Source organism: Pelagicoccus enzymogenes (assembly GCF_014803405.1).
Taxonomy (GTDB): Bacteria; Verrucomicrobiota; Verrucomicrobiia; order Opitutales; family Opitutaceae; genus Pelagicoccus; species Pelagicoccus enzymogenes.
Window position 1 is genome coordinate 1 of sequence record NZ_JACYFG010000004.1, and the last position, 57,671, is coordinate 57,671.

Genomic DNA, 57,671 nt, shown 5'->3' on the forward strand with positions numbered 1-57,671 from the left:
CCTTCAGCTCCCGTATCCAGTCCGCGACGACGGACCTCTCGGCGGAGAGCGGGAACTCCGCCCAGATTCCGTTTGGCAAGGCCACGCTCAAGCTCCCTTCGCCCCGTTCGGCTCCGTCGAGCTCGACGAACTGGACCGGCTTGGCCGACTCCGGGCCGAGCCAGCGCCTGAGCGTGGGATAGCTCACGTTCATCTCCTTGCAGAAGCGCGACGCGTTCATCCCGCTTTGGCGGAAGAGCTCCAAGAGCTCTTGCTTCTGTTCTGCAGTGTATCGTTTCCCTCGTTCGGTAGACATGAAGGAAAAATAGCGGATCGACAATCAAGCGTCTAGGGGGCGGAATTTGTACCGCTTACGTAGGAAGCGGCCTCGCGCCGCGATAGCACGGTAATGCTACGGCACTAAGCCGTTAAAAACTCCAGGGGACAGGTCACACCCCGCATGACAAACAATAGCGGCTAGCGTGAGAGTGAAGCCCCGAAGAGCTTGTCGAGGAGCACGTGTCGTACTGCAGAAATAGAACGTAGTTGAATCGCAACCGGGTACATTCCTCGAAGCTTGCTTCGTCTGTATCTTGCGATTCATCGAGCCCCGGAGCCCGAAGGGTTGCTTTGCCATGATGCCTCGCAGCTTGCTGCGGGGTGGCAAAGCAAGGGCCATGATATTCACTTCTGGATCAATCTTCGAAGGTTGTCCACTGCTTCGAACCTTTTCCTTTCCTCAAATGGTACCAAAACCCAAGTGCTAAGCTAAAACTGCCTAGAATTAGATTCTCCTGGTATAGGACTCGCCAAGCCCCATTTACCACCGCAAACACAGAGCAAACAAGCAATCCAGTAGTGGCAGCAACCATAAGCCAGAAAAACCACTTCTTCCGTTCAAAGTAATAGCAGACCCAGCAACAAGGAGCATTAAGGAAAAAGATATTCAGCAAAAGGCTAAAAGGGGTCACCTGGAAGAACTCAAGTGAATCCATGCTTCCATCGGCTTAGGTTTTAAATAGGGTCAGTAGCTTCCAAGGCCAAATGGTAATGGTTGCTCATCACGCTGTACGCGTGCAATACCCAATCAAACTGCTCGCAGGCTTCGAAGAGGCACTTCTCGAACGCCTGCCGCGTCTTGCCGTCATCGAAGATCCAGGACCGGAGTTCCCCCGATTGATCACGTGATAGATCGCTCCGGGGTATTCGAATCGCAAGGGCCTCGCCATACGAAGAAAGGTGAAGCAAGTGGATACAATATCAAGATTTAAGCCCTGACCTTATTAGCCCCCCCTATTTGGGCTCCTTTGACCCAATTTTGGCTCCTTACAATCTAGGAATTAAACGCAAGTTGTGCTGTACTTTTTCTCTGGATACTTATGACATCATCAAAAGCCAGGAATCAACTTCCCAAAAGCAGAACCGATCCGAAGAAAAACGCGCGGAAACAATACTCCCAAAATCAAACCAACTACAACCCCAACTCGTACAACAAGAGTAAATTGCCCGTCATCGTCGCTTATTATCTCCAACTCAACCGCTAGAATAAAAAACAGAATCGCAGACACCACTAATCCAGCCACTGCACCTCCAACCGCACCCATCAATCGTCTTGCGAATGACACACCTCCACCATCTTCATCGTACTTCATCACTTTCGCCTCGGCTAAATCCCTCCCCCAACGATGTATCCATAAGTCAACGTTCCGGATTGGGTTTTGAACCAAGCGAAACCAGCCCCACTGAAAGCTCCAACACTTCCTCGAAGGCCAAAATCCGCATCAAAGTCCCCATACTGAGCCAAACGTTTTCCAAACTTCACAAAGTTCCTTTCAGCATCATGAGCATTTCTAGCCTTCACAGAACGAACAAAATCAGTGAGTTTCGAAACGTCATTAGCGGGATTAAGCTTACCTCGAAAGATACGGTAAAGAGAGCTCCAGCCATTCACCGATCCCGAAGCTCGATAATAGGCAACCCCATTATCAAAGGATGCCCCTTCAGCAACGTTGGTTACTACCGAACTAACAAACTCTTCAAGGAGGTATGCACGAGCTAGGGCAATTCCCAAACCAATTCCAACGCCTGCTGAGCCACCGACAGCTGAGGCAGCAGTTGGGAATAAGACATTGAACGCGATATTACCCGCAGATATTACATCTTGGATTTTGGTAACACTCCCATTTATTCGCATTGCAGCTTCGGGACTTAGACTATGAAGCTCCTTGGAAAGCAGACTCAGTTCATCTGCTAAAGGTCGCAAAACCTGGTAGATCCTCCCTTGTACAGCGATATTGACACCCGCAACGATTGTGGGAACTGCAATCTGGTAAATCATCTGAGCCATCCGAGCTGTGTACAGAGCTTCGATAAGCGAATAACGCCCCGACGGGTCCACGAAAATCACCGGATTGGCATGCACGTAGAGGTATTTATAGCACACAGAGGCGTCGTACTCGACGACGACCAAAACAACCAGATGCGCTTCAACGACTTGCGGCTCGGTTTCCCGACGCGGTTTCGGCGATACCCCGAAAAAATCCCAGACGCGGTTTTTTGGCTGCGTATCCAGTTCGCTTAGACGCGTGGACGCAAAAGAACCGCCTTCATCGGAGGCGGTTTCGTCTTGTTGGATCCATTCGGCAAGAGCGACCATTAGCGGCTAAAAGAGAAGCCTGCTAGTCGCTCTCTGGCAAGCCTTTAGACTACATCCGGGGCTCGCTGCGAGCTCCGTGCCAGACACGGGCGATTTCGACCAGTCCTTGCCCGTCTTTCACCCGATAGAAGAGCCGATAGCCTCGACAAAGCAATTCGCGAACCTCTCCACCCTCGCGGCTAGGCTCGTAAAGCCTTCCTTGGCGAGGAAGCGAAGACAGGCTTTCCACTGAGGAGATCAGGTCGGCGCCCAGCTTTCGGGCAGCATCGACATTACGGTCAGCGACGTACCCGACTATCGATTCGACGTCAGAGAGGGCCGTTTCGGTCCAGACTATCTTGAGGTCCACGATTCGATCCGTCTAACGGCTTCCTCATGGGAAACGACTCGCCCGGCGTCCGCGTCCGCCAAGCCCTTCTCGATGCCCTCGATAACCTCCAGCTCCTCGCGGATGTCCGTGAGGGTGGCATTGTCGGGCAAGGCCTCGATCGCGTTCTTAACCAGTTCTTTGGCGGTCATATCCATACAGTCGGCCATTTCCTCAAAAAGTTCAATCCTCGTCTTATTCCAAGCCTCTCGCTTCCGCAGGATGCGACAGCCTATGGGCCTCGATAAGCTTGCCTATGCTCACGTGAGTATAGATCTCCGTCGTGTTCAGTCGGGCATGCCCTAGCATCTCCTGCACGTGGCGGAGGTCGGCTCCGCCTTCGAGCATCAGGGTCGCCATCGCGTGGCGGAAGAGATGGCAAGATCCAGTCTTGCCGATCTCCGCCTTCGCCACCAGCGATCGAACGAGGTTGCCTAGGATGCCGGGCGTGATCGGGATTCCGGAGTTCGACAGGAACAAGGCCTTGTCGCCGTCCTTGAACGCGATCTGCCCCCTCGCCTCTTCCACGTACTTGCGCACCCATGCGGCCGCTCTGCGGCCCAAGGGAAGCAGGCGATCCTTATCGCCTTTGCCTTTGCGAACAAGGACCGTTCCCCGTTCCAGATCGACGTCGTCGAGGCGAAGGTTCGCCAGCTCCTTGCGACGGATGCCCGAGGAATAGAGCGTTTCCAGGATCGCCCGATTGCGGACGCCGACAGGCGTCGAGAGATCGGGCACGTTGAGGACCTGCTCGACTTCCCGAGCGGTCAGGACCGCCTTCGGCAGTCGCTGCCCGACCTTGGGCATTTCAAGGTCCGCGGCGGGATTTGCCAGCAGGACGTCACGGCGGCAAAGCCATTTGAAGAAGCCTCGGATCGTCGTCAGCCTCACGTGCTGGTTGCCGAAGGACAACGGCTCCCCGTTCTTCTTTCGATAACGAAAGAGATGCCTCTGGTAGCGTTCAAGCATCGGCTTGGTGACTAGGCGGGCGTCCTCGACGCCTCGCTCGCCCAGCCAATCGGCAAAGCCCCCGATGTAGAGCTTTGCGTTGCGGACCGTGCCCGAGGCAAAATTTCGCGTCTCGAGATGCTCGCAGTAGTCGCGAAGAAGGCCGGCCAGTTCGAAGGCTTCCATATCCAATCTGTGGGTACGGTTACGATCCCGCGACTGCGGGAAGGATTTCAAGCGAGGCCTCGCGATTGTGGCCGTTTCGGTAAACTTCGAGGCTTCCCCCTGAGGAAGAGCGACTTGCGTCGCTTTCCGGTTTCGGACACCCCGCGTTTTTGGGGCGTTTTGGCCCCGTGTTCTTTTCGGCTTGCCCCGCAAACTCGCCATCTACCCCCGTAAACTTAGTGTCGTACCTTAACTTTTCGAGGTCGATTAATCCCATCAGCTGAGGTTTTCCGCTCGAAGCGTCCCCGTCGAAGGCGAGCTGGTACTCGTACGACGAGCCCCGCGTTCCGCGAAGAGAGTCGATGTATTCAAAATCTTCGAGTCGATCCAAGTGAAGCTTCAGCTGCGTGTTGCTCCAGCCGGTGAACGCTCGCGCGTCCCGACGAGTGAACGCCACCTGGTCGAGGTCGATCCCCTTCTCTTCGCCAATCGACTTCACGAGTCCTTGAAGAAGCCCGAGCAGTCGCCGCGTCTGCGGCGGCAGCTCGTCCAGGCTACGGCCTAGGACTTCGTGAGCGATTGAGTTCGCGGCTTCGATGTCGGCGAGCGTGGCCTCGATGTATTCGAGGCTTCCCTCGCGTTTGAGTGGGCGTTGATGCTGGTGAAGCAAAGCAATCGTCCGGATCAAAGTCAGGTACTTGACATGGTCGCGTCTGGTTCGCGTGCGATCGCTGCGGAAGGTCAATCGAGGAGCGAAGGGATTGACGACGTGAAGCGGACGAAGCAAGCGCTGCGCGTTGCGGTGCGTATCCAATATCTGCTTGCGCTCGATCTTCAGCCTCAAGCCTTCGAGCGTGTCGGCGTCACGCTGCAAGGCGTGGATCGCCTGAGTCTGCTCGCGGCTTTCGTCGACCGTCAAGACGAGACAGCGATTGAGAAGCTCCTCGTCGATGTCGATGGCCGTCGTCGTCAGGAAGATGGCAGCAGGACCTTCGACGTGATACTCCTCGGTCTTCAATCGTCCGTTGTCGTCCTTGCCCGTGCTGGCAATCGTCAACTCGCCTTCGGACTGCAAGAGCTTCAAGGCGTAGCTCGCCTTTTCGGCTCCCTCCTCCTCGACGATGGCGAGGATCTTATGCTTCAAGTCTGACTCGCCCAAGTAGTACAGACTTTGCCCCGTCATGGCCGAGTACTTGATTCGCTCCTCCTCGGGCATCATCTCGAGCACCGCTTCCATCAAGCTCGTCTTGCCTGCGGCCGAGGTGCTTTGAACGATGATCGCCAAGGGGCGATCCAGCTTTCTGGATACGGCGGCGAGATAGCCGCAAAGCTTGTTCGTGCGCTCGCCCACCACGCCGCAAGCGGCGAAGTCGGTCAGGATGCGTTCGAGCAAACGAGGATCGCGAAGCAGATCCAACGCCGCCTCTCGAGATCCATCGGGGATTTCAACTGCGCTAGATTTAGGCTCTAGTTCCGCTTTCAAGCGCTTTTCCTGCAAGTTCTCCAGAGCGAGAAGGATCTTGCCCAGGTCGCGCTTCAAAAGCTCGATCTTCAGATTCGTCTCCTCGCTCGCGGCGACGATGAAGGCGTTTCGCTGCCGAGCATGATACAAGTCGAGGTTGTCGACATGGAACAAGCCTTCATGCATCACCCGCAAGTTGATCTTCAGGACTTCGAGCGAGGCGTTCTTCGACAGACCGCGAACGCGGTAAACGCGGTCGCCAATTTCAACCTCATGATCTTCGCCAAGCTGAGCCAGCTTGACCGCATGGTTCGCCTGCGGCGAAGGGATTTCCTCTTTAGTCGCCTCTTCGGCGACCAACGAGTTAGCAGCTAACTCTTCAAAAGAGGAAAGAGCGCGCGTATCCCTTTCGTCAGGACACACCTCGGTCTTTGAGCTAAAGAGCGGTTTCGCCGACTGGATCAAAAGAGGCAGGGATTTCGAGGCAGGCTTCACCTTCAAGGCGTACTCGTTGGGATCCATGCCCCTTGGGAACTGGACTCGAAAGCAATCGATTCCTATCGAGCCAAGACGCGAAGCGTCACGCTCTGCGGCTCGATCACCCGCTTCGTCGGAATCGTAGGCAAGGAAGACGCGTCGTATCTTCCTCCTCCTAAATGCCTCCAGATGCTCGTCGGTGAAGCCTTCGGTTCCCCAGATGCAAGTCACGTTTCGAAGGCCAGCGCACCAGAACGTAAGAGCGTCGATCACGCTTTCGGTCAGGATGACTTCGGGGCTTTCGAACGCCTTCGCGTTCAACAGGCCGCGATGCGGCCCAGCCAAGTAAAGGTGATAGATCCCGCTCTTCTGCTTGCCCATCCGGCGACCGTAAATCTCCGCCACGTTCCCCGACTCGTCGAAGATCGGGAAGACAAGGCAGCCGTTAAAGTGCTCGTGCCCAGACTCTCGATACAATCCGAGCTTCGTCAGGCGCTCGCGGATTTCTGCGCCGTCCTTGCGGTTCTTCTGCGGCAATCTCAAGCCAAGCGTTCGGTCGGCGAAGCCGATCCTGAAGGCCTCGATCGCTTCGCGGGAGATTCCGCGGTTGTCCAGGTATTCCAAGGCCGGAGGCGTCGCAAGCAATCGCTCGCGGTAGTAGTCGAGCGTTTGCCTAAACAAGGCGTGATCATTGGCGTCGAAGGCGACGGGGCTTTCCAGCTTCGGAACCGTCGCCCTCTTCGCGGCTTCGCCGCCAAAAAGCCGGGGGTTCTGCTCTCGCAGAAGCTCCACGGCGTGACGGAAGGAAACGCCGTCGCTTCGCATCACGAAGTCGACGACGCTTCCAGCCGCACCGCAGCCCATGCAGTGAAAGAGGTTCTTCGATGGGGTGACCACGAACGAAGGGCTGTCGTCGTCGTGGAAGGGACACTTGCCGATGAGGTCTTTCGACCCGTGGGGCTTAAGCTCGATGTTCTTCGAGCGAACGAGCGTCGCGAGGTCTACCTCGCGCTTGAGCCGCTCAAGCTCTTCTTCTGGGATTCTGGGCATGGGCTGGTTTTCTCAAAATGCGTCAAGTCCGAAGTTGGGAAAATAATTACTCGAAGTAATATTACTATCAGTAATATCGTAAAGCATAAAATTACACGATCTGCCATGAACACCCGTATAATGCGTCCACTAAATCTGATCTTCCCCATGGACTCCGACTTCAACAACGCCATGGCCCAGCGACTAATTCAGCTGCGCAAGAACGAAGGACTGACGCAAGTCGAGGTCGCCGAGCGTCTCGGCATATCCCAAGGGACCTACGCGCACTACGAGCGAGGCTTCAGGCGGATTCCCCTTGAAAGACTACCCTCGCTCGCTCAGGCATTGAGCACGACCGAGGAGGAGCTGCTAGGCCTCGAACGCAAAAACGGCAAGCGTGGCCCTGCGTCGCAGCTCGAACGCCGTTTCGAGGCGATTCGAAAGCTGCCTCAAACGAGGCAGAAGGAGATCCTCAAGGTCGTGGACGCCCTGCTCGCGCAGGCGTCTTAGATTCGTATGGATAATTCTAATACAGTTGATATTGGGAAGATTCTGTTCTCCCGATGCCTAGAAGCTGGCCATTGGCCCGACAAGATCCAGTTCACCAAGTACCTCTACCTCCTCGACTACTGCCACTGGCGATTTCACGGCAGGCAAGCCACCGCCATAAACTGGAAGTTCTTCCACTACGGCCCCTGGTCTCAGGATGCCTCCATTGCAATGAACGGCGTCCAGGACCATTTCAGAGTCGGGTGGAGAGACTTCAGGGAAGACGACGAACGAGAGTTCTACGGCTTCGACCGCATCAACGAGAAGCTATCCATCGGGATGGAAGGCATGATCCAGAGCATCCTGAAGGCATTCAAGGACCGCGACGTCAGCAAAGTCATAGACTTCTGCTACGAACGAACCGAACCGATGCTCGCCGCAGAGCGAGGCGACGAGCTCGACTTCTCCACCGTTCCCGTAAACAAAGAGATGCCGGCCTTCATCGACAAGCCGGCGACTATGGAGATGCCCAAGGCGACCGAAGCGGGAGCAAGCAGAAGAGCCGCATACCAAGCGAAGGCCGAACGCCTCAAGGCGAAGGCCAGGAAGTGGAGAGAGGCGATGGAGTCGCCTGCCTACAAGGAGGCGATGGACGTCATCGCTAAGCAAAAAACTGCGGACCTGCCGAAGATCGAGGGCAAGTCAGCCTTCATGAGCAAGGAAGCGATCGAGGAACTCAGAGGACTTAAGGATGGCTGATCCCTACATAATTCTAAGCAAAGTCGGACAGCGGACCCACAGGCCCGGCCAGATATTTTGGGCGCCGGCCCCAATGATATCCAACCGAGCCATCGGGTTGAGACTCGGCTTCCTCAAGGAGGGGCAGGACATTTCGACGCTTCCCCTAAAGGCGGAAGCCTTGACGCCAAAGGAGATCGGCAAGCCCAGAGAGTCCGAGAAGGTCGAGTTCCACAAGCGGATGCCGCTGCCCGAGATCGGACTCAAGAGCAACGAGGATCTCATTGTATCCAAAGTTAAGTTACGTCCTGCCCTGCTAATACACTGCGACCCGGTCAACCTTCGCAAGCAGGCCAATCATTTCGCCGGAATCCTGCCCAAGGCTCCCAACCCTAGTTACTACGTCTTCGCTCCGATCTACTCGCTTCGCAAAAGCGAAGTCGACCACGGCTTCCCCGAGGCCTTCATCGAAGCCGTCAAGAACGACGAGTTTCCGAACATGCTTTACCTGCCGGCATTTCGAACCGAGCTTCCCAACGACTCCGTCGCCGTGCTGAACGATCCTTTCGCGGCCGGAATCAACGCGATTGAGGAGACGACGCTTCAGCTCGATCCGCTCGAGCTCGCCTCGAAGCTCGAGGAGTTCGGCGAACACGTGCAAGGCGAGATATTGCTTCAGGCGGAAGAAGCGGGTTCCGCAGTCTGATTCCGACTGTTTTTCTTTAGCGGCCCAAAAACATCAGCCGCAGGCGTCAAGGTGGAGATCCGCGGAGCGGATACGACCTTGACGGCGAAGGCTAACCTATCGAAGCCGCTAAAGGATAAAAGCGTCGGGGGCTAGGCCCGACAAGATCGGGGCCTTCCTGAGGTACGAAGGATGGCCTAGGTTTTACCCACGGCTCGCTCTCGCTTGCGAGTGCGTTCGCTAGATCTTCAGTCCGTAAGGGCGGAGAGGCGTGGGCCGGGTGGCGGGGCCATTGGCTGGACGCCGCAGCCGCCGAGCTGGCGATTCGCGGCTACGCCGTGAAGCGACAGCACTTGTCCGACGGCCCGAAGGGACTAGTTTGCTGGCGTAGGTGGAGACGCGAATCGCAAGCCGGGGCTAGCGAGCGTTCCAGGCACCGGCACAGACACACGGCCTGCGCCTCGGAGCCCCCACACTGTGTGTGGGAGGACAGGGATCGGGTGCCCCGCATCGGCACGAAGTGACGAAAGCTCGCGGGGCGGGTCCCGGGGAGGAAGGGAAGCAAGCAGCAAGCATGACAGACGGAACGGCTGGCGGGCTGGGTGCTGCTGCCCTGACGGGTGGGGCACTATATATGCAAGGAGGCGTGGAAGGAAGCTAGGTTAGCTGACTGTGCCGACGAAGCAGAGCACATGAGATGACAGCTTTGCTGGCAGCAGTGCGGAGCACCGACGAGCTTGCCGAGGAGCATGTGCCACACTGCAGGAGTTGAACGCAAGTTGAGTTGTAGTTGGTTTATGGATTAATCTTCGAAGTGAGTCCATTGCTTCGATTCCTTCCCCTTCCTCAAACTATACCAAAAACCAAGAGCTAAACTAAAAACACCTAGGATCAGATTTTCTAGGTAAAGCACCTTCCAACTCCCATTGATCGCGGCAACTACAGAGCAAACAAGCAATCCTGTAGTGCCAACTATCATGATCCAGAAAAACGATTTTTTCCGCTCAAAATAATAGCAGACCCATGAGCAGGGAGCATTTAAGAAAAATATATTTAGCAAGAGGCTAAATGGCGTCATTTGGAAAAACTGAATCGGGTCCATAATTCTATCGGCTGAAGACTCCAGTCCCCACATAGACCACCTTTCCACTTCCACCAATGACAGAAGCAGTGCCACTTCTTCCCTCATACATTGACAGAGCATGTGCTCCAACATGACCGTAGTGCGACAGATTAAGCCCGAGCTGCTCTAAGTTTGCTCCTGCACTTCTAAAACTTCCAGACCTAAGATCACGGACAAGCGAGGTTGCCGGAGCGATGTCCTTAGCAGGACTTCTAAAACCAAAGACAACGCTCAATATCGAACTGATTGAATGAAGATCAATTTCCGAGCGAAGACTCAACTTATCGCTATCAAAGCCTATGGATGCATAGGCAGCTGCGTTAATGTAATAAACCAAAGCCGCCTGTTTACCTGAGTTTATTATCGTCGGAATCCAACCTATGTTGTTCCACGGAGGAGGTAATGATGCGGCAAAACCAGCGTAAGAGGAAAGCGCAAGAGTCTTAAAGAGAGATTCCTGCGGGTTGATCATATCTTGAAGGGTATCAATCATCCCATTTATATTGGCTGCTCCTGCAGGATTGAGAGAAGCCAACTCGGCAGACAGACCCTGTAGCTCCCTAATCAGAGGTGCAGCAACCGAAACAGTGCGAGCTTGGATACCAACGTTAACAAGAAACGCTGTTCTAAATGCCGCCATCGAGTGCAGCATTAACCTGGCAAAATTCCCTTGAGCTAAGGTAACCATCGCCACGTTCCCGCTCGGGTCGACCATCATCACCGGGTTGTTGTGCGCATAGAGGTATTTATGCAGCGTCAACGGCTCGCCGTTCCTTCCCTCGTAGGTATCCATGTTGTGGAAACGTCCGGTGCCAGCATTCAAGTAACGGGCTCGCAGAAAGTACATTCCAAGGTCGGCATCGTACTGCTCGCCCGTGTAGAGGTATACATTTTTGGTCGCAGCACTCGAACTGAGCAGGATACCGAAGGCGTCGTACTCGTACTCGTCCGTGACCGTTTCCGTCTCATCGACCAGAGCTCGGACGCTACCGTGACCGTCGTAGAGGTACCAGCTCGTTCCCTCATCGCGGGTCTGGCTAATCAGATCGTGACCGTAGGTGTAGCGGGCAGCTAGACTGTAGCCTGCTCCTTCGTTGAGACGTTCCTCGACGACCTGAGCGTAGCCGGTGTGGTTGTTGAGGTCCACTAGGTAACTCGTGTTACGAAGCACGGACTGGGATATATCCAGCAACTGCTTGCCGACCCGGTTGCCGTCGGCGTCATAACTGAGATTGATCACCTGCCCGTCTTCACGGATGCGGCGGATCAAGCGGTTCCGGAAATCGTAGACGTCCGTGACCGTATCCGAAATCCCCTCACGGCCATCGACAGAGCTGAGCGTATTGCCGTTCGCATCGTAGACGTTTCCGTCGAGCCGGTCGTTGTCGTCGTAGGTGAAGTTTTGCCCGTTCACTCCGTGCAAGCTAGAAACGCGGCTGGTACGATTGCCTACGGCGTCGTAGCCGTAAGCAACGATCCCGCTAGCTCCGCTCGAGGTGCCGAGAATCGTCTCCTTGCTCAGCCGGTAGAGGCTATCGTACTCGTAATGCGTCACTCGTCCGCGGGCTTCCGCGATCGTTTCTCGGTTACCGGCATTGCCGAGGGTGTAGGCATAACTCTGGGCTAAACTCGTGTCGCTTCGCAAGATTGAGAGATTCGTCAATCGGTTGAGCGTGTCGTAGGCGTAGTCGTGACGGATGCCATTGCCGTAGACGATCGTATCCAAGTTGCCCACATCGTCGTAGGTGTAGCTGGTCAAGGATAGGCTGGCCGCCAAGCGGTCGTCATTGACCGATTCCAGTCGATTGAGCGCATCGTAGGTATAACGGTTCTGGATACCGTCGGCATTCGATGAAGTCGTCGACTCGAGATTTCCGGCTACGTCGTAAGCGTAGGACAAGGTCCCTTCAGGCGTGGAGCGAGTCGCGAGGCGATTGCGCTCGTCGTAAGTTCGCGTCTCGTTGTAGAGAGTCTGCTCTCCATGCGATTGGCCGTTGACGACGGCGGAGGTGAGCAGGTTGCCGGCGACGTCGTAACTGCGCTCGATCCAAGAGGGAGCGTTGTAATGCGTCAGGGACGGATGAGTCGGGTCGGCGGTTTCTTTCACGAGGCGGTTCTGTCGGTCGTACTCAAAAACGGTAGTATAGCCATTGAAATCGGTCTTGGCAATGAGGTTGCCTAGCGCGTCGTATTGGTAGCTTTCCTCTTGGAGTTCCGGGAGGATGCGCTTCACGCGGCGGCCCAGCTCGTCGTACTCGTACTTAGTCTCACGGCCTTCGGCGTCGATCTGGGAGGTCTGGTTGCCCCTGCTGTCGTAGCCGTAATAAGTGACAGGACGAGGATCGCCAGCGGCGGGAGCAGGCTGCCGGACTTCGACCAGACGGCCAAGAGCGTCATAGACGTAGTCAGTTCTTAGGCCATTCTGATCAATGATCGCGATCCGGCGACCGAGGGCGTCGTAGACCGTTTCGTTGTAGGTGCCATCGTGGAAGGTGGTGCGTGTCGGACGGTTGAGCGCGTCGTACTCGAAAAGCGTCAAGTGACCATTGGCATCGAGCACGGAGGTCTGGTTTCCGTTCAAGTCGTAGGACGACACAGTCTCGTTGAGCAGCGGATCGATAACCTTGGCCCGGTGACCGGAGCAACCGCAGTTTTCGTCGTACTCGTAGAGAGTGACTTTGCCTCGCTCGTCTACGGTGGCCTCCACCCTGCCGATCGAATCGTAGATGGTGTGCGTCTCAGTATTGTCGGACGGATCGAGGTCCTCTCCGTTCTCATCGACAAGACCGATGAAGCGGACGGTGGTTTGACGACCGTGGGCGTCATAGTCGTACTTCATCAACCGGCCTAGGACGTCCGAGTACGATGATTGACGACCCTCGGCGTCGTAAGTCCAGGACTCGCTAGCGAGGAGCGCGTCATTCTCATCGTACCGAGCGGATTGCGTACGGTTTCCGTAGTCATCGTAAACGAACTCTGAATAGCGGCCGAGGGCATCGGTCTGCCGCGAAACCTGGCCGCGGGAGTCGTAATCGGTTGAAGACGAAGTCAGAAGGATGTCGTTCGCATCGTAAACAACAGTAGAGGTCTGCCGCCCTTCCCCATCGTAGTCGTAGTCCGTGTAGCGGTAGAGCACGGCTTGCGTCGTCTCGCTAGCGCCTTCGGGCAAATCGTAGTCCTTGCTGCGAATCTGTTGGCCTAGACTGTCGTACTCGAAACTCTGATACTGGACAAGGACGCCATCAGCGTCATAGACAGCGCTAGAGGTTTGATAGCCCTCGAGGCTGATAGTGAAAACGGTCTGGTTCCCTAACGGATCGGTGATGGACTCGAGGTTCCCGCTGGCATCGTAGGTGAACTGCGTGACATTCTCCAAGGCATCCGTTTGTGACAACAGGTTGCCGCTGGCGTCATAGGCGAAGGTAGTGGTGTTGCTCAATGCATCCGTAATGGTAAGCGGATTATTCGCTGAATCGTAAGTGTAGGAGGTCGTGGAGGCAGTCGGTATTCCATCCACGGATACGGTTTGGGTTTCGCTGAGGAGGTTGTCGCTGCCATCGTAGCTGCGCTCCGTAACGTTTCCGAGGGAATCGGTCACCTTCGTCTCGTTTCCTCGAGCGTCGTACTCGTAAGCGGTCGACTGCACGAGGATGCCTTCCGTATCGAAGACCTCGGTTAGAGTCACGTCCCCTTCGATATCGTAGGTGTGAACTGTTGTTACACCGAGGCGGTTCACCACGGTCTCCTTGAAGTTCTCGATATCATGGATGAAGTCGAAGCTCTCCCCGTTCGCGTCCGTCTGGGAGGCAAGCCTGCCGTTGGCGTCAAATTCGCTGGCAAGCACAGACTTGCCGTCTGGACCGACGATGTCGGTCAGGTAATTCGGGAAGTGCGGGTTTTCGTAGAGGTAGGTGAAGGTCTCGTCGCTCCGATTGGTGAAGGTCTCCAGTCTACCTTCCGCATCGTAGGCGTACGAGAGAGTCTGATTTTCCGGATCTGTGATCGCGGTAATGCGGCCCTCTGCATCCCGAGTAAACGCAATGCCAAGACCGCTGCTGTGAGCGACGCCATCGTCGCTGATGGTCAGCGTATTGCCATTACGATCCGTCATGGAGAGAAGACCTAGGTCCTCGTCGATCACGAACTCCTGCCCTTCCTCCGTGGTGTACTTGAAACGCTTGGGATCGAAGACGTCGAAGGCGAAGGCTTCGGACTCGAGGTCAGTCTCTCCGCTGAAGGAACTGATCCATACCTCGTCGTCTCCGACTATTTCGAGCGAGCCGAGCGTGTCGCCCAGCGGTTCGAATGCGATCTTCGGATCCCGAAGCGGGGTGTGGTCCTTGTAAGCCGGGCTGGCGACTGCCTTGAAAACCGCGACCGAGTCATCCGGCAGTCGAATCAATACGAGGTTGTCGCGGGACGATTCGACGCGGTAACGGATGGTATCGCCAAAGAACGGGACAGATACGGCTTCTTGGGTCGCCATCCAGTTCGTTCCGATCGGACGGTTTTTCTGGATAAGCATGTTGCTTAGAGCCATCTGCCATCCGTTTCCGAAGTCGCCTTTTGAAGCATCTCTGCTATCGTAGGATCGTACTACCTGCATCGGAAATCCGGATACAGGGACGCTGAGGTCTTCGAAGGCTAGCGATAGGTTTCCAACCTTCATGCCTCCATCGACTACGATTACCGCTTCGTCGCTGGCAGTGCGTCCCAGCAGATCGGTTGTCTCCAAGCGAAGCTCATACAATCCGTTAAGCAGCACCGTCGTATCTAAAGCAGCGAGCAATCCTTCCACTACCGGCGATTCGGAGGACGCAAGAGTTCTCCAAGTGACCTCACCCGCTTTGCGGATTAAAACCTCGTAACGATCGATGATCTCGGAAGAGGCAGTTCCCATCAAATCCGTTGGGGCAGTAACGATTGACGCTTGATCCTGCGAGAGGATCGCCACCGGCGCAGCTACTTGGGGATCTACGACGGAAATCTCGTGGATTTTCGATGTAGCAGCCTGCCCACGACCATCGTTCGCGACCGCGTACACGGCTATCCTCCCATTGACCACATCGACCAAAGCGGCTGGTAGGCTCAACCTGTGCGTAAGCGACCCGGGAAGCGGGGGAACGCTTCCAACTGATTCGCCGTTTACGAAAAACTCCACAGACCTCGCAGGTGTTTGGCCTGCGAAGGCGTCGGCTTGAAGAATGATGCTTTGCTCCAGAGTAAATACGTCGCCTGTCGCAGGCAGCGTCAAAGAAACGTCAACGTCATCGTAGGCGGTAACGGTTATCAGATCTGAGGCAAGATACTCTCCATCGTACGCATCTAAGCGCAGCTGGTAAACGCCAGCGCTACCGAAAACCACCCCACTTTGCGGGTCGTACTGGTCATCGAAAGTCAACCGTCCCGCACTTGATACGACCGTCCAAGACGTCGAAAGACTGTGACCCAAGGGCAAGTCATCGTCTAGAGCACTTCCTTCAAGCGTCAGGATTTCGCCGACCTGAACCGTGCGATCCATCCCCGCTGACACAATTGGAGGATTGTTTTCGAATACTCCAACGCGCACTCGTATCGAGTCGCTGACCATGTATTCAGAATCGTCGACACTGAGAACGAATTCGTAATCGCCAACCTCCGGTAAGACAACCGGCGTAATCAATGAATGAGGCGAGGAAATAGATGCAGCAGGGCCACTCTTCTGAGTCCAACTTATCTGCAACGGTTGGCCGGTAGGCTTGTCATCGTCAACCGCAATACCCGTCAGTTCAATCGGACCGGAGATGCTCCCTATCGTAAGGTCCGGACCAGCGCTGATCGACGGGGGCAGATTCAATGACGGGTAGGAGGCATATCCACTCGAACCTACTTGGTAGATCGACTCAATTTCCACAGGCGACAGCGGACGCTTGTGAAGCGTGATTTCGTCCAACTTGCCTTTGAAAAAACGTCCTTCGGCAAGCGAAGCGCCTGCCACGAAATCTAGACTCGTTTGCGGCGTAAACAAACCGAGGTTTTCTGAAGCTATTTCCGCACCATCCAAGTACAAGCGCCCCATACCGCTCACTGCATCGTAGGTCAGAGCCACGTGCTGCCATTTATCCAACTGCATGACGTTATAAGCGGATAAGGTATGCTCGTTCCCAGAGGTGTCGCGCAAGAAGCCAAATACCCCCTGCCCGTACCACCACTGCCTGAGACTTACGCCCGAGAGGCTCCCTTCAGCCCACTCGACAAGCGGAGTGTCCCTATACTCGGACGGGTTTACCCAAAGCTCGAGAGTCAACCCATCTTCCGATGCACCTACGTCAATTCCAGTTCCACCCAATGCGGAGGCTCGGCTTGAAACGCCATCGAAGTTCAGACCCTCGCCTACGATGCCCGTAGCAAAGTTTACTCCTTGGTGGATCGTAAGGTTGTGAACACCAGATACAGCTTCGCTAGGATCATCGTCAAGCGGCCACCAAGCGGCAATGCCAGACAAAGTTTCGGCCGCCGCAGGACCCACTCTCACGGTCAGGGTATCCGTCGAACGAGAGATTCCATCGCTGACCGCGATTTCGAGGATGTATACGCCTTCAGCGTCAAACTGAACCAAAGTGGCCGCAGCGTTTTCCTCTGAGAAGGAGACCGAGCTCGGTCCACTAAATGTAGACCACTGGATACTGAGGGAATTATTCGGCAACCCGTCGTCGTCAACAGTGGCCGATAGATAAACAGGCGAATCAAGGTCAAGCAGCGTAAGGTCATCTCCCGCTCTGACAACTGGTGCCTTGTTGTTCAAAGGCGTCTTGCCAGAGGCCCCTGCTCCGTAAATAGCTGAAATCTGTGCCCTCGACAGCGATTCGTTGTAGAGGGAAATCTCATCGAGCTTTCCAATAAAATAACGATCCTCCCTCGGAGAACCACCCGCTACAAAATCGAACGAAGTCTGAGTATCGACTAGTCCAATTTTCTTAACAGCCACCTCTTCACCGTTGCGATACAAACTGGCGACACCGGTAGATGGACTGTAGGACAGCGCCACATGCTGCCAACTGTTCAGCTCAAGCACATCTTGAGCGAATACTTCGTGTACAACACCTGAAGCATCACGGATAAAGCCATAGAGTCCACGACCAAACCACCATTGCCTAAGACTGACTCCATAGCTAGAGTCGTCCGCCCATTCCACAAGAGGTGTATCTCGAAACTCCGATGGATTCATCCATAACTCAACAGTCCACCCTTGCGGGGACGGTCCGATGTCTAGGCCAGTCGCCGCATGTGCCTCTAGAACGCCTGGATTGCCGTCGAAATCTACGCCGAGCGAAGAGAAACCGGTCCCAAATTCTGTGCCAACATCAAGTTCAAAATCGTGCTTGCCATTCAATACCTCTTCAGGAGTTCCATTTAGGGGCCACCAAGCAGCTAGGCTATTTGCGGGATCGACGGACCTCGTACCCACTCTCACTTCAACTCTATCAAATGATCGAACAATTCCATCATATACAGAAACCTCGAGAAGATATATTCCGGCGGTATCGAAATGAGCTTCCGTTGAGAGGGATCCGCTATCCGTGAAAGCCACGCTCCCTGGGCCGTCGTAAAGACTCCAACCAACCACAACCTCACTAGAATCATCCTTGATGACCGCATTTAGCTGGGCGGGTGCCTCAGAATCCTTGAGGACTAGATCTACTCCAGCGTCGACAGTTGGGTAGGAATATTCGACAGGCAACTTTCCGGCTAATCCAGCAGCATAAATAGCCGAAACCTCCCCATCTTCCAGCGGCTCGCGATAAAGCGCCAATTCATCGATTGCTCCTTGGTAAAGCAGTCCTGAGTGCTTCGAACCACCCAAACAAAGATCCAAGTTCGTTTTGGGTGTGAAAACTCCTAGATTCGTTTTTTTCACCAACCGACCATCTATATAGATGCGGGCTGTTCCGGTCTTTCTATCGTAAGACAAAGCAATATGCTGCCATACATCGACCTCGAGAACATCACGAACGAAAACGGTGTGCTCATTCCCATCGGTATCCCTGATAAAACCATATAAACCTCGACCAAAATACCACTGCCTGAAACCAACACCGCTCTCTTCAGAAGAAGACCACTCAACGATTGCAGCATCTCGAAACTCGCTCGGCTTCACCCAAGCTTCGACTGTGAAACCGTATTCAGATTTGCCAACATCGAGACTGGATCCAGCCGATACGCAAATAGGACTCGAACGCCCTTCCAACAGTAATCCTGCGGACACTTTGGCATTTTCGAATACTAGATCTTCCGTAGATCTAAATGAATTGCCCCCCGTAATCATATCTTTGGGGGAGGCATTGAAGGGCCACCAAGCCGCGATGCTCGCTGCAACTGGAGCTGATTCCAAAGGGCCAACTCGCAATTCGGTCGTGTCAGACTTTCGATCCAGCGTGTCGCTACCCTCCAAGGACAGAACGTATACACCTGGGTCAACCACTGAAACGCTAGTTTCAGGATCTGTTGCATCGGAAAACAAAAGGGACGAGGGGCCGTAACTCGCGGTCCACTCTGTTAGAAGCGTATCAGATGGAAGCGCATCATCTGAGACAAAACCGTTTAGATCGATTGCGGCAGTAGGACCTGATGCGTAGACATTCGAACCCGCAGAGACAATCGGTGCCTGATTTTGTACAACGAGAAATTCGACTTCATCGCTTGCCACCAACTCGCCATCTGTAGCCTCCAGTCTGAGACTATAACTTCCCGGAGCGTAAAAGGAAACCCGAGACTGAGGTTCGGAAAAATCCCCAAACGAAATGTCATCCGAGCCCTCAATCAACTTCCAATCAGAGACTACTTCAGAACCCAAAGGCAATCCATCATCTGAAACTGATCCATCCAGCATTGTACTAGCTTCAAAGCCTTTGAATCTAGCGACCATTAGAAGCTCGCCTCCCGATTTCTGCACGACAGTCAACGCCGGATCGTCAGGATCTTGAAGCGTGATACTCGCTCCATTCCAATAATAAAGCCTCTCAACCTCCTCCGATAATGCATTGCCGGTCTCCATGGGAATATTCGCATTTAGACCGTTCCATGACGATGCTATGCTCATCCCATATTCAGCTAGGAACGGATTCCAAAACTCAGCTTCATCTAATGGATCCACAAATGCAGAAGCCATGGTGATGTACACGTTACCGCCGCTCTCGAGATACTGCCCAAGAAGGTCTCGATCCACAGGGTAAGTGGCATCAACGAAGACGGCAGAAAAACTAGAAAGGTATTCAAGCGACAGAGGTCCGTACGGATCAACGACCATGGCATGTCCTTCATCCTCCACGTCACCGATAAACTCGCTTTGGGCAAATCCCCGGTAACCCGCCTCGCTTCGTGCCAAAAACGTAGAGCCTGGCTCATCCGCAAAGAGCCTGATAACGTTGAGAGCGAAAGCGGAAGTGGTTGGAGCCACCGAGTATGCATGGTCGCTGAGTGCCCATTCGTCACTGCAAACGACAAGCGCCCCAGCACCGCCTGTTTGACTCAATGACGCCGAGACAAAGTAGGTTTCATCGGAGCCAGCGTCCACTATGGGCGCTTGATTAACTGCCTCTTCAATTGAGATAGAGATCGTAGCGACTACCGAATCTTCTAATCCATCGTTAGCCGCAATTTGTAACGACTCTGTTGAACCGTATCCCGCTGTTGGAACATATACGAGTTTTTCCCATGGGACACGGGCCGGAAAGTCCGTAAGCTCGACTCCATCCACTAGCAAAATTCCATTTAGCGGGCTGGAGATGATAGAGAAAGTAATTGAATCTCCTTCAACATCGAATCCCTCGAGAATAATCGGTAAACTTTGATTCTCCGGCACAGAAAAGTTCGTAGAAACAACTGCCGGCCCGTCGTTGACGCCAACTACCGAAATGATGACACCAGCGGGATCCGAATTAGAGTTTCCGTCCGACACGAAAAAGGAAAATAGATCTTGCCCGTAGAAGTTTTCGTTTGGCACATACATAAATGAACCATCGCTCTGGATCCGTACAACTCCATACACCGGAGGTGAGGCCATTCCATACTCTAAGAGGTCATTATCAGAGTCTTCTCCCTGCAAAAAACCGTTATATTGCGTGTCTTCAATTATCTCCAAACTGAGGCTCTTCGCAACCGGAGCATCGTCGATCGGACTCACGGTTAGAGAAACGATAGAGGGTGTCGATATCGAAACATTGTCAGAGACTGTGAAGGTGAATGAATCAGAGCCGTAAAAGTCGGGATCGGGCAGGTAAGTAAACGATCCACTCGTGCCTATGGAAACGACTCCATTTTCGGCAGGCTGAGCAAGATTGAAAGTCAACACATCCCCTTCGATATCGCTTCCCGTGAGTAATTCCGAGAGGAGGGTATCCTCAACCGTGATAAACTCAACAGGCTCTGCAGAAGGGATGTCATTAACAGGAGCGAAAGCAATCTCCACATTCGCGATCTGAGAATCCAGCTCCCCGTCATTGACGATGAACGAAAAACCATCCCCTTCAGGGCTCGAATAATTTAGATTCGGGGTATACAGTAGGTCAGGAGCAGTCCCACTCAAACTACCATGAGCTGGTGGGTTCGTAATAGCATAGCTTAGCTGGCCCTCCTCGACATCGGTTCCGACGAGGGTAATCTGCAGCGGAACGTCCTCTGTAACGTTCACCGAGTCGGATATTGCGACAGGGGTATCATTGACTGGCAATACAACAATATTAAACGTTTGAGGGTCAGATTGAAGGACTCCATCGGATACTGAGAAGGTAAAGGAATCGTTTCCAAAGTAATCAGTTTCAGGCAAATATTCGAAATCCCCCTCCCTTGTGACTAAAATTGAGCCACTCGTAGGGGTTGTCTCGAGAGCGAACGATAGGTTGTCTCCATCGACGTCATCCCCATCAAGCTCTCCAATCAAAACATTATCTTCATTGACTGAAGCCAAATCGCCTACTGCAACCGGTCGGTCATTGACCGGTTGCACACCAATCAGGACCGAAACCTCACCGGAATAGTCCACGCCATCGAAAACACGGTAAGTAAAACGATCACTGCCAAACCATTCCGGATTAGGCACATATTTGTAATCTGGATCCACTATGGGATCCTGCGACTGCAACAACTCAATCGAACCATAGGCAGGCTGATTCACAATTTCGAATTCCAATTGGGCGCCCTCTGCGTCCGCCCCTACCAAGGTTAAGTCCAGCACGCTGTCCTCAAGTAATTCAAATCGGAGTGGCAAAGCATCAGGGGCGTCGTTTACTGGAGTGACGCTGATTGCTACAATCGCCGGATCAGATGTAGCCTCACCATCGAAAACCGTGTATGTGAACGTGTCGTCTACATCCGAATCTTGATTTGGAATATACCTAACCCTAGGCAATTCACTGAGATCAAGAGAACCAAATCGAGGCTCTTCTGTAATGTTGAAAACTAGATTGGTGGAATCGGCGTCTTCTCCCTTAAGTTGCATCTCAACTGGAGCATCCTCTAAAGTAGAGTGACTCAATGCGGCTGCTACTGGAACGTCGTTCACTGACTCTATTTCTATCGTAACCATAGCTACATTCGACTCTTCGAATCCATCATTTGCGGAAAAAGTAAAAGAGTCCGTTCCAAAGAAATTTAGATCTGGCGTATAAATGAGATTTGGAAGCTCTCCACTCAGCACCCCATTTTCGGGGGACGCGAGGACGGTGTAGCCAAGTTCATCTCCATCCGCGTCGCTCGCAATCAAGGCAAGAGCGATCGGCACATCCTCTAGAGTATCCACTGTCTTACCGCTTGCCACCGGAGGTGTGTTCTCAGTCGGATTCACCGCTAGACGAGCCACGATCTCCCCCTTGGCATTCAAATTCAGACGGTTTGCCTCCAACGCCCCCTCAAGTCTGGCGTGCGAATTGATATTTACGTGCCCAACCGGAGCTTTGAGCCTACCGTAGATGCGGCCATGGTCGTTGAGGTTTACCCCACCCTTTGAGACGTTGAGCGACAACCACTCTGGATGCTCCTCGCTTCCTATTGTCCCGCTCGTCGAAAATCCGTTGCTTAGATCGATAACGACCTCACTCAAAAGAGTGATTTTTGAGTTTCCATTTAGTTGAATACGCTCAAACGAATAGACAACAGGCTCGTTTGATCCTGAGGAACCTAACACGAGTTCGGACCCGTTACTCAGGCTAAATCTACCATATGCTCCAGGAGAAACATGAAAACTCAGGCCTTCTGAGTTTACACTGAAATCTCTGATCGTAGCGAAATCCCCCGGATCATCAAAGGGTGAGTTAATTGTTACCTTTCGATACCCAGATGGAGCGATAGCGGACTTTGGATGGCTAAGGGGCTCGGGATCGGACTTTGTCAGTACTGTACTCACGATCGCACTACCGTTCACATGTACTCGGTAATTTGATGGATACACGCTGCCCTCGCCTTCAAGTATTTCACCGACAAAGCCATTCGCGTTGATCTTAACCGTTGGAGTGCCAGGTACTTTCAAAATACCAGAGATCTCAGCACCACTGTTCAGATTAAGCACCCCTTCCTTGTTGAATCGAATATCGCCATCGACGAGGCCATTGATAGTCGGAGGGTGTTCTATAATAATCGAAGCAGTTGCCAGTCGATCTCCTGTTTCTGCGGTGAGGTGCACTGACAGCAGGAAGGCGACAAGCAGTTGCAAGACGTACCGAAGAACGGTATTTCGCTTTTTCATGGGGAACATACAAGAGGAAGGGGATCCTTGGTAGGCCTCAACAACGATGAAACCAACAAGGTAGCCATGAACAAAAACTAATCACCGACGAGTCAAGCGATATCTAATTATTTCTACTTACCGTACACTAATAACTACCTATTCAATACCTAGAATATCTCCCCCCTTAACTGTATCCATCTTTAATATGGACACCCCACTCAGCAGAAAGGGGTTCGTTCTAATTTCACAGGCGCCTCAGCTCCCCACCACCTCATCCACGCCTCCCCATTCCTCGCGGAGGATTGCCCAGCGTTCGTGGTCGCGCCATTCGCCGCCGATGCTGAGGTACTTGGGCGAGAAGCCTTCCTTGCGGAAACCCAGACCGCTTACCAAACCGATAGAAGCCTGATTGCCTGGCTGGACGTTCGCCTCCAGCCGATGCAGGGCCATGACCTTGAAGGCGCGGTCGACAACTCGGGCGAGCCCCTCCTTCATCAAGCCTTGCCCAGCGAATTCCGCCACTCCCCAATAGCCGACGTAGGCGCTTTGAAAGGCCCCCCTCACGATCTCGTTTAGATTCACCACCCCCACGATTCGATCGTCGCTCACCCGGCACACGAAGAACCCCTCCTGTCTGGAATCTTGGATACGCTCCAAGTAGTCATAGTAACCTCGCAAGTCTTGAGCCGGGAAGACCCAGGGACGATGCATCGCTTCGCTCGCTTTCGTCGCCGCCACGAACTCCTTGCCATCCCTACGCTCCGGACTCCTGAGATACACTTTCGTCATTTGCGCAAACGCTAAAGGCGCCTATAAGTTACTCAACTAAACATCGCGCGATACACGGGGAAGGCCACTGCAAAGCCACCAAGTTCATTGCAAAGCCCCCTAGCTCCGCTTCACTCCCATTCATGGCTATGCAAAAAACCACCGCCCTTCGTCACGCAAGTTTCGGCAAGCCCGCCGAGGTACTCACCCTCGAAACCATCGAGCTTCCCGAGCTAAAGCCAGAGCAAGCCCTGCTCAAAGTCCTCGCCGCTCCCATCAACCCGGCCGACTTCGGACGCGTGGGCGGCACCTACGGCGAATTGGCGGAGCTCCCCGCCACCGCGGGCTTGGAGGGAGTTGCCGAAATCCTGGAACTTGGCAGCGAAGGCACCCGCTTCCGCGTTGGGCAAAAGATCTTCGTTCCCAGCAGCGTCGGATCCTGGCAAAGCCACGCCGTCGTCGACTGCCAAACCCTCTTCCCCGCGCCTGAAAAGCTCCCCATGGAGCAAGCGGCCATGGGCTGGGTCAATCCCGCCACCGCATGGAAACTCATGCACGACTTCGCCAAGCTGCAGGCTGGCGATATCATCGTACAAAACGCCGCCACCTCTGCCGTGGGCAAGCTGGTCATTCAAATCGCCAGCCATCTCGGCATCAAAACCGTCAACCTCGTGCGCAACCTCGACGCCACCCCCGCCCTCAAGAAACTCGGCGCCGGCGTCGTGCTGGTTGACGACCGTGACGCCGCCAAGGCCGCACTCGAAGCCACAAACGGCAAAAAAGCCAAGATCGCCCTCAACTCCGTCGGCGGCTCCAGCGCCCTCGGCATGTGCAAAATTCTTGCCGACGGCGGCACCCTCATCACCTTTGGAGGCATGGACCGCGAACCCGCGCCCTTCCCTACCCGGTATTTGATTTTCAACGACATTCGCCTCCGCGGATTCTGGGTGAGCAAATGGTACGCCACCGCTGCTCGCGAGGACATCCTCGCCCTGCACAACGAGGTTTTCACATTCATGGAGAACGCCAAGATCCGCGTTGACGTCGCTGCCACCTATCCGCTCGAAGATTGGCAAAAAGCGCTGAAGCACGCCAACCAGTCCGGCAAATCCGGAAAAGTTCTGTTCAAGTTCTAGCGTCCTGCACGCTACCCTATCCCACTAGCGCTGACGAGCCTTAGCTAGGTCTCTCCAGTCACAGCAAACTGGATACCTCAATCGCCCAGCGGACGAAGGTTCGTGGCAATGGGGCTCGACGGAACCGCAAACTGATCGAGCGAATCCGGATTCGCAGGATCGTAGGAAAACCCGTCCACCAGATAGGCCTTCAATCCCAAGTCGCTATCGGCAATCCCTTGGGCCACAATCTTGGCGATTTGATAGGCTCCGAAGTTATTATGGTGCGTCCTGTCGCCAGGCGCGAACGCTTGCTCCGCTTTGCCTTCCCCGCGGGACTCCAATGCTTCGTAGAGGAGTCGGCTTGGCTCGTTGAGATCGATAAAGGCAACCCCTAGCTCTTCCGCGACCTGCTTGCAGGCGGCCGCGTATTCGCCAAGGCTGACCAGGGCCCGTCCTTGATCGTCGAAGGCCAAGCGTTCCATTGAGGAGAGGATCACCGGAACCCCGCCCCTTGACTGAGCTCCCAAGACGTGGGCCTTCATCTCCTCCTTGTAGGTGGTGAACGGACCGCCCGTCCCCTGCTTGATCTGCTTCTGGTCGTTGTGACCGAATTGCATGAAAAGGTAGTCGCCTGGCTTCATCACGCTGAGGATCTTGTCGAGACGACGCCGTCCCAACGAATCTCGATAGGTCTCGCCGGACTCGGCATGATTGGCAATAGCCACCTCAGCTTTGAAAAAGGCCGTTATCATTTGCCCCCAACTTGTGTACGGCTCCCTCGACTGGTCGCAAACCGTGGAATCACCGATTAAAAATACCGTCGGAACGTCCACTGGCTCCACCTCGAGCGAACAAACAATCGGCCGCTTACCGGAAAACTCCAAAGTCAAGAGATCGTCCCACGCCCAAGCTTCCTGAGTAACTTCGCGCGGTTCCTTGAGCTTGACTCGTCCGGCTTCGATTTCATCGATCGCCGCGATATTTGGCTGACGCGTGTTCACCACAAACGTTACTTCCTTTGTAGTGCCAGCTTCGATACGAAGCGACTCGACCATCAACCTACGCAACTCCGCCTTCACGGTGACTTCCGAGTCCTTCTCACCAGCCGCCAAGATCAGGCGAACGCGATGGTTCCCTTCCGGAACCGCAACGGAAAAGAAAAAGGATTCTTCACCGCCCACACCATCGGAGAGCAGCGACCCACTCTGTCCGGGCAAAGAAATCGCTTCCGGCTGATATCCAGACTCGAAACCAAATCCTCGCTCCGCATCGAAAGCCATTCCTTCGGTTACCTGAACATAGCCGCGGACATTCGATTCGCTTCCAAAATCAAAACGAATTCCACCCTCGTCTCCTTTCGGCCTTGAGCAGGCAACGAACAGGAATGCCACCGCTCCCAACAACATAAAGTGAATCGTTTTCATATCCTATTGAGTACCTCGGAACTGTCATTAATTGAACTGAAGCCTCAATTCGCTGGCAGGAAGTCCCTCCGTTTTCACGCGCAGAACTGCTTCCCCCGACTGGCTCGGCTTGCTTCGCAAGGCTACCACAGCCTGGCCATAAAACAATGGATGCCGGTCATCGGTAAGCCCATCCATCTGCACCGCATCTCCGTTCGCGACTCCCATGAAGACAGCAGCGCCTTCCACTTCAAACTCAAGCGTATCCATCGCCCAAGGACACAGCGTCCCTTTCTCGTCCACAAGTTGCACGGTAACGTAACAGAGGTCCATTCCATCCGCATTCAGCTGCCTCCGATCAGCTTCTAAAAGAAGCCGTTTCGCTGCTCCCGCCGTCTCGACTCGATCCCTGCCGATTTCTTGCCCGTCCTCGTAAGCAACGACTTCGAGAGTTCCCGCTTCGAAAGGGATGTCGAAAAAGCGGATACGATACGCATCTACGATATCGAAATAGGGATCCGAGGAGACTTCGTCCTGCTCTAAGATCTCAAATTCGCGAACGCTCGCCCAACGTCCACCTGCCACTCCCGCGATCGACAAGCGCCAAAAGCGATAGGTTTCCCCTTCAAGCTTCGCCACGGATAAATTGCCTTGAGCTTCAATCTTGCCTTCAACAGCAGACCACACTTCCCCATCGGCCGAACCTTCCAAAGTAAACTCGTAATCCGCTGCCGTACCCTCCCAGCGGATACGTACCCATTCGGCTTTTCTCCCCTGACCTAGGTCCACCTGCAAGGTTTGCGGCAGAGAACCATCCGAGGCGCACCAGCGCGTATCCGCATTGCCGTCGAAGGCCTTGTCGGAAGTATTGTCCTTGAGCACGTTCCCGCCCGCATCCTGGTATACTTCCGAACTGCTGGCGTAGCTGGGCTTCTGGTAAGCGAGGTTTCCGTTCTGCAACTGGTCTGGATCCACCTTGGATTTCCTCCCCAAGCTGCGACCGTTCAAGAAAAGCTCCGCCTCGTCTCCGCTGGTGTAGACGAATACCGGAACCTTGTCCCCCTCTTCCCAATTCCAGTGCGGCGAAAGGTGCACCGTCGGCTCTGCTTCGTTCCACTGGCTTCGATACAAGTAAAACGTATCTTTCGGCAAACCGGCCAAATCGATGATCCCGAAATAGCTACTGCGAGCTTCCAGCATGAGTTCGGGCGGAGAGTTCGTTCCCCGCAAGGGAGTCGGCTCTCCCAAGTAGTCGAAACCGGTCCATACAAAATCGCCATTCAAGTAACGGTGCTTTCGCATTCGCTCGAACTCATGCTCTGGAATATCTCCCCACGGGGCAGCAGTCATCACATAAGCGCTCAGGTAACCGTCATCTCCAAAGTCGATCTTGGACTGCGGCAATTGCAACTCGTAGTGCCCTCGCGTGCCGAAGGCCGAAGCCGTCTCGCTGTAGATGATCGGTTTATCAGGATAGTTCTTCCTGAAGTTCATGTAGCGCTGGGAGTAATTCCAACCGGACGTATCCAAAGAATCGAACACGCCCCATTCTCGCCTCGCTCCTCCCGCCATGTGACAGCCCATGGTCGTCGGGCGAGTACGATCGTACCTGCGAAAGTAGTCCACCATCTTGGCAACATGCTGGGCCGACTTTCCATCGCGATTCGATAGGATCGCTCCATCTTCGTTCGCCACCGACCAGATCATCACGCTCGGGTGGTTGCGGTCGCGCCGCACGAAGTTACGCACCTCTTTTTCGGCGTGCTCGTTCACGAAGGTCTCCGTATCCACGTCCACCCCACCGGTGCGGTCCCATTTGTCGTAAAGCTCGTTGAAGACGACGATTCCCAGACGATCGCAAAGCTCCAGCACTTCCGGAGCTTCCGGATTATGGGACGTGCGCAAGGCATTCACTCCCATGTCCCGCAGCAGCTCTAGCTTGCGCTCAACCGAACGGGGAAAGAAAGCCGCCCCCAGCATGCCATGGGTGTGGTGCTCGTTCACCCCTTTTAATTCGAGCCTGCGACCGTTGAGATGGAACCCGTCGTCCGCCGTCCATTCAAAAACGCGAAATCCGAACGACGTATCCACCGATTGGATCTCCTCTGCGTCCGACTCCAGCTTAACCCGGGCCGTGTACAAGTGCGGATGCTCGACGTCCCACCGCAGCACGCTTGCGAGCTGGAAGTCAAATTCGACGATTTCCAAGCCCTCCTGCAAACGGACCAATCGTCGATCCGCCGCCACTAGGTCCCCAACCGGATCCAACAAAGCGACATTCGCCCAAACCTCTCTCGTCTCGCCGGATCCGTTGGCGATCTCCACCGCCACCCGAGCGGTCGCGCCCGATTCTTCGATCTTCGGCGTGGTAACCTGAACGCCCCAAATCGGCACGTGCACGTCATCCACAATTCGCATGCTTACCTTACGATAGATTCCAGCTCCGGGGTACCAGCGGGAATGGTGTCCCCTCGTATCGACATGAACTGCCAAAACGTTTTCTCCGCCAAAAATCGCCGCATCCGTAGCATCGATATGAAACGAGTTGTACCCATAAACCCACGACCCCACCTTACGGCCGTTCAGATAGACAGCCGGATTGGCCATCACTCCGTCGAAGAGAAATTGCAGACGCTTGCCCGCGGCCGCCGCCGGCAGCTCGAAACGTTTGCGATACCAAGCTTCGCCCTTCCAAGGCAGCTTTGCGGTATTGGGGTCGCCCTCCGGATCAAAGTCGGAGTGGATCGCCCAATCATGCGGCAAGTCCACCCTCGACCAAGCGCTGTCGTCGAAGCGCGGCGATTCCGCGCCGTCCTTTTCTCCGAGGGAAAAGGTCCAATCGAAGTTGATCGGATCTACGGCAAAATTGCTCTCGGCCCCGCCCGCGCAGCGAACGGCGACCAAGAGAAAAAGAAAGATAGCATAGGGTACTTTCATGAGAAAGGGACCATTATACGGAATCGCCAGCAAAAGGCCCACTTGGGCAAATCTGACAGTTCCAAATAACGGCCTTAAACGCTATCGATCAATCCCCGACGAAGCTATTCACATGCAAGTGCTGCAACCTCGATTCCTCGGCTTTGGCAACGCTGACCTTCTTTAAGTTCACCCGCTCAACCGGAAGCTCTTCTTGTCCTTGAATTTTAGATACATACTTCACGGCCCCCGCTTCGACATTGTCGAGGTAGATGTCGCTGATAGGCGTAAGGCGACGCTCGTAGGTCGGAACCAAGTTCCTCCACTGGTAGAGCACATCCGTCTCGATGCCCAACACCCCATAGCGGAGGTCGCCCGCCACGATATTCCGCATATGTATGTTGCGGACAAAACCGCCCCGACGCTCGTTCGTTTTGATAAACAAGAGGTGCCCCACGTTTTGAATCGATTTGTCCAAGGTACAGTTCTCGATCAAAACGTTCTCCACCCCACCCGACAATTCGCTGCCGATCGCGCAGAGCTGATGGCCGTTCTTGATGAGGCAATTCCTAACCACCACGTTACGGGTCGGCGTATTCAAACGCCAAGCATCCTGGTTGCGCCCCGACTTGATAGCGATGGCGTCATCACCCTGATCGAACACGCAATCCTCGATGAGAATGTTCTGGCTCATCTCCGGATCGACTCCGTCGTTGTTGTGCCCATACGCCTTCACCGTTACTCCGCGTATCAGAATATTTTGACTCAGATAGGGGTGAATGACCCAGAAAGGGCTGTTCTCAATGGAGATGCCTTCAAGACGCACTCCCTTGCATCGATTGAATTGGATGAACTGCGGACGCATATTCGCTTCGCCCAGCGTCATGTCCCGCTCCTCCACCGGCACGCCTTTCGCCGCCATGTGATAGAGTTCCTTGGAGGCCTCCATGTGGGCAGGCGGACGCTTGTACCATTCGCTCCACGTATCCAGATTCGCTAACAGTTTTCCGCTTCCTGCGATCCCTACATTCTCGCACTCGAAAGCGTAGATAAGCGGCGAATAGTTGTAGCACTCCATCCCCTCCCAAGTGGAGCGAACCGCCGGAAGATAGTCGCTCGGGTCCGACGAAAACTCCAGCACCGCTCCTTCCTCGAGGTAGAGGCAGACGTTGCTCTTCAAATGGATCTTGCCCGTCGACCAATGCCCCGCAGGCACTACGACCTTGCCGCCTCCCGCCTCGTGAGCTGCATCGATAGCAGCCGCGATCGCCTTCGAGTCAGCCACTCCATCATCCGGCTTCGCCCCGTGGGCAAGGATGGAAAATTCAGGGCTCTCCGAAAAATCAGGAACCTCGAATTCGGGCATCTCAAAGGGCAAGCTTTCCAAGGAAATAGTCTCCGCCCCCACCGACTCTTCTTGCTTCGCCCTGTCGCTGCAGCCAGCTCCCGTGGCAGCAAAAGCTGAGAGCAGAGCCGCACCCGCAGCAAAAAAGGCGACTCGAGCCCCGAGCGCGTCCGTTTTCTCAATAAAGATCTCTTTTCCAATTCGTTTTCTCATTTCGTAAATTCCTTTCTCAAGGACCGCTCGGTTCGCCGACTATCCGCCTCCGAAGAGAGCGAGCAGATCCTCTCGAGCTGTTTGATCTAAAATGTCGCAAGTTCGCAAATAAATCAGTGCGTTCTTGCGATCCGTCGCCACCCATTGATTGATGATCAAAGCGACCGTGTCACCCCTCAAAGAGGGATCCTGCAAGCCTTCGGCCCAAGTGATGGGCGTTCGCGGGTGGCGCTCAGCGAGATAAGGATGCGTCGCAAGAGCCAGAACCCCTTGTCCAGATCAGGCGTTAGCGGCTGCTGGGCCAACCATTCCGAAGCGGCTCCCGGGGCCGCCTCAACCCAAACCCGAACGCCCTGCTCCAAAGCGATCGTTCGCTCATCGCTTACGGGCAAGTCCATGGCAAATCGGGCGAGCTGTCCGGGATCGCTCTGCGACCAAGCCGCGGAGAAGAAGGCTTCTCTCATGTGGACGGAGCTCTGCTTAAATGCATGAGATAGCGCCAAGGACGGATCGACTGCGGCCAATTCCCGCAAGCGACTTGCGGCCTCCAGAAGCGAGCGTTCGCTGAGAACAAAATCGCCCGCGGACAGCGAAACCGGTCGCTCCGAAGGCATGTTCCTCCCTTGCGGGATAGTCGACGAACCATCAGCGCCCGCTCCCAATTTCCTTTCAGGTTCACGTGCAACTTTTGGCTCCCAAACGTATTCAGCATCAACTGACGCTTCCCTTTCTGCTGCCAAACGGTAGCCAAGCTGAAACGCGAAGAGACTACAAGGCGCACAAACTCCCAAACCTACAAAAAGCTGCTTCTTGGATTGAAACGACATAGTTTACTTCGGCTTGAACTGAAGTTCTGCTGAGGGATCGATAAAAAAGGAGAAGCCCACCTCGCATCTAGCGACGAAAGGTGAACTTCAACGGTATGAGAATACCTACGTATTCTAATTACAGATACAAATGGCCCCAATTTATCGGATCAAAGGCCATCGCCCTGATACTCCAGTTCGACCCAGTCCAAGTAAGGACCTTCGCGATCACCAAAACGGACCGAATGGCCACCTGGATAGAGGAATATCAACAGAGGATCTCCTGCGGTCCGGCTTGCCACATAGTCCTCGATATAGTAGTCGGCTTCTTCCGTATCCCAAGTGTGCTGGCTTGAGGAGGCTCCGTCGATCGACACATAGAGGGAGTCGTCCTGTCCGGCAAATGTCACCGTCTTGACCCCAGCCTTAAGGGCGTAGATGCCCGGGTGCTCCACATTGAAACGAAACTCCGCGTAGTTGGGAGTTGGCGACAACGTACCGCCAGTCTGCACGGCAAATCCGCCGCTCGCGTCCGCTTCCGCCACAACGGTGAAGTTACCAGCCAAGATCGCGTCTTCCGCCTCTTGGCGAAGTTCGCCACCGGTTGGGTAAAACGGTTGGGCCAGGGGAGCTTCGCTCACCAGTTCGACCTCGAAGTAGTCGAGCTCAAGGGGTTCGCGGTGGCCAAAACGGACGTAGTGTCCGCCCTGCTCCCAGAGAATAAGCAAGGGGTCTTGCCTGTCGGAGCGAACATAGTCAGTCGCGAATCCAGAGGAGATCGCCGTCACCCAGCGATGCTGGAACGGATCCGCTCCGTCTATCGACACGTACATCGAGTCGCTGCTGCCATCAGGCGAAGCAACCGAGGATTTGATGCGGTAGTAGCCGCGAACGGGAATATTGAAACGCATTTCCAAGTAGTCCGTTCCGGGCAGGTCATTCGAATCGCTGCCGCTGCTGCTGAGCGACTTCACCGCGTTGGGAACGCCTACCGGACCAGGCAAGCGGCTGTCGTAGTTGGTCACGTAAGCGCCCGCCAAGATTCCGTCTTCCGCCTCCTGGCGCAGTTCGCCACCAGTCGCGTAGTAGACACCCAATTCGAGCACGTCGACGAAGGAAGTGCTGCCGAGATTATCCACCGCGCGCACCTTCACCTGGTAGCCTCCTGCCGGCAATGAAGTCAACGTATGGCTGAACGGCTCCTCCGCATCAACTCCTACCAAGGATCCATCCACGTAAAACTCAACCTGGGCCACCGACCCATCCGGGTCGCTAGCTGTCGCCTCGATGGTAACGTCGGCACCATCGAGCAAGACTGTACCGACCGCCGGAGAGGTGATCTCCACAGTGGGGCGATCATTGTCGAAGGATACATCCATGAGGTAACCGTAAGACTCCGCGACTGATCCGTTACCGCTGTAGGCACGAGCTAAGATCTCGTATTCACCAGGCAATACAAACCAATCGAAGGAGTATGGAGCAATCGTCGCTTCGCCCACCTTCACAAGTGGATCCATGGCGTAATATTCCACGCGTTCGATAGAGCCACTGTCGATCGATGCTGATGCCGTCATCGTCATGGTCTCACCCCAACGCCACTCGATGCTCGGATCAGTTGGAGTCAACAGAGCGACATCCGGTACCGCGCTTGGCGTTCCAACGCCTCGAACGACAATTTCGTCGACGTTCGCTAGGTCGTTTCCAATCGACTCTATAAGGATAGAGTTAGCGTTTCCAGGATTCAGATCTACATCGATATCCATGTACACGTAAGTGGTGAAGCTTCCAGAAGCTACGAAGTTGATAGGCCGCGAAACTCCGTTCACCGTCAAACGCCCCTCCCGAGCGCCTGAACCCAGGGCATATCGAATACTGAGCGTTTTGGTGCCGCCCAAGCCGCCATCAACGGTTGGGAATTCTAGCAGGCCATCGGATCCCGGGAAGTTCATGTAGGCTGTGCCATTGAATCCGGAATTGCTGGATTCGACCACCATCGAAGCTGAGGCCAAAGCGTTTTCAGCGTGATAGGTGTGATCGTTCAAGCTTTGCAAGCCGCGTACCTTGAATTCATCGATCGCAAGGGCGCCTTCGCCAATGGCAGAGAGCAGCAAGGCATTCGACTTGCCCGCATCAACTGGCACCGGCAGATCCAAAACGACGAAGCTTCCTCCGGTGGGAGCAAATTCAACCGGGTAAGAAGCACTATTCACCGAAAGAATAGCGACTCGTGAATCGGAGGATGTATTCGCGTAACGTATACGAACGAGAGCCATAGATCCTGACCCTCCGTCAACTTGCTTCAGCTCAATACGGCCAGCTTCACTCGGGAGCTCCACATAGCCAGTTCCGTTGTATCCACTCAGCGAATTCGCTACGACGGCGTCACCCGACAAACCGACGTCTTCGGCTTGAGAAACCGCCTCATACCCAGCCGGCAACACGTTGACCATAATGGGAGAGGAGGCAGCTGTCGTGCCACGATTGTCAGTTGCAACCGCTTGGAAGGCGCGCGGTCCGGCGGAATCGGGAACCCAATCGAACTCATAGGCTGGACCCGCCGAGGAGTCGAGTAACGCTCCATCCATCAAAAGCTCGACCAGCTCGACCGAGCCAACCCCGTCGTCCGCTTCCACCACAATTGGCGTAGACTCCGCCACGAGAGTGTAGGCCACCTCGTTCGGCTCAACGATCGCCACCAATGGAGGGTTGTTGACAAGAACATGCACCGCGTCGGTGCTTGTCGCGTCCCCGAGGTTATCCGTGGCAGTCGCAACAATCTCATATGCGCCCTCACCCACCTCCTGCCAGATGAAAGCGTAGGGCTCGCTCTCCGCGGAGCCGACCAAGGTACCGTTCACGAAGAACTCAACCTTCTCGACCGAGCCTCCAATATCCTTGGCCAGAGCGGAAAGGTAGAGGTCGATTCCCTCCAAGTTGGAGAAACCATCCTTCGGACTGGTGAGCGTGACAGCTGGGGCTTGATTGCGCACGATGCCAAGGGCCGTTACCTTGTCGAAGTAGATTTCTCCGCCGAGCGACTCAAAAACAAGTTCATTGGTTTCGCCCGGCGCCAACTCAACAGAAAACGCAAACTCCTCCCAGGAGCTCGCCGAGCCAGTCGAAGGCAGCTTCAGGCCATAGCGTACCCCATTTACCCATACCTTGATCGGCTTCACACCGGGCTTCTGCTTGCTGTAGCGAATCAGCAAGGTTTTGGTTCCCCCTTCGAGGCCACCGTCGAAATCAGTGAAACGAACGTCGTGGGACGGGTGGCTCAGTTCAAAATATCCGTCGCCCGTGTATCCACTTTCCGAATTCCCGAACGGAGCGGTGCCCGGCTCCGCTGAGCTCACATCGTAGGCATCATTGAAAGCCACCACGACTGCAACCGGCAAGGACACGCCTTGCTCGCCCGCATCATCGGTCGCTACGGCCCTCAGCTCGAAGGTTCCTCCCTCGGTGGCATCCCATAGAGCGGTGTAAGGCTCGCTGAGGTCCATCCCCCAGAACTTCCCGCTTTCGAAAAACTGCACCGACTCGACGAAGCCATCCGAATCGCTCGCTTCCGCAACCAAAGGCACATCGTCTCCGATCGAAACGACTGTGTTGCTGCTAGGCGCAACTAGAGAAACCTGCGGAAGTTCGTTGCTCTCAGCGTAGTAAAACTCTGGAGACACTGGCGGGATCATGCCGTCACCCAGATAGAATCCTGGATGAGGGGGTTGGTTGTATCCAACATTCTGCCACGCGATCGCCAAGCGGTACTGACGGTCGTGCATCAAGGTTACCATACGGCACTCCGCAGGGATAGTGGTCGTGTAGATACGCAGCTCGGTGCTGTCAGTATTTCGCCAAATCACTTCTTCGCGCCAATCCCCCAAGATGTCGCCGCTCAAGTTCGGCGTGGCCTTTGTGGAATTATTAGAAAGAATTCCCGTGTCGGAAAACAGTGGGTCGGCCTCGCCCGTTTCCCAATTCCACTTGGTAATGGAGACGTTGCTCAAGAGCTCGCGGAGCAGATCGCCATCCCACCAAACGAGGAAGTTCATGGACGGTAAGCTCGAGGTCTCGATCGGCTCTCCCTTGACCGAGTGCATGCCTCCGCGCGAGGCCCAGGTTTCGAAGCCGCGGAAACGCGGATCGATGTCCGCAGCAACGCCGCGGCCAACATCTGAGCCGCTGCCGCTCACACCAAAAATCACTTCACCCGTCGCTGCATCGTGCAACTCCGAACCGTTGGGCCCGTAAGAGCTGGGAGACTCGTGCGGCATCCAAACTTCCAAGCCCGGACGATCCGGGTCCATGTCGGAAAAATGCAAGGCATCTCCATGCCCGATTCCCGTAGTGTAAAGTCCACTACCGTTGTCATCGATCGTCGCAGCTCCGTATACGATCTCATCCTTGCCGTCGCCATCTACGTCGCCAACAGTCAAGCTGTGCGCCCCCTGCCCTCTGTAGGTGTCGGGAGTCCCTTCGTCCAGAGTGTCGAAAACCCAGCGTTTCGTCAGGGCGCCATCCCTCCAGTCATACGCTGCAAGCACTGTGCGAGTGTAGTAGCCACGACACATTACCAAACTGGGACGCTCGCCGTCCAGGTAAGCAACCGCCGCCAAAAACCGGTCCACACGGTTTCCATAACCGTCGCCCCAGAGGGCATCGATTTCGGCGCTCGTAGGAAAAAACGTGCCGGGCACGCGCTGTGGCTCATAGAGAGTAGAAGCCATCTCGAGACCTGAAAGCCCATCGAAAAGCGTGAGAAACTCGGGTCCCTCCAAGATGTATCCACCCGAGTTGCGGCGATCCGCCGCATGGTCGATTGGGGGCATCGCTCCCCCGAACCATTTGTTCGCATCGGCGACGTAGGCTCCGCTCGCATCCATTGACCCTTCCGCAGTTCGGCAAGCCACCTCTGCTTTGCCGTCCCCATCCAAGTCATAAACCATGAACTGCGTGTAATGGGAGCCGGAGCGAATGTTCACCCCCAAGTCGATTCTCCATAGCAACTCCCCTTCCAAGGTGTAGGCATCTAGGAGCGTGTTTCCGGTGTATCCGCTCTGAGCGTTGTCGCGGGCGTTCGAAGGGTACCACTTGACCACCACTTCATAGTCACCATCGCCATCCAAGTCACCGACCGACAGGTCATTGGCCGAATAAGAGTAGTTTACCCCATCCGCCGTAACGCCGTCTGCGGGAACCTGCAGCGGGAGACTTAGATACTGCTGTACCGGAGCATCCGCCTCGATCGTCGCCTTGCGACTAGGAGCCAACTCAACTCCGTCGACGACAGCGCGCACCGAATAGGCATTCGAGGCAGCGAGGTCGGCCGTACTGTCCTTGAAGTCAGTGGTTTGCAGCAGCGGGGTGGAAGTCAGCTTGATGGCGGGCCCGCCGTCGGCCGAACGGTAGACATTGAACGCGGTGCCGGGCGAATCGCTGACCAAAAGCCGCCAACTCAGGTAAACCTGGTTAGCGTTGGCCTTTACCGCGACGAGGCCACGGTCCAGCTTTTCCAGCTGATGGGGCGCCGCATGGGCCTGGTAGGCCAGCGATTGAACGAGAAACAGGCAGCAGAGAGCCGCCTTACACAATAAGGATAGCTTTGGAGGCATAGTTTTTTGGGGTGTCCGTTTGGAGTGGTTTAGAGCTTGGAACGCCAATAGGTCAGCGTTCCTGGCACGCAGCCCATCCCCGATCATGTCACGGAGGGTCGACGAGCTCGGAAAGGCTGGAAACATCAAGCCAGGCTTTTTGTTACTCTTCCATTGTTCTCAAATCTGACAGTCATTTATCGACGATCCCTACTAAGGGAGGGATCGCGTGGAAGGAGACCGCTCGTGCGGGCGCGAAAAAGCCCGACCGCTACCCTACGGCCGGGCTCCATACCCTTAAATCCAGCTAAAAGAGTCACCCCTGACTCACTGGCCGGACTACCTAAAGGGCATCATACTACTCAAAGATAGCTACTTATGACTCCTGTTAGCGGAAACTCGCCCTGCCCTCCCCGAAGCCAACTATCGAGAGTTCGAGACGATTCGAATCGGCAAGGAGACAGAAAACAAGCAGGCACGCTACGGTGAGACACATATTGCTTCTATAGAGCCGAACCTTGGCAATACGTAACTGTTACAGCAAAGTTTTCACCTTCTGACAGTAAAACCAACACCCCCGCCTCCAAGCCTGAAGAGCGCAGTATAACAGTAATCTACAGGTTCTAAGAACCGAGACCTGTTCCGACCAAACTCTCTGAAAATGAGGTTGCCGCCTAGTCTTACTGTCCGAAACGGCAAGGTTTGCTGTAACTCTTTCATCTCAGTGTACATTTACGACACGACCAGTTTTTCCACCCACCGGCGGCTAAGCGCTTCGCCGCCTCAGCTGCCCCCGCTTCGGCCCCGCCCCAAACAACGCTACCGCTTCCGCCATCCCCGGCGAAAACGAGGCCCCAACTCCACCGAGCGCGCGAAAATTTCCAACTACGGATAAACGAAACAAACACGAAAAACCGCACGAAATGAAACAACCCATGAACGTACCCCAAACCGCTCGACGCTGGCTGCTTGCCCTCGCGTTGACCTGCCCCTTCGCAGAGTGGGCAAGCGCGCAAAGCGCCTCGACAAGCGAAGATGACGAGATCTTCGAACTCTCGCCATTCGAGGTTAAGTCCTCCGCGGACGACACCGGATACCGCGCGACAAACACGCTGGCCGGCTCACGCCTGAGCACGAACCTGGCGGACATCGGCGCCTCCATCTCCGTCGTCACTTTGCAGCAGATGGAGGACACCGCCTCCACAGACCTCAACGACATCTTCCGCTACGAGGCCAGTACCGAAGGTTCATCCACCTACACGCCTGGCGTAGGCGTGTTGCGCGGCGACGGTATCGCTGACGTCAATGCAGGCTTCGCCAGCGGAGCCAACGGCATCGCCATGACCAATGCGACGGCAAATACCGTACGCGGTCTCGGATCCCCCTCCGCCTCCATCAACTTCTACCGGGCCATCAATCAGATTCCTCTCGACTCCTACAACGTGCAGTCAGTGGAAATCAGCCGCGGCCCGAACTCCATGCTCTTCGGCACAGGCAGTCCGGCCGGCGTGGTCAACCAAAGCCGCACCACCGCCGCCCTCAACCAGAACCTGCAGGCCCTCAAGCTCAAGTTCGACGATCGCGGTTCCAAGCGGGCGAGCCTTTCATTCAACCGCTCCCTCGTCGATGACAAGCTCGCCGTCGCCGGCGCCATCCTCGTCGACAACAAGGAGTTCGAGCGCAAGCCCTCCTACGACGACACCCGCCGTTTCTACGGATCGGTAACCTTCAAGCCGACGGAAAAAACGAAGTTCAACCTCAACTTCGAAGACTACAGCAACGAGAATCGTCGCCCCAACACCCTCACGCCAGTCGACTACGTAACGCCGTGGATCGAGGAAGGCATGCCCATGTACAACCCCATCACCAAGATGGTCACGTACACCAGCACCGGCGAACAAGTCGGTCCTTTCATTAACCGCACCGGAAGCCCCCTCATCGACGATGTCAGGTCCTACATCATGGGACTGCCTGACTACGACGAAACTAAGTGGAACAGCAGCCAAACCAGCTACAACGGACGTTCCATCGTCGGCTGGACCGCCCTCGCCGAAAACGGCTCCGCCCTGCAGGTACCCAGCATGCGCTGGACCAACAGCCGCCCCACCATGCAAATCGGCGGTGGCGAAACCGTAAACTGGTTCCAAGCTCAGCCCGGCGGTTACCGCACCCAGTTCGGTACGGACGAGAACCCAGCGGCCAACGCTCCTTGGGGCCCCTCCTCCTCCGACATCTACGCCAACGCCGACAACTACCCGGTCTACGAACAGTACTGGAGCTCCTCAGCGGACTACTCCGCTCGCGGCGGCGACATCGCTAGCTGGAAATACTCAGGCGTGACCGATCAGTCCATTTACGATTGGGAGAACCTAAACATCCTGCAGATGAACTACGGCGAAGAGGACGCGAGAACCACCAATCTCGAGTTCGAGCAAAAGCTCAACGACGACCTCTACTTCTCCGCTGGCTGGTTCCGTCAAGACTTCGAGTCCTACTCCAGCTACACCGTGTCGCAGCTGAACGCTACCACCTTCTACGTCGACACCAACTCCCACCTGCCAGACGGTTCGGTCAACCCCTATGCTGGTGGCGTCTACGTCCAGGACCTCGACCCTGACAGCTTCCGCAACGAGCTCGTCAACGACCAGTACCGCGCCATCTTGGCCTACACTCCGGACTTCACCGCGAACGACGGTTGGAGCCGCTGGCTCGGCAAGCACCAGTTCATCGGCTTTCTTTCCGAAGAGAAGGAAACCCAGGACTTCTACCGCCTCCGCTTCAACTACTACGATAGCGGCGAAGCGGATGCTGGCATGATTCGCTACTTGGCAAACCCGAACAACGACGCCGACGGCAACCCGACCGGCTACCGCAATGAAGGAGCTACCACACGTCGCGCCTTCTACCTCAGCCAGCCAAATCTCGACGTATCACAATACGGAGTCGCCAACATGGGCAGCGGCGAGTGGAACTACACTGACTACACCGGCAACATGGACGTCTACAACTGGGAAAACTCCCAGTGGCAGCAGGTTTCTTACTCTGCGTCCTTCAATCCCCACTCCGCCCACACCGGCAGCAAGCAAACCAAGATCTCCACTTGGAACATCGGCGGCACCAGCCACTTCTGGGAAGATCGCATCGTAGCCACCTACGGCATCCGCGAGGACGAAGTTTCCAACCGCGGCACGACATCCGGAACCATCACCGACGAAAACGGAAACGTTCTCTCCGAGTCCCTCACCCGTCCGGAGCTGTACGAAAACGGATTCCTCAACCTCGACGCCATCATGGATCGCTACCGTCCATGGACCACCATCTCGGAGCAGACCAGCACCGCTGGCGTGGTCGTTCGCCCCTTCAAGGGCTGGGACGGCATCGAATCCCGCGCGAATTCCGGAAACCTCTTCTCCGAATTCCTCAACACGGTTGGGTTCACCTTCAACAAGTCGGAGACCTTTAACCCGCCGACTTCGGCTCGCGTCGACCTCTTCGGCAACGCCCTCCCCAAGCCAAGCGGCGAAGGCGAAGACATCGGCATCCAGTTCTCGCTCTTCGAGAACAAGCTCTTCGCCAAGGTCAGCAAGTACGAATCCTCCAACGAAAACGAGCAGATCAGCGGCGGCACGGTATTCTCCCGCTTCACCGGCAACCTCGACCAGAGCACCTTCCGCAACTGGGCCCGCACCATTGCCCTCATCAACTGGGGACAGGACCCAACTAACACCGAAACCTTCGGAGCTAACCTCAGCACCGCGCAAGAGGAACAACTGGAAGCCGACATCGAAGCGATCTGGGGACTCCCCTACGATTACTACAGCGACCTCGGTTCCACTGGAGCGACCCGTTCGGTCTTCGCAGAAGGCACCGAAGTTGAAGTGGTCTACAACCCAACCCGCAACTGGACCCTCAAGTTCACCGGTTCCAAGCAGGAAACGGTTTACTCCAACGTGATGAAGGAATACGGAGCATGGTTCGACCGCCGCTTCCCGGACTGGCAAAATGCATCGGCTGCAGACCACCTGCTTCCAGAGTACCAAGACCTCGCCACCTACACCACCGACGGCGGCACCAACGTAAACCTGACCAACTTCTGGAGCAGCTACGGCTACACCTCGCAAGTGCGCGATACCAATCCCGTAGACCGCACCGTCGAAGCCTACTACAACAGCATCCTCGTTCCCCAGGTTCGTCTCGCTACCGACCTCGAAGGCCAGGTCATCACCAACCAGAGCAAGTACCAGGCAGCCCTCACCACCAACTACAAGTTCACCGACGGCAAGTACAAGGGCTGGTCAGTGGGCGGCAGCATGCGTTGGTTGGACAAAAAGTCCATCGGCTACTACGGCAAGGCCAGCGGAGCCAACGGTCCTGACTATATCGATATTTCGGATACGTCCCGTCCAATCTATACGCCAGCCCAGACCTTCTACGACTTCTGGCTCTCCCATAAGCGTCCTATCTGGGACGGCAAGGCCGACATGAAGGTACAGCTCAACATCGTCAACGCCTTCGAGAGCGGCGGTTTGCAAACCGTCGGAGTCAACTTCGACGGCTCGCCCTACGGCTACCGCATCATCGATCCGCGCAAGTTCGTGCTGAGCTTCGGTTTCGATATGTAGTCGATAAAAAATTACAAAACAACAAAGGTGCCCCACACGCTGGGGCACCTTTTTTTGTTTACGACCAAAAGCAATTTGGACCAGCAGAACTCATAAAAGAACCTGCAGCTTAGCCGAACCTTACCCAGTCAAGGAGATAGCAGCCGCTGTTGCAGCGGCCACACGCATTGCAGCAGCGCCCTACAAGCAAGCGGGCCTTCGGTCGCGTTTGCAAACTCAGCTCAGTCTCCAAAGACCGAGTTTCGCTCTATCAACTCCACCGGCAGGGTTATCGTTCTCTGCTCGGGAGCTTGGCCCTGCATCAAGTCCTCCAAAAGGGAAGCCACCGCGCTCGCCATTTCTTCCAGGGGCTCTGCGATGGTGGTGAGCGGCGGACTCATAAATTTGGATACAACCGCGTTCTCGCCGCCGATAACGGAGATGTCTTCCGGCACCCTCACGCCCATCACGTAGGAAAGCAAGTGCAGCACCTCCATCGCTTGAAAGCTTGACCCCGGCACGTAAAGGGCATCCGCCCCATTACGCACGATACGGGTGACCGCCGCCATCAAGGAGTCCGACTCCTCCATCAACAAACGGTAATCGTCTACCTTCACTCCCGCGCTCTCCATGGCATCCCGATAGCCCCGCAGCCGCTCCGCATGCGGCAAGGAGCGCTTGGAATAGAAAGCGAGTTTGGTTTTGCCGCGAGCGATGAAATGCTCCGCCGCCAGAACTCCCGCCTGGTAATGGTCCGAAACGACCGCATGCTGTTCGGGAGCGCAATCGAACTTGTCCAGATAAACCACCGGCAGCTGTTTTTCGAACTCCTGCAGCAATGGCTGCAATTGAGGGCCGCAGCTCACCGCCACGATCGCGTCGACAAATTGCGTCGACAACTGCTTTTGCGGATCTTCCGGAAAGGACACCGCGAAGCTTTTCTTGCTCAGAGCGTAGGCGAGGTGTGAAATCAACGTCGAGGCGTACCCCTCCATCCGATCGCCGCTCGATGCGTCCGCAACGACCGCGACCTGCTTCAAGCGAGCCGACAACTGTGGCTGCAGGTTCATCTCGCGGGCAGCTTTCAGAATGATGTCGCGCGTTTCAGCCGCGACGTTGGAGCGATTGTTCAAAACCCGACTTACCGTGCCGGAAGAAAACCCCGTCGCATCCGCTAAATCGTATATGGTGGCCTTTTTCCGCCTGCCTCGCCCAACCTGCTCCTCGCCCATCTTCTGTTACCGTTTTTCGCGTTTCTGCCAATGAGTCCCCGCTTCCGAGCCCTCTACCTACCCGCAGCGCAGACCGATTGGCAACTGCCAAGCAACAACAATGGAGCAAAAGGGTTAAAACCCATGGGGAACCCGACCATGGAAGCGCAAAGCGACTGTAACTGTTACAACTTTATTGCTTAACTGTTAAACCAGTTCATCTCCAAGGGAGGGCGAATGGCAGCGCCCGGGCCTAGGCGATGGATGCCCAACGCTCTCTAGGGCTATTCGCCTCACGCTGGCGAAGCGGCGCCCGGTCCACGCGTCCGGGGCGGCTCCTTTCGGCCGATCCTCTTCCCATCACACCGATCGGGGCTATCTCGCAGGTTTCGCGCACTGGTCGTTGGCCTTTCATCAAGGCCGCCAAGGAGCGAGCAGCCTCGTAGCCCATTCGCTCATAGTCGAGAGCCACGCTGCTCAATGCGACATCCGGCAGGCGGCACACCTTGCGATCGTCGCCCACTCCTAAAACGCCTACTTGGCGAGAAAGCTCCAGACCGTTCGACAGGCAGGTGGAAATCACGGTGCTCGCCTTGCGGTCCGTAGGCGCAAGTAGTCCGATAGCTGCGTCGGCGTTCTCCAATTCCTCAACAAGGTCAGAGTAAGCGATCTTGCGGACCGCGGCGCCATGGCGCTGGCAACGCCCTCGCATCCCTTGCCAAAGCTGCTCTTCCACCAAGTCTTCCGAAAACGTCACGAGCCCGAGCTCGCGGAAGCCTTGGGTAACGAGATGTTCAGCCCCTACTTTACCGATTGCCTCGTAGGCCGGCAGCACGCGAGCGGCTCCCAAAAATGTCCCTCGCTTGTGCAGGCTCACAGCCGGAACCCGCGTCTGGCGTATCACCTGCGTCAAAGGAAACCGAGAGGGCGCGTTGCCCGGATCCACGATGAGACCGTGGCCCTTCCAATCCTTCAAGCGCGGCAAGAGCTCCTCGTAGGAGGAGGGAATCTCCAGAATCCAAGCCCGCTCGTCGGCGAAACGCCTGACTCCGGCAACAATTCGCGGTTCCAAGCGATCAAGAGCGAGCAATACACAAGGGGGGGTAGTAGGCGGGCAGTAGAGGTTCATGAGCAAGTGGGGTGAGTGAGTCGTTGCTTGCGAAAGCGGCAGCGGCGCCACCGTAGTGACACTACCCTATCGAAAAAACTGCTCCCCCGCCATACCTGAAATAAGGGAGGGTTCTTAGGCTCGCATTTCTCCCCTAAGCAACGCCTCATGTGAGGCAGAACCACAAGCAGGGCTCCCCCTAATCCGGCGAGCCGCCACCCCACTTAGCCGAACTAGCTGAACATGCGCTGCAAGCGTTTCCCCTTATCACAATTCCGATCCCTCGGCCGCTTTCTCATCGCGGCGAGCTGCCTCTGCCTCGGGCTGATTCTAAACGGAACGTCCGCCCAAGCCTCCACCGTAGCCGACATCAGCTCCCACTACCAGATCGAGATCTGGACCTCCCAAGACGATTTGAGCAACCGCACCATAAACGCAATCAGCCAAGATGGACGCGGCTACCTTTGGCTCGCCACCCGCGGGGGACTGATTCGCTTCGACGGGCGGGACTTCAAGGAACGAGAGCTGCCCGACCGCTTTCGACCTCGCGGCAACAACATCCGCAGCATCGCCCGAACCATCGACGGACAAGTCGTCATCCAACCCACCAGCGCCCAAATTGTAAGCGTTACAGAAAAAGGCTTCGCCATTCACCCCGCTTCGGAAAGCGTTTCCCATCTCGTCCCCCACCGCCTGCAGGGGGCGAGCGACGGATCCCTTTGGATAAGCATCCGAAGCGGCAACGTATTTCGCTGGCAAGCCAAACAGGGACTTTGGCTCGAAGGCCTCTCCTCCGAAGCAGTCGCCAAAACCCAATCCAGCTTCGTCGAAAACGCTAAGGGCGACCTATGGATCTCCACCCCCTCCCTCTCAGGCATCTACCGCGACAAGCATCTCACGCCACTCCCCGAGGGAATAGGCACCCCGCATCTGCTCGCCAAAGGCTTCGACGAAAGCCTGCTTGTCTTCGAAAAAGACCGACTTCTCCAATATCGTAACGGCACTTTGGATACACTGGCAACAGACGTCCCCTGGAGCAACGCCCCCGAGCAACTCAGCAGCGCGAGCGTCGACTCGTATGGCACCCTCTGGATCGCAGCCGGACGTTTCGGGCTCCTCCACTGGAACGAAGGGAAATTCCACCCCGCCCCCAAGGTCTTCCCCGTTGTGAACGACGTATTCAAGGACAGGGAAGGAACCATCTGGGTCGCCTCTGAAGGCAACGGCCTCGGCAGGATACATCGCAAAGCCATGCGACTCCTGAACAGCGAAACCGGCCTAGCGGAAGACGTCAGCGTATCGCTACAGCTCGACCGCCAAAACAACATCTGGATCGCCAACGCCAACGGAGGCCTCTACCGCATGGTCGATGGAGAACCGCAAAGAGTCTCCCTCTCCTACCAAGACCTCCCCTTAGCCGTAAACGTTCTCAGCTTCGACTTGGATAACACCCTCTGGATCGGAAACACCAGTGGACTTTACCGCAGCAGACCACCCTACGCCACAGTCGAAAAACTGCCCGAAATAGAAGGAGAGGTTCACTTGCTCTTCACCGCAAGCAACGGCGACCTCTGGTGCGGCACCACCTTCGGAAAATTCGGAGGATCCCCAACCCCGGCGACCTTCGGTTACTATCGCGACGACACCGCACACCTCCTGACATCAGAAAACGGATACAACGGCCACTCGATCATGAGCATCGAAGAGGGGGAAAAAGGAGAGATCTGGGCCGGCACCTACGACGGAGAGCTGCTGCGCTACCACGAAGGAGAAGTAAATACAGAGTACTCTGGAAGCTCCATCCCCGACCTGCACTTCGACAGTCAAGGCAACCTTTGGATCGCGACCCTGAAAGGCCTCCTTCTCCGCACAGAGAACGCCTACCTAAACGTGAATCGAACCCTAGGATACTCGATCAGCTACGCATCCTCCATCCAAGAAGACTCCAACGGAAACCTGTGGTACGGACTCTATAAATTTCCAAAAGACAAATTGCTGGCAGCCATTGCTGGCGCAGGTCCCTCCGTTTCGCCGAAATTTGCCGGCGGCCCCAGTCGACACCTAGACCTGTCCTTTCTAGTGAACTGGTACCCGACCTCCCTCGCCGATCCCGACGGCAATCTCTGGTTCGCCACCTCTCGCGGCGTGCTTATCTTCGACCCCTCGACCGTGCCGCCCAACACTGTCGAACCCCGGCTATACCTCGATTCCGTCATGATCAACGGCAAAGAGGTAGACTCGGAAAGCGACATCGCTGTTCCTCCCGGCCAACACCGCTTCGAGGCCAGCTTCTCCGTTCCCTTCTTCGACGACTCACGTAACATCAAGGTCCGCTACCGCCTGCTCGGAGCCGGCGAAGATTGGCTCGACGCAAGGGACACCCGTACCCTCAGCTACTCCGCGCTCTCTCCTGGAAACTACGAACTCCAGCTTCAGTCCTCCACCGGGGAAGACTGGCGGCGTCAGCCGCTCGCAGTCGCATTTCGAGTCCTTCCCCACTGGTGGCAAACCGTCTGGTTCATCGTCTTCGCCAGTTTGCTAACCCTAGTCGCTTGCGCCCTCGCCGTACGAAAATGGTCGCAACGCCGCCTGCGCGAGCGCCTCCTCCAGCTCGAAAAGGACCAAGCCCTCGAGCGGGAGCGCACGCGCATCGCCCGCGACTTGCACGACGACCTCGGCGGCGGACTCAGCGCCCTCCAGCTGCTTGCCTCCCGCACCGCAAAAAACGGAAACGCCAACACCCAGTCCAACCTCAACCGCCTCGCCGAACGGGCCCGGCGACTCAACGCGGACGTGCACAGCATCGTCTGGCTTTTCACCCCCGGCGACGGCACCCTGCGCAACCTAGCGGAGCTTATCCAAAAGTACGCCCGCGAAGTCCTCAAAGGCAGCGGGATCGACTGCACCGGAAGCGATCCCAACCTCATACCCGCCGCCGACATACCGCCCGACGCGCAGCACAACATCTTCTTCGCCGCAAAAGAAGCTCTCGCGAACCTGCTGAAACATTCGAGGGCGACCCGAGCCACTATCTCCTTCGCTTTCGAGGGGAACACGTTTACCTGCAAAATCAGCGACGACGGAGTCGGGCTTTCCGACACGAATTCCGACTTCCTCGACGGAAACGGCCTCAACAACATGAAAGCCCGCCTCGCCGAAGTGGGAGGAACCCTACACGTCGAATCCAAGCCCAACCACGGCACGACCATCATCGCCCGCTACCCCCTCCCCCACTAAGCAAAGCTCAGAAAAACACATTCGATCTGACGATCCACAACGTTCAAGCTACCAGACCATGAGCATCTCCATCGCCATCGTCGAAGACAACCCAGAGCTCTGCGAAGAGCTCCAGCAAGTCGTAGCCGAAGAAGATTCACTCAAATGCGTCGCCGCCTGCCGCAACGCCACCAGTGCCTTAAAACGCCTCCCCGACTCCCTGCCCGACGTGGTGCTCATGGACATACGGCTCCCTGACGGATCCGGCATCGAGCTCGTACAAAAGCTCAGCCAACAACTCCCCAAGACCCAATTCGTGATGCTCACCATGTATCAGGATAACAAACACATCTTCGATGCATTAGGAGTCGGAGCCGTAGGTTACCTGCTCAAAGACGCCTCAAGCGAAGAAATCGTCGCCGCCATCCACGACGCCCACGCAGGCAAATCCCCCTTGAGCGGAACCGTCGCCCGCAAAGTGGTCACCAATCTGCAAAGCCAGCATACCCCCACCCAACAAAGCTACACCCTTACAGCCCGCGAATGCGATGTAATGGAACAGGTCGCCAAAGGCCTCGCCGACAAGCAGATCGCCGACCAGCTCGGCATCAGCCTCACCACCGTCAACACCCACCTAAAAAACATCTACGCAAAGCTCGACGTCCACTCCCGATCCGAAGCTATTTCCCGTTACTTCATGCAAAACGGCTAGCAGTTTCGCCTTTCCCCCTTACCCTTCAGCCTTCAGCCTTTCTCCTGTGTCCGATCAACCCTACAAGTTTCGCAAAAGCGTGGAGCGACTCATCGCCAACTTTCGCGGCATCCCCGAGAACTATCCCGGAGAAGCCCCGAAGACCGAGCGACCGATGGCCGACGTGCTGGAGCGCGTACTCAAGAAGTACAAGATCGGCCAAGACTCCCTCGAGGACCGCATCGTCAAGAATTGGGCTCAAATCGTCGGCGCCGCCAACGCCCGCAACTGCGCTCCCAACCGCATCGAGAAGGAACGCACCCTCATCATCGCCGTATCCAATCCCGTCATACGCCAAGAGCTCGAGTTCAACAAACGCCTCATCCTGCAAAACCTGCACAAGGTCGAAGGCGCCAAGAAGATCCGCAACATCTTCTTCAAGTCCGGTTAGTTAAATAGAGACCGCTGTCCCAGCGGTCATGTAGGAGCGACCTTGGTCGCGATCCGAAACGAGTCAATTCCACCGATCGCCTCGTCCAACAACGCACCCGTTTCCTGCCAATCTAATTCCGAGCCACCCGCTTTCTCCGCCAAATCCATCTTTGCCGCCTCCCATTCCCGGTTTTTGCGGCGGCGTTCCGCCCCCACCACGTAGCTCGCCGCAAAGCGAGTCGCCCGAAAGAGCGAATGTATCCTGAAATCGCTCTCTCCAACCGGATCCTGTAGGAGCGTGCTTGTCACGCGATTTCCCAAATGTCTACAGCTAGCGGCTTCTTAGCTTCGACAGCAAACGCAGCAGCTCGATGTAGAGCCAGATGAGCGTCACCAGCAGGCCGAAGGCTCCGTACCACTCTAGATACTTGGGAGCGCCCTTGGCCGCTCCATTTTCGATGAAATCGAAATCCAGCACCAAGTTCAGGGCAGCGATCACCACCACGAACAAGCTGAAACCAATCCCCACGATGCCGCTCTCGTGTATCAACGGAATCGATACGCCAAAAAAGCCCAAGACCATGGAGATGAGATAGACCACAAAAATGCCGCCCGTGGCGGCCGCCACGCCGAGTTTGAAATTCTCCGTGGCCTTGATCACCCCTGTCTTGTAAGCGAACAACAGGGCTAAAAGCGTGCCAAAGGTCAGCAACACCGCCTGGAACACGATCCCCGGAAACTGCAGCTCGAAAAACGCCGAAAGCACGCCAAGGACCAATCCTTCCACTACCGCATAGAGAGGAGCCGTGTAAGGAGCGACCGTCTTCTTGAAAATGGTGATCATAGCTAGCACCAAGCCGCCAATCGCCCCGCCGATCATCCACGGATACAGGACCGCCGGGTTCTCTCCCGCCTGAGCGACCGCCATGGTCTTCTCCCAAGTGAAGATCGCCGCCACCCAGAGCAAGCACAGCAGGATGCCCGTCTTGTTGACCGTTCCATTGATCGTCATCACCTCGCCCCGAGCCGCGGCCCGGTCGACATCAAACGCTTTATCACTCAAGGCAGGATTGGAAGTTCTCATAGGCCATGAAAATTGATCACCCCCCGCTCCGAAAGCAAGCGCAAGCGGAATACGAATCCCAAGGTAGAGCCCCGCCGTCCCAACGGGCATGTAGGAGCGACCTTGGTCGCGATCAATCGCAAGTCGACTACTCGATCTCCGCCAGCACGCTTTCGATGGAACGGATCTGCTCCGACGGGTAGAAGCCGTTGATGCGGCAGATGATCTGCTGGAGGATCCCGTCGGGACAGGAAGCGCCTCCTGTCACCAACACGCGGATACGCTCTTTCTCTGGCAGGAAGGCACGCGTCTCCATGATTCCTTGCTTCGGATCCTGCGGGTCGTAGGGAAAAATGAAATGCTCGATCTCCGCCTTCGAGAGAATGTTCTTTTCGCTCTGAATATAGAAGGCCCGCTTGCCGAAACGCTCTTGGCAGAGGCGGAAGAGCTGGAAGGTGTTGGAGCTGTTCTTGCCGCCTACCACGATGGCCGCGTCGATGTCCTCGTCGAGCGCCTTAGCGAGGGCGTCCTGGTTGACTTGGGTCGCATAGCAAAGGGTGTCGCCCTTGCTGCTCATGGCGAGGTGGTCGGTGATATGAGCCTCTCCGTAGGCTTCCGTCAAAGCGGCTTCGAGGTAGGCGATAATCTTCAGCGTTTCGTTGCGCAGCAGGGTGGTTTGGTTGACCAAGGCCAAGCGGTCGAGGTCCTTGCTCGGGTCGAAACCCACCGAGGAGCGGGAGAGGAAGGGCTCGAATAGGCGACGCTTCTCTTCAGCGGTCTCGGCCCGGATAACTGCCCCCAGCATGGCCGCTTCCTTCATGTCGCGAATCACTACCGAGGGAGCGTACTTGGCGCTGTTGGAAAATGTGGCCTTCGTCTCCTCGTGCTCGGCCTTGCCATGGATGACCACGGTGTATCCCTGCTGGCCGTAGCGGCGAGCCGCCTTCCAGACCTTTTCCACCAACATGCAGGTCGCGTCGTACTGGCGGATGGGCAACCCCCGCTCGATAAGGCGCAGCTTGTCCTCGTCGCGGGCCCCGAAAGCGGGGATGATCACGATATCCTGGTCGCTCAGGCTGTCCCAGTAGGGACGCCCGCTCGCCTCCTCCACTTGCGGGACCCCTTTGTCGCTCTGCAGGTACTTGAGCCCGCGCGATTGCAGGTCTTCGTTCACGAAGGGATTGTGGATCAGCTCGCTGAGCATGAAAACGCGCTTGCCGGGATTTGCCGCCAAGGTCTCGTAAGCCCGCTCGATCGCGTTTTGCACCCCAAGACAAAACCCGAAGTGGCTGGGCAAGAGAAACTCGGTCGCCCCGAAGTCTAGGCGGGCCGGCGTCGTCGCCGACCTCTCCTTGGCCCGCTTCACCGCCTTGATGGCATCGCACAAGGCGCTGTGGTAAAGGGCCACCGAACTGTCGTCTACCTGGTAAACCTTGCGGTTTCGCTCCTTCTCGGCTCGGAAACGGTAGATGTATTCATTTGTATTGAGATAAAGGTAGGGGATGCGAATGGCGTTGCTGCGAATGCGGGACACCACCGATTCGGGGAGCTTGTTTTCGGCGTAAAACGCCTGCAAGGGAACCGCGAACCAACCCTCTTCGCCCAAGCGCTCCGGCAGCTCCATCTCGTCGAGCGCTGCGAAATACAAGCCAGGCTCCACCTCCACCAGGTTTTCCTCCCGACCGAGCTCCTTCAGACGGGCAGACGCCTCGGCTACCGCCCCTTCGCCCATCGCGAACGCCTTAAATTTGCCGCAATTGCGACCGCGGCGCGTCACGATCTTGCTGTTGCCAAGGAAGAGGCAAACCACATCGGCAGCTTCGCTGAGGGTCGTTGGAATGGTGTTACTCGACTCGTTCGAATTCATGAGCGGCCCATTCAAGGCAGAATGCCCTCCACCGCAACGCCAGATTCTTAACGCGTTCGACGGATCAATCCTTCGCTTGCATGGCTCTGCTTTCTAGACACATTGCAGCAAATACAAAATTGGGACCTCCACTTCCTCCCCCCTCCTACCATGTCAGATTCCTCGGCTAGCGCCCAAATTGAAAGCAACCCGGCCAAGAGACGCGGTCTTGGCCTCGATCTTTTCCCGCTTAGGAAAACCGCTGCCGGATACAACAAAAAGGCCCTGTCGGGGGACCTGAAAGCCGCCCTCAACGTCGCCTTGCTGGCCTTTCCCCAAGGCATGGCCTACGCCGCCATCGCGGGACTCCCGCTCCGCTACGGGATCTTCGGCTCCGTGGTCGCCACCGTGATCGGGGCCTTTTTCGCCGGATCCAAGTACATAACACTCGGCCCCACCAACGCGACCTCGGTCATGGTCCTAAGCTCCTTCACCGCCCTCGGCATCGTGTCGGAACAAGAGGCGGTATCCAACCTTCCATTACTGATCCTGCTGGTTGGGATCGTGCTCCTGATCGGCTCGATCGTCCGGGTCGCCAGCCTCATCCAATACGTGTCGCGAACCGTCATCACTGGCTACATCACGGCAGCTGCTTCGCTTATCATCGCGAACCAGCTGCGAAAGACCTTGGGCTTCGACTTCACCCCCGCAGAAAAGGCGGGCGCCTCTACCTTCTTCCAAGTTATAGACCTGACCATCCGCCATCTGGGCGAAGTCCGATGGTCGACCCTCGGGCTCAGCTTGGCAACCGCAGCGATTTTCATCGTTCTGGAAATGTTCTTCAAGCGCCTCCCCAGCGTAGCGGTCACTCTCGTACTCTCCTCCCTGCTCGCGTATTTTGGCAGCCAATACATCGAAGGATTCTCCGTCGACCTGCTTCCCGGACTCAATGCCAGCGAATGGGGGCTCACCCTGCCAAACAACATAAGCCAGGATAACATAAACTTGCTGCTGTCGCCCGCCATCGCGATCGCCCTGCTATGTACCCTCGAGGGCAATTCGATCGGCAAGTCGCTGGCCGCCCGAGACGGGGCTCGCCTCAACGCCAACCAGGAGATGTTCTCCGCCGGCATGGCCAACCTGGGCTGCGCCCTCTTCTCCGGCATGGCTGCCTCCGGCTCCCTCACTCGCTCCCAGCTCAACGTGGGCTCCGGCGCCTTTACCCCCATCTCCGGACTCTACTCCGGCATCATTATGCTGGTGAGCGCCTACATCCTCGCCGGTTTCGTGCAGTACGTGCCCACCGCCGCCCTCGCCGTAGTCGTCATTTCCATCGGCATCTCCCTGCTCAACAAGCATCAACTGAAAATCGTCACCAAGAGCACACGCTCCGACAGTATCACCTTCTACGTCACCTTCCTCACCGGTCTCCTCTTCGCCCTCGACTTCGCCATCTACATCGGCACCTGCGTATCCATCGCCCTCTTCCTCAAGAAGGTCGCCAGCCCTGAAATCGTGGAAGTAGCCATCGACGATGAAACCGGGCAAATCGGGCATTTGCGCGACAAGGTGCAGCGCTCGGACCCAGAGGTCTCCATCGTGCACGTGGAAGGGGAACTCTTCTTCGGCGCCGCCGAACTCTTCCGCGACCAAATGCGTCGCGTGGCCGACGACGTAAACCTCAAGGTAGTGGTCATGAAACTACGCAACGCCCACAACCTCGACGCTACCAGCTGCATGGCCTTGGAGGAGCTCATCAAGTACATGAACGAGCGCGACCGCATCCTGCTCGTCAGCGAAGTCCGCCCCGACACCATGCGCATCTTCGAAAACTCCGGCATCATCAAGGTCATCAATCCGATCAACCTCTTCGCCGACGAGGAAAGCAACCCCACGCTCTCCACCGCCAAAGCCCTCAAACGAGCGCGCCAAATCCTCGGCGGCCTCACGCCGAAGGTCTCCATCTACGCCAAGGACAAACGCAACTAAGGGCAATCGGTTACAACAAGTGGGACGGCCGCTCCGCGGGCGTATCCCTCCCCCTACTTCAAGCGCTCCAGCCTCAGCCGCTGGCGTTCATCAAAGAGCTGCCCCTTGAGCAATCGGATCGCGACCGCCATGCCGAAACCGCAACCGCCCGCGATCATGAACCAGATCACGATCTGATACTCTACCGCTTCCACCGGAGAGGCCCCCGCTAGAATTTGCCCCGTCATCATACCTGGTAAAGACACAATGCCAGCAGTCGCCATGGAGTTGATCACCGGCGTCATGCCCGATCGGATACAGTCCTTGGCATAGCCGCCAATTGCGTCTTGGGCTCCCTGCCCCAAAGCGAGCCGTTGTTCGATAACGTTTCGGTTCGCGTGGATAGCATCCGTCAGTCGATCCATCCCCAAGCTGATCGCGTTCATGGTATTGCTGATGATCATGCCTAGGATGGGAATCGCGTACTGGGGCGCGTACCACGGGTCAGCTTTCACGACCACCAGCAGACCGAAGAGCGAGATGGCAAACGAGGAAACAAACAAAGTCGAGGCTCCGAGCCTCCAGCTACGCCAACCGGAGAGCTTGCGCTTCTGACGCGCTAGAATCTCTCGCGACGCCACCGCCAGCATGAGCGTAGCCATGATCGCAACCATCCAGAGCCGTCCTTCCTCGAAAAGGAAACGCAGCACGTAGCCCACCAAGGTGAGCTGGATCATCATGCGGGCGCCCGCTACGAGCAGGCTGCCCGAAATGCCTAGCCGCATCCCGCGAAACAAGGCAGCCAAAGCGACAAGGATTAAGGCCGCGAATCCAAGATCCCAATACGACAAGTCAATCGCGCTCACCCTAGCACCTCCTGCAAACGACGCCCTTGCATGCGCAAACGGCGGCCCCCCACTCGGGCTGCTTGAGAGTGATCGTGGGTTACCCAAAGGGCGCAGGCATTCGTCGACTTGATGTATTCGAGCAGCAAGTCTTCTACCGCTTGCGAGCTCGCAGCATCGAGGTTGGAAGTCGGCTCGTCCAACAGGAGCACTCGGGGCTGCCGGTCGAGCATGCGCAATAAGCCAAGACGCTGCCGCTCTCCCATCGACAGTCGCGTCACCTCCCAGCCCAAGCAATCCGCGGCCAAGGCTAGCCGCTGCAAGCGCTCCGCAGGTACAGGTTCAAGGAAATGAGCCCCAACCGTATCCTCCCACCACAAGGCCTCTGCAGAGAGAAAGCTGACCGAGCGCCGCCACTGCGTAGGCGAAATATCACTACAGGCTACGCCATCGAGATAAACCTCGCCAGCGTGCGGGATCAGATCCGCTATCGCACGCAGCAACAAAGACTTCCCCGTCCCTGAAGCCCCTTCGACACACAAAACTTCACCCGTTTTCACCTGCAAGGAAACCGGTTCCCAATCCAGAAAAGCGAGTCCCTCTACTTTCAGCATTCCCCGACCCTAGCGCGGAGTTTCAGGTCGCGTAAACATTCCCGTCGCAAAAATTCGCCCTTCACTCTTCAGCCTTCTCCCCCCACTCTACCCTAATGCCAACACGCATCGCACTCGTCGGCGCCAACTACGGGGCCACCCTTGCATCCGGTTTCGCCGACCTAGAGAACGCGGAGATCGCAGCTATCGCGGATCCCGATCAACACATCCGCGAGGAAGCAGCCGGCAAGCTCGGCGTCGCCCAGGACTCGCTCTTCGACTCGCTTGACGATCTGCTTCTAAGCGTCGAAGTCGAAGCGGTACTGGTCGCCAGTCCCACGCACTTGCACGAGCGTCACGCGGGAGCCGCCCTCGACCGCGGCCTGCACGTGCTTTGCGCCTCGCCCGTGGGCGTCAGGGGAAGCGAAGTCTCGCACATCGTGACCTCCGCTGGCCTCGTCGGAAAGATTTTCATGTGGGCTAATCCCCTTCGATTCGACCCGCGTGTATCCATATCTCAAGCACTGGTCGAAGCGGGGGAAGTCGGCGAGCCGACGCAAGGCTTCGCCAGTATCCAGATTGCGGATTGGCCGCATGCCTCCGATTCCTGGAGGCTGGAGCGTGACCTCGGCGGCGGAGCCCTGCTGGAGGTTGGAGCCCAAACGCTGGACGCCGTTTGGTTCGCCATGGGAGCGCCCGATCCCATGGAAGCCATGGCATCTCGCTTCAGCGCCTTCTCCGACAAGCACGGCGGCGATCTCGAGCACCCGGCGGAAGACTGCCTGAGCGGCCTCGTTCGCTTCAAGAACGGAGCCTGCCTGCAAATAACCGCCCAACTCAACGCTTCCCTCCCCGCTGGCGAACGCGCTCAAACGATGAGCATGCTAGCAACCCGCGGAGCCATCGACATCGCCAATGGCCAGCGACGCGACTCGGAGGGCACAGCCTACGACTTCGCCAATTCCTCCTGCTCCAGTTCCCAGCTTCGAGCGCTCGCCGTGTCATTCCTGCAAGCTGTCGAAACGGGCGAAGACCCGGCAGCCAACGGCAAGCAAGCCCTTGCCTTCCACAAGATGGTAGATGCCTTGCTTGAATCCGCACGGGAAAAGCAGGCCGTGTCCATCAAGGTGGAACGCAGCTTGGACGACCTATTTGGCGGACTCTGAACGTCTGCGCAATCAAGCGCGTCAATCTACGTATCCGTTTAGGGAAAGCCGACGCCTCGTCGAACTCGCCTGAAGTGCCCTCCAGCACACTGGTGTTTGGCTCAACCTCAGCATTTTCATGAAACCGTTTCTCGCCAAGCTTCTCATCGCTCTCTCGCTCAGTTTCGCAGCGGGCGCCACCGTGGTCGCCGACCGCGAGATGGCGAAAGTCAAGGACATCGAGATCGTCGAGAAAACGGACGTGCGCTTCCCCGGAACCATGCGAGCCATCGGAGTGAGAGAGGGCACCGTTTCACTTGTCGTATCCGTGGATGCGAACGGGGAAATCCAAGATACCTTCATCCTGGAAAGCACCCGCAACGCCTTCACCAAGTCCGCCCTGAAATCCCTTTCCGAATGGACGTTCTCCCCGGCGACCTACAACGACGCGCCCATCGCCTCCTCCCTGCGCATCGACCTCAACTTCCAAGTCGACCGCCGCCTCGCCTGGCAAACCATCCAGGCGCCGGGACCTGCCGACGTGACCCGCAGCAGCACCGAAGAACGCCCCGTCACCAAGGCCCAGTTCGAGGAGCTCGACTCCATTCCGCTGCCGATCGAAATGACCGAGCCGACAGCGAAGGTGGACGGAATCGCCACCGTGGAATTCTACATCGACGAGCTAGGGCACGTTCGATGCCCGCGCATCGTCGCCGGTAGCAGCTTAGCCTTCGGACGCAGCCTTCTCGACACCGTGTCGAAGTGGAAATTCGAGCCGCCGCTCGCGGCCGGCAACCGCACCAATACCATGGTCCGCCAAACGCTCTCCCTGCGCAACGGAACATTCGCTTCCGCCGATACCCACTGATCCTCGCTTCGGAAGGTCTTCTACTCTTCCTCTCCCCAAATGTCGCCCGAGGGACCGATCTTGCTGCACAAGATTGCCTTGAGGGCCTTGCGAGCCCGGTAGAGGCGCGTCTCCACCCCCTTGACGGAGCAGCCCACAACTTCGCCGATCTCCTTGTAGCTCAAACCTTCGTACTGGTAGAGCAGCAGGGTGACCCGCAGGTCGTGCGGCAGCTTGTTGATCGCGTCCTTCACGATCTCGATGCGCTCCCGCCTCAAAGCCTCCTCGTCAGGAGCCGCCCCTTCGCCCGTATTGGCAAGCGGATGCACATCGCGATCCGCCTTGCTCATGTCATCCGTCAAACTGTCTTTGCCAAAAGCCGGGTGCCGCCGGCGCCAGCGTTCGAAATTCTTGCAGAGGTTCGAGAGCGAGGTGAAGGCCCAAGCGGAAAACTTGGTTCCCTCCTTGAAGCGATCCCGGTTCTTGTACACCCGAACAAATAGCTCCTCCACCAAATCGCGCGCGTCCTCCTCGCTCTGCACGTAACGGTAGGCGAAACTGAGAAACGGGCGCTGCCATCGGACCATGAGCTCATTCAACGCTGTATCGCGCCCCCGGCGCAGCGCTTCAAGCAACGCGAGGTCAGTCTCGTTATCGGATGGCATTAAGGGGGATCAGAAAAAGGGGCTAGATTCCCATTGGGGGAATTGGGGCGGAGGATTGTTGCAAATACCTAGAATTGCTATCCTCTGGGACGAGGGTTGGTCTAGTTTATTCTGTTTTGAACGATGGAAAAGTAGCGTTTGCGCTGATCCACGTTCATCACGTCACTCACCGAGGCAATCAAGTCGCTCGTAGACTTCACGCAGGCCTCGTCCAACTTCCGCTTCGCTTCCATGTAGTTGCGAATTTCCAGGTAGTCGACGTAACCGCTGGTGACTCGTTCCGCCTCTAGCTCCGCCAGCAAAAGCTCCAAGTCCCGCACCTTGCGGGACAGCATGCGGATCTCCCGCTCACGGTCCACGTGCAAGCGGGTGATGCTAGCGAATTGTTCTTCCGACAAGTCCAACTCCGACCGCAGCCACTCCATCTCGCACTCCGCGTCCACCGAAAGGCAAACCGGCGCGAAA

General features: G+C 56.2%; 34 protein-coding genes (1 of these 34 running past the window's edge). 11 read left to right on the top strand and 23 right to left on the bottom strand.

Translation table 11 applies throughout. The annotated features are described in order from the left end of the window. The 7 genes from tnpA to IEN85_RS02120 all read right to left on the bottom strand — a co-directional run. Positions 1–295 (bottom strand): IS66 family insertion sequence element accessory protein TnpA (gene tnpA, locus IEN85_RS02085; protein WP_191615361.1); only part of this gene is annotated, 295 nt, incomplete at its 3' end. 1,072 nt (positions 296–1,367) lie between these two features. After that, the gene (locus tag IEN85_RS02095; protein ID WP_191615418.1) at positions 1,368–1,631 is read right to left on the bottom strand and encodes a hypothetical protein; all 264 of its coding nucleotides are present in this window, start codon (positions 1,629–1,631) and stop codon (positions 1,368–1,370) included. 14 nt (positions 1,632–1,645) lie between these two features. Beyond that, entirely contained in the window at positions 1,646–2,635 is a 990-nt protein-coding gene (locus tag IEN85_RS02100) for a hypothetical protein (RefSeq protein ID WP_191615419.1), read from the bottom strand. 49 nt (positions 2,636–2,684) lie between these two features. Further along, entirely contained in the window at positions 2,685–2,984 is a 300-nt protein-coding gene (locus tag IEN85_RS02105; protein ID WP_191615420.1) for a type II toxin-antitoxin system RelE/ParE family toxin, read from the bottom strand. Continuing rightward, on the bottom strand, positions 2,969–3,154 hold the full coding sequence (locus IEN85_RS02110) for a hypothetical protein (protein ID WP_191615421.1): 186 nt from the start codon (positions 3,152–3,154) through the stop codon (positions 2,969–2,971). Before IEN85_RS02110 ends, IEN85_RS02105 begins: the two co-directional genes overlap by 16 nt. Before the next feature lie 43 nt (positions 3,155–3,197). Beyond that, positions 3,198–4,136 carry a site-specific tyrosine recombinase XerC gene (gene xerC / locus IEN85_RS02115; RefSeq protein ID WP_191615422.1) on the bottom strand — a complete coding sequence of 313 codons (939 nt, stop codon included), beginning with the start codon at positions 4,134–4,136 and terminating at the stop codon, positions 3,198–3,200. A gap of 19 nt (positions 4,137–4,155) precedes the next feature. After that, positions 4,156–7,104: a CHC2 zinc finger domain-containing protein gene (locus IEN85_RS02120; protein WP_191615423.1), complete on the bottom strand. Its 2,949-nt coding sequence runs from the start codon at positions 7,102–7,104 to the stop codon at positions 4,156–4,158. Between the two features lie 105 nt (positions 7,105–7,209). Here IEN85_RS02120 and IEN85_RS02125 point away from each other — a divergent pair, with 105 nt between their 5' ends. The 3 genes from IEN85_RS02125 (at position 7,210) to IEN85_RS02135 (ending at position 9,016) form a co-directional block, all read left to right on the top strand. Next, positions 7,210–7,593, top strand: a complete 384-nt coding sequence (locus IEN85_RS02125) for a helix-turn-helix domain-containing protein (RefSeq protein WP_191615424.1) — start codon at positions 7,210–7,212, stop codon at positions 7,591–7,593. A gap of 6 nt (positions 7,594–7,599) precedes the next feature. Further along, positions 7,600–8,331 (top strand): Panacea domain-containing protein, encoded by a 732-nt coding sequence (locus IEN85_RS02130; RefSeq protein ID WP_191615425.1) that lies wholly within the window; start codon positions 7,600–7,602, stop codon positions 8,329–8,331. Positions 8,332–8,404: 73 nt separating this feature from the next. Next, positions 8,405–9,016, top strand: a complete 612-nt coding sequence (locus IEN85_RS02135) for a hypothetical protein (protein WP_191615426.1) — start codon at positions 8,405–8,407, stop codon at positions 9,014–9,016. A gap of 1,085 nt (positions 9,017–10,101) precedes the next feature. On the opposite strand, the gene IEN85_RS02140 is transcribed toward IEN85_RS02135, so the two are convergent. Together IEN85_RS02140 and IEN85_RS02145 are read right to left on the bottom strand one after the other, a co-directional pair. Then, positions 10,102–22,836: an Ig-like domain-containing protein gene (locus IEN85_RS02140; RefSeq protein ID WP_191615427.1), complete on the bottom strand. Its 12,735-nt coding sequence runs from the start codon at positions 22,834–22,836 to the stop codon at positions 10,102–10,104. A gap of 237 nt (positions 22,837–23,073) precedes the next feature. Continuing rightward, positions 23,074–23,607, bottom strand: a complete 534-nt coding sequence (locus tag IEN85_RS02145; RefSeq protein WP_191615428.1) for a GNAT family N-acetyltransferase — start codon at positions 23,605–23,607, stop codon at positions 23,074–23,076. Positions 23,608–23,729: 122 nt separating this feature from the next. On the opposite strand from IEN85_RS02145, the gene IEN85_RS02150 reads away from it, so the two are divergent. Next, positions 23,730–24,722, top strand: a complete 993-nt coding sequence (locus IEN85_RS02150; RefSeq protein ID WP_191615429.1) for an MDR family NADPH-dependent oxidoreductase — start codon at positions 23,730–23,732, stop codon at positions 24,720–24,722. A 77-nt stretch (positions 24,723–24,799) separates the two neighbouring features. Here IEN85_RS02150 and IEN85_RS02155 read toward each other — a convergent pair whose 3' ends face one another. The 5 genes from IEN85_RS02155 to IEN85_RS02175 all read right to left on the bottom strand — a co-directional run bounded on the left by IEN85_RS02155 (position 24,800) and on the right by IEN85_RS02175 (position 36,996). Then, positions 24,800–26,128, bottom strand: a complete 1,329-nt coding sequence (locus IEN85_RS02155; protein WP_191615430.1) for a rhamnogalacturonan acetylesterase — start codon at positions 26,126–26,128, stop codon at positions 24,800–24,802. 27 nt (positions 26,129–26,155) lie between these two features. Next, complete coding sequence (locus tag IEN85_RS02160) at positions 26,156–29,044, bottom strand: glycoside hydrolase family 2 TIM barrel-domain containing protein (protein ID WP_191615431.1); 2,889 nt, start codon at positions 29,042–29,044, stop codon at positions 26,156–26,158. 88 nt (positions 29,045–29,132) lie between these two features. Beyond that, positions 29,133–30,581, bottom strand: a complete 1,449-nt coding sequence (locus tag IEN85_RS02165) for a glycoside hydrolase family 28 protein (protein WP_224772408.1) — start codon at positions 30,579–30,581, stop codon at positions 29,133–29,135. Between the two features lie 176 nt (positions 30,582–30,757). Continuing rightward, positions 30,758–31,195 (bottom strand): hypothetical protein, encoded by a 438-nt coding sequence (locus tag IEN85_RS02170; RefSeq protein WP_191615432.1) that lies wholly within the window; start codon positions 31,193–31,195, stop codon positions 30,758–30,760. 362 nt (positions 31,196–31,557) lie between these two features. After that, positions 31,558–36,996: a rhamnogalacturonan lyase family protein gene (locus IEN85_RS02175; protein ID WP_191615433.1), complete on the bottom strand. Its 5,439-nt coding sequence runs from the start codon at positions 36,994–36,996 to the stop codon at positions 31,558–31,560. A 914-nt stretch (positions 36,997–37,910) separates the two neighbouring features. Here IEN85_RS02175 and IEN85_RS02180 point away from each other — a divergent pair. Next, a complete protein-coding gene (locus IEN85_RS02180) occupies positions 37,911–41,597 on the top strand; it encodes a TonB-dependent receptor plug domain-containing protein (protein ID WP_191615434.1) in 3,687 nt (1,228 codons plus the stop codon). Between the two features lie 221 nt (positions 41,598–41,818). Here the strand turns inward: IEN85_RS02180 and IEN85_RS02185 are convergent, their stop codons facing one another. Then, positions 41,819–42,808 (bottom strand): LacI family DNA-binding transcriptional regulator, encoded by a 990-nt coding sequence (locus IEN85_RS02185; RefSeq protein ID WP_191615435.1) that lies wholly within the window; start codon positions 42,806–42,808, stop codon positions 41,819–41,821. Positions 42,809–43,040: 232 nt separating this feature from the next. Next, positions 43,041–43,916, bottom strand: a complete 876-nt coding sequence (locus IEN85_RS02190; protein WP_191615436.1) for a substrate-binding domain-containing protein — start codon at positions 43,914–43,916, stop codon at positions 43,041–43,043. 222 nt (positions 43,917–44,138) lie between these two features. On the opposite strand from IEN85_RS02190, the gene IEN85_RS02195 reads away from it, so the two are divergent. The 3 genes from IEN85_RS02195 to IEN85_RS02205 are packed head-to-tail and all read left to right on the top strand — an operon-like array spanning position 44,139 to position 48,253. After that, positions 44,139–47,132, top strand: a complete 2,994-nt coding sequence (locus tag IEN85_RS02195; RefSeq protein WP_191615437.1) for a sensor histidine kinase — start codon at positions 44,139–44,141, stop codon at positions 47,130–47,132. A 58-nt stretch (positions 47,133–47,190) separates the two neighbouring features. After that, positions 47,191–47,823: a response regulator gene (locus IEN85_RS02200; protein ID WP_191615438.1), complete on the top strand. Its 633-nt coding sequence runs from the start codon at positions 47,191–47,193 to the stop codon at positions 47,821–47,823. Between the two features lie 46 nt (positions 47,824–47,869). Continuing rightward, a complete protein-coding gene (locus IEN85_RS02205) occupies positions 47,870–48,253 on the top strand; it encodes a DciA family protein (RefSeq protein WP_191615439.1) in 384 nt (127 codons plus the stop codon). A gap of 26 nt (positions 48,254–48,279) precedes the next feature. Here the strand turns inward: IEN85_RS02205 and IEN85_RS02210 are convergent, their stop codons facing one another. From IEN85_RS02210 to ispH, 3 genes are all read right to left on the bottom strand, one after another. After that, the gene (locus IEN85_RS02210; protein ID WP_191615440.1) at positions 48,280–48,543 is read right to left on the bottom strand and encodes a hypothetical protein; all 264 of its coding nucleotides are present in this window, start codon (positions 48,541–48,543) and stop codon (positions 48,280–48,282) included. A 22-nt stretch (positions 48,544–48,565) separates the two neighbouring features. Continuing rightward, on the bottom strand, positions 48,566–49,318 hold the full coding sequence (locus IEN85_RS02215; protein ID WP_191615441.1) for a Bax inhibitor-1/YccA family membrane protein: 753 nt from the start codon (positions 49,316–49,318) through the stop codon (positions 48,566–48,568). Between the two features lie 127 nt (positions 49,319–49,445). Further along, positions 49,446–51,164, bottom strand: coding sequence for a 4-hydroxy-3-methylbut-2-enyl diphosphate reductase (gene ispH, locus IEN85_RS02220; RefSeq protein WP_224772409.1), 1,719 nt, complete (start codon positions 51,162–51,164; stop codon positions 49,446–49,448). Between the two features lie 150 nt (positions 51,165–51,314). Here ispH and IEN85_RS02225 point away from each other — a divergent pair, with 150 nt between their 5' ends. Then, the gene (locus IEN85_RS02225) at positions 51,315–53,132 is read left to right on the top strand and encodes a SulP family inorganic anion transporter (protein WP_191615442.1); all 1,818 of its coding nucleotides are present in this window, start codon (positions 51,315–51,317) and stop codon (positions 53,130–53,132) included. Positions 53,133–53,185: 53 nt separating this feature from the next. On the opposite strand, the gene IEN85_RS02230 is transcribed toward IEN85_RS02225, so the two are convergent. Both IEN85_RS02230 and IEN85_RS02235 read right to left on the bottom strand, forming a co-directional pair. Further along, positions 53,186–53,977 carry an ABC transporter permease gene (locus IEN85_RS02230; protein WP_191615443.1) on the bottom strand — a complete coding sequence of 264 codons (792 nt, stop codon included), beginning with the start codon at positions 53,975–53,977 and terminating at the stop codon, positions 53,186–53,188. Beyond that, positions 53,974–54,570 carry an ABC transporter ATP-binding protein gene (locus IEN85_RS02235; protein ID WP_191615444.1) on the bottom strand — a complete coding sequence of 199 codons (597 nt, stop codon included), beginning with the start codon at positions 54,568–54,570 and terminating at the stop codon, positions 53,974–53,976. Before IEN85_RS02235 ends, IEN85_RS02230 begins: the two co-directional genes overlap by 4 nt. A 95-nt stretch (positions 54,571–54,665) precedes the next feature. Here IEN85_RS02235 and IEN85_RS02240 point away from each other — a divergent pair, with 95 nt between their 5' ends. After that, positions 54,666–55,715: a Gfo/Idh/MocA family protein gene (locus IEN85_RS02240; protein ID WP_191615445.1), complete on the top strand. Its 1,050-nt coding sequence runs from the start codon at positions 54,666–54,668 to the stop codon at positions 55,713–55,715. A gap of 118 nt (positions 55,716–55,833) precedes the next feature. Next, a complete protein-coding gene (locus IEN85_RS02245; RefSeq protein ID WP_191615446.1) occupies positions 55,834–56,562 on the top strand; it encodes a TonB family protein in 729 nt (242 codons plus the stop codon). A 20-nt stretch (positions 56,563–56,582) separates the two neighbouring features. On the opposite strand, the gene IEN85_RS02250 is transcribed toward IEN85_RS02245, so the two are convergent. Together IEN85_RS02250 and IEN85_RS02255 are read right to left on the bottom strand one after the other, a co-directional pair. Continuing rightward, entirely contained in the window at positions 56,583–57,206 is a 624-nt protein-coding gene (locus IEN85_RS02250; protein WP_191615447.1) for an RNA polymerase sigma factor, read from the bottom strand. Positions 57,207–57,307: 101 nt separating this feature from the next. Continuing rightward, positions 57,308–57,671, bottom strand: the 3' portion of a protein-coding gene (locus tag IEN85_RS02255; RefSeq protein ID WP_191615448.1) for a hypothetical protein. It continues 74 nt past the right edge of the window; 364 of the gene's 438 nt are visible here — the last part of the coding sequence; the start codon falls outside the window, past its right edge — the gene reads right to left on this strand; the stop codon is at positions 57,308–57,310.

What these genes read in the sequence shown, in the direction of transcription:
- xerC (WP_191615422.1), bottom strand. Translation starts at nt 4,136, where the DNA reads ATGGAAGCCTTCGAACTGGCCGGCCTTCTTCGCGACTACTGCGAGCAT.
- IEN85_RS02185 (WP_191615435.1), bottom strand. Translation starts at nt 42,808, where the DNA reads ATGGGCGAGGAGCAGGTTGGGCGAGGCAGGCGGAAAAAGGCCACCATA.
- IEN85_RS02100 (WP_191615419.1), bottom strand. Translation starts at nt 2,635, where the DNA reads ATGGTCGCTCTTGCCGAATGGATCCAACAAGACGAAACCGCCTCCGAT.
- IEN85_RS02120 (WP_191615423.1), bottom strand. Translation starts at nt 7,104, where the DNA reads ATGCCCAGAATCCCAGAAGAAGAGCTTGAGCGGCTCAAGCGCGAGGTA.
- IEN85_RS02150 (WP_191615429.1), top strand. Translation starts at nt 23,730, where the DNA reads ATGGCTATGCAAAAAACCACCGCCCTTCGTCACGCAAGTTTCGGCAAG.
- IEN85_RS02190 (WP_191615436.1), bottom strand. Translation starts at nt 43,916, where the DNA reads ATGAACCTCTACTGCCCGCCTACTACCCCCCCTTGTGTATTGCTCGCT.
- IEN85_RS02155 (WP_191615430.1), bottom strand. Translation starts at nt 26,128, where the DNA reads ATGAAAACGATTCACTTTATGTTGTTGGGAGCGGTGGCATTCCTGTTC.
- ispH (WP_224772409.1), bottom strand. Translation starts at nt 51,164, where the DNA reads ATGAATTCGAACGAGTCGAGTAACACCATTCCAACGACCCTCAGCGAA.
- IEN85_RS02145 (WP_191615428.1), bottom strand. Translation starts at nt 23,607, where the DNA reads ATGACGAAAGTGTATCTCAGGAGTCCGGAGCGTAGGGATGGCAAGGAG.
- IEN85_RS02125 (WP_191615424.1), top strand. Translation starts at nt 7,210, where the DNA reads ATGAACACCCGTATAATGCGTCCACTAAATCTGATCTTCCCCATGGAC.
- IEN85_RS02215 (WP_191615441.1), bottom strand. Translation starts at nt 49,318, where the DNA reads ATGAGAACTTCCAATCCTGCCTTGAGTGATAAAGCGTTTGATGTCGAC.
- IEN85_RS02095 (WP_191615418.1), bottom strand. Translation starts at nt 1,631, where the DNA reads ATGAAGTACGATGAAGATGGTGGAGGTGTGTCATTCGCAAGACGATTG.
- IEN85_RS02180 (WP_191615434.1), top strand. Translation starts at nt 37,911, where the DNA reads ATGAACGTACCCCAAACCGCTCGACGCTGGCTGCTTGCCCTCGCGTTG.
- IEN85_RS02110 (WP_191615421.1), bottom strand. Translation starts at nt 3,154, where the DNA reads ATGACCGCCAAAGAACTGGTTAAGAACGCGATCGAGGCCTTGCCCGAC.
- IEN85_RS02165 (WP_224772408.1), bottom strand. Translation starts at nt 30,581, where the DNA reads ATGAGAAAACGAATTGGAAAAGAGATCTTTATTGAGAAAACGGACGCG.
- IEN85_RS02130 (WP_191615425.1), top strand. Translation starts at nt 7,600, where the DNA reads ATGGATAATTCTAATACAGTTGATATTGGGAAGATTCTGTTCTCCCGA.
- IEN85_RS02240 (WP_191615445.1), top strand. Translation starts at nt 54,666, where the DNA reads ATGCCAACACGCATCGCACTCGTCGGCGCCAACTACGGGGCCACCCTT.
- IEN85_RS02225 (WP_191615442.1), top strand. Translation starts at nt 51,315, where the DNA reads ATGTCAGATTCCTCGGCTAGCGCCCAAATTGAAAGCAACCCGGCCAAG.
- IEN85_RS02140 (WP_191615427.1), bottom strand. Translation starts at nt 22,836, where the DNA reads ATGAAAAAGCGAAATACCGTTCTTCGGTACGTCTTGCAACTGCTTGTC.
- IEN85_RS02135 (WP_191615426.1), top strand. Translation starts at nt 8,405, where the DNA reads ATGATATCCAACCGAGCCATCGGGTTGAGACTCGGCTTCCTCAAGGAG.
- IEN85_RS02235 (WP_191615444.1), bottom strand. Translation starts at nt 54,570, where the DNA reads ATGCTGAAAGTAGAGGGACTCGCTTTTCTGGATTGGGAACCGGTTTCC.
- IEN85_RS02195 (WP_191615437.1), top strand. Translation starts at nt 44,139, where the DNA reads ATGCGCTGCAAGCGTTTCCCCTTATCACAATTCCGATCCCTCGGCCGC.
- IEN85_RS02245 (WP_191615446.1), top strand. Translation starts at nt 55,834, where the DNA reads ATGAAACCGTTTCTCGCCAAGCTTCTCATCGCTCTCTCGCTCAGTTTC.
- IEN85_RS02170 (WP_191615432.1), bottom strand. Translation starts at nt 31,195, where the DNA reads ATGCCTTCGGAGCGACCGGTTTCGCTGTCCGCGGGCGATTTTGTTCTC.
- IEN85_RS02175 (WP_191615433.1), bottom strand. Translation starts at nt 36,996, where the DNA reads ATGCCTCCAAAGCTATCCTTATTGTGTAAGGCGGCTCTCTGCTGCCTG.
- IEN85_RS02250 (WP_191615447.1), bottom strand. Translation starts at nt 57,206, where the DNA reads ATGCCATCCGATAACGAGACTGACCTCGCGTTGCTTGAAGCGCTGCGC.
- IEN85_RS02160 (WP_191615431.1), bottom strand. Translation starts at nt 29,044, where the DNA reads ATGAAAGTACCCTATGCTATCTTTCTTTTTCTCTTGGTCGCCGTTCGC.
- IEN85_RS02200 (WP_191615438.1), top strand. Translation starts at nt 47,191, where the DNA reads ATGAGCATCTCCATCGCCATCGTCGAAGACAACCCAGAGCTCTGCGAA.